The sequence below is a fragment of the Komagataeibacter melaceti genome (genome assembly GCF_003403295.1).
Lineage (GTDB): Bacteria > Pseudomonadota > Alphaproteobacteria > Acetobacterales > Acetobacteraceae > Komagataeibacter > Komagataeibacter melaceti.
In genome coordinates, this window is sequence record NZ_QUWV01000049.1 from 1 (window position 1) to 56,409 (window position 56,409).

Sequence of the window (56,409 nt, forward strand, 5' to 3'; positions counted from 1 at the left end):
CACCTGAACTCCCCCGACCGGCCGGCCTGCGGCCCCACGCCCCACCGCGGAAGGACCATGCGATGACGCTCCCCCCCAATCCCCGCAAGATACCCCGCACCATCACGCAGCTCGGCCGCACGCGGCAGGATGAATATGCGTGGATGAAGGACGACAACTGGCAGAACGTGCTGCGCGACCCGTCCCTGCTCCAGCCGGAAATTGCCGCGCACCTGCGGGCGGAAAACGCCTATACCGCCGCCATCCTGTCCGGCACGGAAGATGTGCAGGCCCGGCTCGTGGCGGAAATGAAGGGCCGGATGCAGCCCGATGAGACCTATCCCCCCGTACCGCATGGCCCCTACATGTACCAGACCGGCTACGCACCGGGCGCGCAGTATCCGGTTTACAGCCGCCATCTAGCTGCCGACCCGCAGGCCGTGCAGGTGCTGCTGGATGTGAACGTGGCGGCACAGGGGCATGATTATTACGCCATCGCCACCGCCAGCCACAGCCCGGACCATACCCTGTTCGCCCATGCCGAGGACACGCAGGGATCAGAAATCTACCGCATCCACATCCGCCGGATCACCGGGGATGCCGCCCCCCTGCCGCCGGTTGAGAACTGTAGCGGGGCCTTCGTCTTCTCACCGGACAGCCAGCACCTGTTCTGGGTCTGGCGCGACGAACATGGCCGCCCTGCCCGCGTCTATCGCCGCCGCATCGGGGAAGATACGGATACGCTGGTCTATGAGGAAGCTGACCCCGGCTTCTTCGTTGGTGTCGAGGCCACGCGCTCGGGGGGCTGGATCATCATTTCCAGCGGCAATCATGATACATCCGAATCCTGGCTGATCCCCGGCCACGACCCGCAGGCACAGCCCGTCTGCGCCGCCGCGCGGCAGACGGGACTCATGTACGGCCTGTACCATCAGGCAGGGCACTTCATCATCCTGACCAATGCCGATGGCGCGCGTGACTTCAAGCTCATGATTACGCCCGACACCGCCCCCGGCCGCGCCAACTGGCGCGATCTCGTGGGCCATGAGCCGGGGCGCTACATTACGGAATGTGTGGTGTGGTCGGGCCATCTGGCATGGCGTGAGCGGCGTAACGCCAATACCCGCATCGTCATCCGTGACCTGCACGGCGCCACCCACGCGCTGGAGCCGGATGAAGCCGCCTATGACCTGACCTTCGCCAGCGGCTACGAATACGATACGACCGAGCTGCGCTACATCTACCAGTCACCCACGACCCCGCGCGAATGGCATGCCCATGACATGGTGAGCCGCGCCGATAGCCTGCTCAAGCGGCAGACCGTGCCATCGGGCCATGACCCGGCGCAGTACCGCTGCTGGCGGCTCATGGCGCAGGCCCCGGATGGGGAACAGGTGCCCGTAACCGTGCTGGGCCGGTGCGATACCCCCATTGATGGCTCCGCCCCGCTGCTGCTGTATGGCTACGGCGCGTATGGCCATGCCATTGACCCGGTCTTCTCCACCCGCGTGCTCAGCCTGGTGGACCGGGGCTGGTTTTACGCCATTGCCCATGTGCGCGGTGGCTCGGAAAAGGGATGGGACTGGTTCCTGGCGGGCCGGGGGCGCAACAAGCCCAATACGTTCAGTGATTTCATCGCCTGCGCCGTGTCCCTGACCGAGGCGGGTTTTGGCGCGGCAGGTCGCATCGTGGCGGATGGCCGCTCCGCCGGTGGCATGGTGATGGGTGCGATCGCGAACATGCGGCCCGACCTGTTTGCCGGTATCGTGGCGGTCGTGCCGTTCGTGGATGAGCTGAACACCATGTCCGATGCCTCCCTGCCGCTGACGCCGCCAGAATGGCCCGAATGGGGCAACCCGCTGGAGGACGAACAGGCCTATGACCTGATTGCCCGCTATGCCGCCTATGAACAGGTGGCCCCGCGCGCCTATCCGGCCATCCTGGCCATGGGCGGCCTGACGGACCCGCGCGTGACCTACTGGGAACCGGCAAAATGGGTGGCGCGCCTGCGTGAGCATACCCTCTCGACACGGCCCGTCATGCTGCGCACGAACATGGAGGCCGGGCACCGGGGGGCGACGGGGCGCTTCGACTCCCTGAAGGAAGCGGCCCTGATTCATGCTTTCGCCCTGTGGGCCATTGAAACCGCGGCCCCAACACGGGATTAATGGCGTTGCAGGCACGTTCCCGTTACCGTCCGCACAGAGTCGAGCCCGTTTCCAGAGGAATGATCATGACGGATCCCCACAACGCGGATCAGGACCGTCCGTATTGCCCCCTGCCGGGGGAACGGACCGATCCTCTATCCACGATGCGCAGTTTCCGTTCATTCCAGGAAACCCGGCGCACCCAGCGCATGGCCCGCGCGGCGCTGGCGCTGTTTTTCGTGCTGCTGGCGCTCTACACGGTCCGGGGCTTCCTGCCATCGCTGATATGGGGCTGCATTTTCGCCATCGCGTCATGGCCGCTCTATGTCCGCGCGCGGCGGCGGTGGCATGCGCGTGCGCACCGGATACTGCTGCCGCTGCTGTTCACGCTGGGCATCGCGCTCATCTTCCTCGGGCCGCTGGCACTGTTCGCCCTTGAGGCCGGGCGGGAGGCCGAAGGGGTGCTCCGGCTGCTCAATGATGCCCGCCATTCCGGCATCCCCCTGCCCCAGTGGACCAGCCGCCTGCCCTATGGCCGCGTGGCGGTGGAGACGTGGTGGAACGAGCACCTCAGGGACCCGGCCGATGTTTCCGCCCTGCTTGGCTCACTGAATATCGGGCGCGGGGTGCAGGTGACGCAGCAGGTGGGCACGCAGGTGCTGCACCGGGTGCTGCTGTTCGCCTTCGCCATCCTGACGGTGTTCTTCCTGCTCAAGGATGGCGATTCCGTCATCCGCCAGTCACTCAACGTCTCACGCCGCGCCTTTGGCAAACGTGGCGAGCGGATCGCGCTCCAGATCATCGCCTCGGTCCACGGCTCGGTATCGGGACTGGTGCTGGTGGGAATCGGTGAAGGGATGCTGATGGGCGTGACCTACCTGCTGGCGGGTGCGCCGCATCCCTTCCTGTTCGGGGTCATAACCGCCGTCGCCGCGATGATCCCGTTCTGCGCCATCATCGCCATCACCGGCGTCGCCCTGCTGGTGCTGTTCAATACCGGTGCGATGCTGACGGCCATCACCATCATCCTGCTGGGCATCGCCGTGATCCTTCTGGCGGACCATCTGGTCAGGCCCGCCGTTATCGGCGGCACGACGCAGCTCCCCTTCCTGTGGGTGCTGACGGGCATTCTGGGCGGGGCTGAAAGCTGGAGCCTGCTGGGCCTGTTCATGGGGCCCGCCATCATGTCGGTGCTGCACATGCTGTGGCTGAACTGGAGCCGGGCGCGCGAATAGCCGCGCGGGCATAAAACAGGCATAAAAAAAAGCATCCCGGTCAGGATGCTTTGTTCAACCCAGATTAAAAAAGGTTTTTATCGCAGACAGGGATATCGGGCAGGCGGGATTCGAACCCACGACCCCCAGTCCCCCAGACTGATGCGCTACCAGGCTGCGCTACTGCCCGCCTGTCTGCGATGCGCAGGGTGTAGCAGGACGATGGGGGGACTGCAAGCCATGTTCTGGGCCAAATCTGAAAAAAAACCGGATAAATCAGACCGGCACCATGGCGCGCAGGGCCTGCAGCTCCACCAGCACGCCGCGCAGGTTGTCCCGCAGCGCCGCGTTTTCCGCCTGAAGGCGCTCCAGCTCGATCATTACCATCTGTTCCAGCGGCTGCTGCGCGGCGTCTTCCCCGGCCTGTTCTTCCGCCGTTTCATCAAGTGCCGCCTGAATGGCGGATGCGGCTGTCGCGGCGAAGGATTCGATCTCGTCTTCCGCCTGCGTGCTGACAACCACCTCTTCCACCACAACGTCGGACACGTCGGCTTCGATCTGTTCGGGCTGCGCGGGTTCTTCCGGCTGTGCCGTGGCGGCTGCGGGCTGTGCGGGCGGCTCCTCGGCCCCGGCGGCAGGCAGGGCATTGTCCATGCCCGCCAGCACTGCCTGCGCTTCCGCTACGGACAGTTTACGGACATAGAGCAGGTCAGCAATCTGGCGCAGCACGGCGACATCATGCGGGCGGTAATAGCGCCGTCCGCCCTGCCCGCGCAGCGGCGCAAGCTGGGGGAATCGGGTCTCCCACATGCGCATGACATGCTGGGCCAGGCCGAGTTCACGCGCGACATCGTAAATGGGCAGGCTGTCCACGCCTGTCATCCCATTGGCCGCGGCTTCGTCATAGGTCTGACCGGATTCCGCCGGATCGTATTGCGCGCTCATTCCCCGTCTCCTTCCGGCTGGTCCATGGTGCCGGACTGCCCGTTCACATGGGCACGGAGCAGTTGGCTGGGCCGGAAAACCAGAACGGAACGTGGCAGTATCGGCACTTCCACGCCGGTTTTCGGGTTACGGCCCGTACGCTGTCCCTTCTGCCGGACGGAGAACGTGCCGAATCCACTGATTTTCAGGGCATCGCCAGCCTCAAGGGTCCGTGCCATCCGCTCAAGGATATCCTCCAGGATATCGGCGGATTCATGGCGGGACAGGCCGACCTGATCATATATCTGTTCTGCCAGAGTGGCGCGCGTCACGGTGCTCATGCGCAAACGTTATGCATGCGCGCTGCCATCGTCAATTGAATGTCGTGAATGAAAGGCCGGTTTTATCGACCATTCATTGCAATGTTGCACCGAAACGACATTAGAGCCGGACCAGCGCGGAACCCCATGTCAGGCCGCCACCCAGCGCCTCCAGCAGCACAAGGTCACCCTTGTGGATGCGTCCGTCACGCACGGCCTCGTTCATGGCCAGCGGGATGGAGGCGGCCGAGGTATTGGCATGACGGTCCACCGTAATCACCACGCGTTCCGGCGGCAGCGCGAGCTTGCGAGCCACGCCATCAATGATCCGCAGGTTGGCCTGGTGCGGCACCAGCCAGTTCACATCGGCATGGCTCAGGTTGTTGGCGGCCAGTGCCTCATCAACCGAGGAGGACAGCTTGCCCACCGCATGGCGGAACACCTCGCGCCCCTGCATGCGCAGGTGGGCGGGCTTGTCATGCTGGCCGGTCGCGCCATCCACATAAAGCAGATCACCATACTGGCCATCGGAATGCAGGTGCGTGGACAGGATGCCCGCACCGTCATCCGCAGGGCCTGCGGCGGTCAGGAAAACCGCGCCCGCACCGTCCCCAAACAGGACGCAGGTGCCACGGTCGGACCAGTCAAGAATGCGTGAATAGACTTCGCTGCCGATCACCAGCGCGGAACGGGCCTGCCCGCAGCGAATCAGCGAATCGGCCATGGACAGGGCATAGATGAACCCCGAACACGCCGCCGCCAGATCGAACCCGAAGCCCGAGGTCATGCCAAGTTCGGCCTGCACCCGTACTGCCGTGGACGGAAAAGCCTGATCCGGCGTGCTGGTGGCGACGATTATGGCATCGACATCATCCGGCGTGGCGCCTGCATAATCCAGCGCCTGCCGCGCCGCCCGCGCCGCCATGGAGACGGCGGTATCGCCTTCCCCCGCTATATGGCGCTGGGCGATTCCGGTGCGGCCACGAATCCATTCATCCGATGTATCGAGCCGCGAGGCGAGTTCATCATTAGTAACGATCCGCTCAGGCAGATAACCGCCGAACCCGGACAGAAGCGAGCGTTTCGCCGTCATGCCTGTTTTTCCACCACTCTCATCTCACATACGCAGGTAGGTGGAGGCATGCACCGCGGCCTGCCCGCCATACCCGGATGTCACAGGGTCAGGATGCAGGAACCGCCTGCGGCTGATCCGGGTTAGCCTTGACCGACGTCAGGCTTTCCATACGGGCCAGACGCTCACGAATTCCATCATTGAAGCGATGCGTGACCATATCCATCGCCACGTCCACCGCGGCGGCGAAGCCTTCCGCGTCGGTGCCGCCATGTGACTTGACCACAACACCGTTCAGACCGACGAACACCGCACCATTGTATCGGCGCGGGTCGAGCCATTCCTTCATGCGCTCCAGACCGGGGCGGACAAGCAGATACCCGATCCGGCCCAGAAGGCTGGAGGTAAAGACCTGCCGCAGGAGGGTGAACGCCATTTTCAGCGCGCCCTCCCCGGTTTTCAGGGCCACATTTCCGGTAAAACCATCCGTCACCACCACATCGGTCGTGCCGGCGGTGATGTCGTGCCCTTCCACAAAACCGTGGAACTGCTTGGCCAGCGAACTGCCCCGCAGCACTTCCGCTGCCTGACGGAGCCGTTCGTCGCCCTTGAGCTCCTCCGACCCGACATTGAGCAGCCCGATGGTGGGCGCAGGCAGACCAAGCACCGCCTTGGCGAAGGCTTCGCCCATTACGGCGAATTCGACAAGGTTGCGCCAGTCACAGGCCATGTTGGCCCCGAGGTCGAGCATGACCACATCACCCCGCGTGGTGGGGCTGAGCGCCGCCATGGCGGGACGGGTGATGCCGGGCAGTGTCTTGACCACGATCTTGGCCAGCGCCAGCATCGCCCCGCTGTTACCGGCGGATACAACGCCCTGCGCCTCGCCCTGGGCTACGGCATCCATGGCCAGCCGCATGGACGAATCGCGCACCCGCAACGCGGCGGTTGGCTTCATGTCCATGGAAATGGCCGAACCGGCCGGACGGATTGTGCAGATGGCGGCCGCGCGTGGATGGCGGCTCAGGAGACCGGACAATTTCGCCTCGTCCCCCACCAGAAGGATTCTGGCCGAAGGATGTCGGTCCGCCGCAATCGCCAGTCCGGCCACCACAACTTCCGAGCCGCCATCTCCCCCCATGCCATCAATGGCAAGGGTGTAAGACCCTGTCTCGGAAAAGGAGGAACCTGTCTCGCTCATGCTCGTCTTGTGCCGGGTAAGAAAGAAACGCGCAAGATCAGGCTATGCGGTTTGCAATGGCCGTGAGCCTGCGCACCCCGGGCGGGACGACCCGTGGGGCGTCCACCGGCGCGCGCCCTGCGGGAGCGCGCCGTTACCGGGTCATGACGCCATAGGCGTGCTGTTATCAGGTGCGGACCGCCGTCTTCAGCGCCTTGCCAGCGGACGCGACTTCACGCCCGTCGTAATGTCCGCAGTGGCTGCAGACGTGATGCGGGCGCTTCAGCTCACCGCAGTTGGAGCATTCCGCATGCGCCTGAACAGGCAGCGCAGCGTGGCTGCGACGCATGCCACGACGGGACGGCGAGGTTTTTCTCTTGGGTACAGCCATGGGCCCGGGCCCCTCCGATCTGGATCACAACCGGCAGGCACACCCTCGTGGCGATACACCGGTCAGTTATCAATAATTGAGGGGGGCGCTCTAGCAGACGATTTACGTTTGCGCAAGGGATGATGCGCATCGGTCTGGCGAGTTTCCCCCTCCTCGGCCCCTTCCTTGCGTCAGTTCTGCTTTTTTTTCAACTCGGCCAGAGCGGAAAAAGGCTGCCTGCGCACGGTTTCCTCGGGGGCACCGTCTTCCGAGGGCACGAATTCCTGCGGAATGGTGCTGCCCGGCTTGTGCGGATACGGGTCAAGGGCGAGGGAAAGTTCTTCCGTCGCCAGTTCGCCCAGATCGATGGTGTCGCGCTCATAGGGCACTTCATCAACGGTGAAGGGGTCGATCTCGTCATCCTCACGGAAGTTCTCGGCGGGGATGCAGCGCACGGTAAACGATTCCGCCAGCACGTCCTCGAACGCTTCAAGGCTTACGACACATTCCTGCGTCACATGCGCGGTCAGCCAGCCTTCGGCCAGCACCTCCCCATCGCGCCCCGGCTTGAGGCGGTAGCGGCAGGACAGGTTGCGCAGCCCCACGATCCCGAGCCGCTTCACCAGCCTGCGACATTCCTCGGCCGAGGCCTCGATCACGGTCTCCATGCCCTTGGCCGGGATGCGCCCCACGGCCAGGGGGCGGGAAAATTCTGCATCCATTGTCATACTCCTGCGCGTATATTCGCGGGCCTTGTCCCTGCCGGGGCCTGATGGCGATATGGCCCCGCCTGCGTGTTTTTCCACCGGCGGGGCGATCTGCGATTGACTTCATTTACCCAATCGGGCACCGGAAAGACGAACCGCATCACGCGCCATGCCCTTATTTCAGGATATTTTCCGGACCATGAGGTCACCCAAGGCCAAGCAGCCCCGCTCCCGTTCATTACGCCTGTTTTCATGCGCTGTCATCGGGGCAGCGGTCGGGCTGTCGGGCTGCTCGCTGTTCAAGCCCTCCGTCCTGCAGCGCGGCTCGCTGGTGGAACCGGATGATTACAAGAAACTCAAGATCGGCGAGACCTCGCGCTCGGACATAATGGACGCGATGGGCTCCCCCACCGCGCACGCCACGTTTGACGACAATACGTGGATCTATGCGTCCATGACGCAGGTGCTCGCCCCCATCAGCTTCCCGCGCATACGCAAGCAGGAAACGGTGGTGCTGACATTCGATCAGGACGGCATCCTGCGCAACATGCGTGTCCTGCACAAGAACGACGCCCGCTACGTCAGCATGGCCCCGGGCGCCACTCCCACGCCGGGCACCAAGATCAACGTGATGCAGCAGATCCTGGGCAATGTCGGCCGCTACAACCCGCTCAGCCAGATGAGCAGCACCTATGGTGGCAGCACCGGCCCCATGAACAGCATGAATGGCGGACCGGGCCATGGGGGTCAGGGCAACTCCCTGCCCTGAGCCACGGCTTTCCTGAGCGCCTATTCCGGCAGGACGATCCTGACCCGCGCGCCCCCCAGCGGCCCCGTCTCGAGCGAGATATGGCCGCCATGGGCATGAATGATGTCACGCGCGATGGCGAGGCCGAGGCCGGTGCCCCCCTCCTTCCCGCTCTCGAACGGGCGGAACACGCTTTCGCGCCGCGATTCTTCCACCCCGCAGCCGTTATCATCAACGTACAGGATCACCTGCCCGCGCGCGCGTTCGGCTGAAAGCTCGATGCGGCTGGCGTGGTTGCGCGCATTTTCCACCACGTTGTTCAGCACGCGGCGCAGGGCGTTGCTGCGGCCGGTAATGGTCAGGTCAGGCGGCATGACCATGCCGATGGTCATGTCCGTGCCCATGCGGCGCTGGGTCGTCCCGATCTCCTCGAACATTTCCTCGACACGGATCACCACAGGCACCTCGGCCCCCTCGCCGCGGGCGAAGGACAGGTAGCCCTCGATCATGCGCTCCATTTCCGCAATATCCCCGATCATGTCGGTAATATCGGGCTGAAGGTCGGCCGCCTGGACCAGTCCCTTACGCGGGAACATGGCCAGCGAGAGGCGCAGGCGGGTCAGCGGGGTGCGCAGATCGTGCGAGACCCCGGCGAGGACCGTGGTGCGCTGCTCCACAAACCGGTTGATCCGGTCACGCATACGGTTGAAGGCGACGGCGGCCTTGCGTATTTCCTGCGCCCCTTCGGGCACGATGGGCACCGTGTCACGCCCGAGGCCGAACAGTTCCGCCGCCCGCGCCAGCCGCCGTATGGCGCGCACCTGATTGCGCATGAACAGCGCCGCGATCAGGAACAGCACCAGCGCGCTGCCCGACGCCCAGGCCACGAACAGCCACACCGGCGCCACGTCCAGCCGCTTGCGCAGGGCCACAACCTGCAGGATGCCACCGGGCACCTGCACCAGAATCACCATGTGCCGGTGGGGGCGCTTCCAGTCCACAAAACTGGGCCAGGGCACGTTATCGCGCAGGTCCCGCACCAGATAATCGTCAATGGGGCCGAGCACGTGGTTCGTGCCGCTCCTCTGCAGGCTGGCGCCTTCATGCCATGTCATGACCATGTCGGCGCGCCTGCCCATGTCATCGAGTATCCACTGCCGGTCCGCAGGTGACGGGTAGCGTTCGAGCATGTCCAGCGTCATGGAAATGGTGGTGACCATATTGCCCGACAGACGGCGGGAGACGATCTGGAGGTAATTGCCGTAAAACAGCTCCAGCGAGATGGCCTGCGTCACCAGCAGGGGGATGAACCCGATCAGCAGCATCCGTCCCAGCAGCGAACGCGGCAGGATGCGCCGGATCAGGCGTTCGCGTGCCCTGCGCCACCCCTGCCGGGCGAGTGGCCTGCTCTCATCACCATGCGCGGAGTCCATGTTTTATCCTTCCGGACGCAAAAAAACCGGCTCCCTTGCAGAAGCCGGTTTTTTCTGGGTCAGACCCGTATTCCGATAACGCGTGGCTTAGAAGCCCTCGCGCTCCAGACGCTTGCGCTCCATCTTGCGGGCGCGGCGTACGGCTTCAGCGGCCTCACGCGCCTTGCGCTCGGACGGCTTTTCGTAATGACGGCGCAGCTTCATTTCGCGGAAGATGCCTTCACGCTGCATTTTTTTCTTGAGGGCCTTGAGGGCCTGATCAACATTGTTGTCACGAACGAGAACCTGCACTGGGTCATCAACTCCTGGTCGGCCATCCGGTATGGGCGGCGCATGAAACTGAAACTTGGGGAACATCCGCCCGAGGCCATTCCCTTCGTGCGATTCCCAAACGGGCCGCAGCTATATCACACCTTTCCCCGGCAACACAAATCATTCCCGCATGCCTGCGCAAACGAATTTCACATGCCCCTGCCCGCCCCCGCGGGTACGGGGGCTACCGCGTAACAGATGGAGGCCATTTCCCGCATGACGCTGCTCAAGATCGCCCGGATGGGCCATCCGGTCCTGCTCCAGCCCGCGCAGGCGGTGCCCGACCCGCTGGCGCCGTCCATCCGCACCCTGGTGGCCGACATGATCGAAACCATGCTGGACGCGGGCGGCGTGGGGCTGGCCGCCCCGCAGGTACACCAGAGCCTGCGGCTGTTCGTGTACCATATCCCCACCAGTCGCAGCAGTGGCCCGAAGTCTCCCCCCTGCCCGCCATCCGTCCTGATCAACCCGAGCCTGGAGCCCGTTGATGACCAGATGGTGGACCGGATGGAGGGCTGCCTGTCCATTCCGGGGCTGCGTGGCTGGGTGCCGCGCTACGAACGCATTGCCTATAGCGGCGTGAATGAACAGGGTGATGAAATCCGTGGCATTGCATCTGGCTTTCTGGCCAATGTATTCCAGCATGAATATGACCACCTGAACGGTATCCTGTACCCCATGCGGATGACGGATCTGGGCCGGATGGGATTTGACACCGAAATGGCGCGTTACGGAGAACCCGCATGAATCTTTCAGTTCTGGTCGCGGCGGCGACGTCCGCGCTCCATCCCCCGGCCCCGGCCCATTCACCGCAACGTGATGCGCTGCTGCGCCGGTTCCTGGCCGACCCGCGCGCAGGCAGCCAGCCATGGACGCCCACCCTGCTGAAACAGTGCGTGAGCGCCGAGGCCGACCTCCTTTTCCCCGATGGCGTGGCGCAGGTGGCGGAAGCCTGCTTCGACCTCATGGACCGTGAGATGCTGGCGGCGACGGACCAGTTCCGCAGCCGCAGGATCAGCCGCCGCGTGCGCGCCGCCATCATGTTCCGGCTGGAGGCCGCCACCCCGCACCGGGCCGCCATCCGGCAGGCGCTTGCAGTGCTGCTGGTGCCCACCCACGCCCGAATCCTTGCCCGCACGCTGGGGCGGAGCGTGAACGCCATATGGGAGGCGGCGGGCGATACCTCCACCGGCTTCACCTTCGTGACCAAGCGCGTCACGCTGGCCGGGGTCTATATCTCCACCCTCCTGTTCTGGCTGACACGCGGCGGCAATCCGGCATCGGTCGAGCAGTTCCTTGACCGCCGCCTGGCCGAAGTCGGGCGCATTACGCGCCTGCGCAACCGCCTGACCGGCCGCATTGCCTGAAAACAGCACGAAGGTGACTGTCCCCGTCCGTCCCTCCCCCACCCGCCACCAGCCCGCAGGGGCCGGGGTGGAACTGCTGTTTCTGCGCGATGAAGACATGCGGCAGGCGCAGGAACTGCTCATGCTGGCCTGCCGGTCCTTCACCGGGATGATTGACGCAGCCCTGCAGGAATACGGGCTGGGGCATGCGCATCACCGCATGATGCAGGTGGTGGCGCTGCAGCCCGGCATCGCCGTGGGTGCGCTGCTCGAGACGCTGGGCATTACCAAGCAGAGCATGAGCCGCGTGCTGGGTGAACTGCAGGCAAAGGACATCATACGGCAGGAAACCGCCCCCGAAGACCGGCGGCGGCGGCGGCTTTACCTGAGCCCGCGCGGGGCGGAGATTGAAAACCGGCTGTTTTCCCTGCAACGTGAGGTCCTGCTCCGGGTGTACCGCAAGGCGGGCGGCAAGGCCGTGGACGGGTTCCGCCGGGTCATGCGGGGCCTGATAGACGAATCGGACGCCACCGGCCTATCCACCGGAGCCCTTCACCCTCCACAGCGGAGTTCGACATGATCCAGACAGCCTGCGAGACATCCCTGCCCCATGACAGCATGATCGTGGACGCCCATGTGGTGGTGGTGGATGACGACCCCAGGCTGCGCCGCCTGCTGCAACGCTACCTGAGCGAACAGGGCTTTCGTGTCAGCGCCGCCTCATCCGCGCAGGAGGCACGGCAGGTGCTGGGCTTCATGCAGCCCGATGCGCTGGTGCTGGACATTACCATGCCGGGGGAAAACGGGCTGGAACTGACACGGGAATTACGGCGCGAAAAGCTGGATTTCCCCATCCTGCTGCTGACCGCGCGGGGCGAGCCGGAAGACCGGATCATCGGGCTGGAAGCCGGGGCGGATGATTATCTGGCCAAGCCGTTCGAGCCGCGTGAACTGCTGCTGCGGCTCAAGGCCCATCTGCGCCACTTCGTGCCGCCCGCGCCCAGCAACAACCTGCGTATCGTGCGGCTGGGGGATCTGGAATTCGACCCGGTGCGGGGGCTGCTGTCCAATGCGGAGGGCGTGGTCCACCTGACGGGTGGCGAATCGGCGCTGCTTTCGGTTCTGGCGCGCCATCCCAACGAGATCCTCTCACGCACCGACATCGCCGCCACGCTGGACATGGAAGAAATCGGGGAACGCGCCGTGGATGTGCAGGTCACCCGCCTGCGCCGCCGGATCGAGCCGGACCCGCGCGAACCGCGTTTCCTGCAGACCGTGCGCGGCAAGGGCTATGTCCTGAAACCCGGCCTGTAAGCGCGCATCAAGGCCCATCCGCTAAACACCGCGCGAATCAACGAAAAGTTTTTGGTGAAGCTTTTTTCAAAAAGCTTGAGATAACGCCTGCCCTTTATCAACAGGTTCGCAGGCCACCACCCGGAATCAGAACGGGCTGACATGGAAACCATGCCAGCCCGTTTTTTCATCAGCTTTATCCGTGCCCGGTTCAGGCAGCGGCGTTCAGCCGCTCAAGCTCGGCCAGCACGGCGCTGCCCATGCCATCGGTGTTCACTTCCGTCCTGCCCGCACTCATGATGTCAGGCGTGCGCAGGCCCTTGTCCAGCACGTTGGAGACAGCGGTCTCGATCAGCGCCGCCTCGTCCTGCATGTCGAAGGAATAACGGAGCAGCATGGCAAAGGAGAGAATCTGCGCCAGCGGATTGGCCTTGCCCTGCCCCGCGATGTCGGGCGCGCTGCCATGGATCGGCTCGTACAGCGCAGGCAGGCGACCGTCCTCGCCCCGTGCGCCCAGCGTGGCGGAGGGCAGCATGCCAAGGCTGCCGGTCAGCATCGACGCCAGATCGGACAGCAGGTCGCCAAACAGGTTGCCCGTCACGATCACATCGAACTGGCGCGGGTTACGCACCATCTGCATCGCGCAGTTGTCAGCCAGCATGTGGGTCAGTTCCACATCCGCGTATTCACGGGCATGGAGGGCGGTCACGACCTCTTTCCACAGCAGGCCGCTTTCCATCACGTTGCATTTTTCAACCGAACACACCCGGTTGTCGCGCTTGCGGGCCAGATCAAAGGCAACACGGGCCACACGCTCGATCTCCGCCGTGGTATAGACCTCGGTATTGATGCCGCGGCGCGAGCCATCAGGCAGGGTCTCGATGCCACGCGGCGTGCCGAAATAGATGCCGCCCACCGTTTCACGCACGATCATGATGTCCAGCCCACGCACCACCTCGGGCTTGAGCGTGCTGGCATCCGCCAGCGAGTCGAACACCTTGGCCGGGCGCAGGTTGGCGAACAGGCCCAGTTCCTGACGCAGCTTGAGAATGGCGATTTCGGGGCGGCGGTCGAACCCGGCAGATGCCCATTTCGGATCACCGACCGAGCCGAACAGCACCGCATCCGCCGCCCGCGCGGCATCAATCACTTCCTGCGTGATGGGCTGGCCATGCACCGCCAGCGATGCGCCCCCCACCAGGTCCTCGCTCACATCAAAGCGGATGCCGCGCGCCTGCGCCATCCAGTCCATGATGCGGCGGACCTCGTGCATGATTTCAGGCCCGATGCCATCACCAGGCAGGACCAGGAGCTTCTTGGGTGCGGACATGACGTTTCCCATCCGGATAATCTGTGTGTTGACTGAAACTGTTCCGTAATGCGGGCGGCACCGGCCGCCCGGTTCCTAATCCAGAACGATACGGGGAATCCACGGCTGCGCCTGCGCGCGTTCCGTCTCAAAGGTCTCGATCGCCTTTTCATGCTGCAGGGTCTGGCCAATGTCATCCAGCCCCTCCAGCAACAGTTTCTTGCGCAGGGGATCGACTTCAAAGGGGACTTCGCTGCCATCGGGGCGGATGACCACCTGCCGGGGCAGGTCGATCGTAAGCCGTGCGTTTCCGCCCATGCGGGCGTCCGCCATCAGCTGTTCGCACACCGGGCGCGGCAGCACGATGGGCAGGATGCCGTTCTTGAAGCAGTTATTATGGAAAATATCGGCAAAGGAAGGCGCGATCACGCAGCGGATGCCAAAATCCAGCAGCGCCCACGGCGCATGCTCGCGCGATGAACCGCAGCCCAGGTTATCGAACGTGATCAGGATCTGCGCCTTGCGATACGGCTCCTGATTCAGCACGAAATCCGGGTTTTCCGAGCCATCGGCACGGTAACGCATGCTGTCAAAGGCGTTGACCCCAAGGCCGGAACGCTTGGTGGTTTTCAGGAACCGCGCCGGAATGATCTTGTCGGTATCTATATTCTCTTCCGGCAGGGCGGCCGCGATGCCGGTAAGAACGGTGAATTTATCCATATCAGATCAGCTCCCGCACGTCGGTCAGGCATCCGGTCACGGCCGCGGCCGCAGCCATGGCGGGGGACAGCAGGTGCGTGCGCCCGCCGGGGCCCTGCCTGCCCTCGAAATTACGATTGGATGTGGAGGCACAGCGCTGCCCCGGTGTCAGGCGGTCGGGGTTCATGCCAAGGCACATGGAACATCCCGCCTCGCGCCATTCAAAACCGGCCTCAAGGAATACCTTGTCCAGCCCTTCCTCTTCCGCCTGCGCCTTCACGATGCCCGATCCGGGCACGATCATCGCGCGCACGCCAGGCGCGACCTTGCGCCCGGCGGCAATGCTGGCGGCGGCGCGCAGGTCCTCGATCCGGCTGTTGGTGCATGAGCCGATGAACACGACATCAACCGGCGTGCCCGCAATCTTCTGTCCCGCTTCCAGTCCCATGTAATCCAGCATGCGCTGCATCTGCTTGCGGCGGGCGGGGTCGGTCTCCTTCGCCGGGTCAGGTACGTTGCCGGTTACGGGAATGACGGTTTCGGGGCTGGTGCCCCATGTCAGGACGGGGGTGATGTCCTCGGCGCGCAGTTCGACCACGCGGTCGTAATGGGCGCCCTCGTCCGAAGCCAGCGTCTTCCAGTAGGCAACGGCTTCATCAAACGCCTCGCCCTTGGGCGCGAAGGGGCGGCCACGCACATATTCGAACGTGGTCTCGTCCGGCGCGACCAGACCGGCGCGTGCCCCGGCCTCGATCGACATGTTGCACAGCGTCATGCGGCCCGCCATGTCGAGGTCACGGATGGCGGAACCTGCGAACTCGATCACATGCCCCGTGCCACCCGCCGTGCCGATATGGCCGATGATGGCCAGCATGATGTCCTTGGCGGTCACGCCGGGGCCAACCTGCCCCTCGACCACCACCTTCATGTTCTTTGCCGGCTTCTGCAGGATGGTCTGGGTCGCCATCACATGCTCGACCTCGGACGTGCCGATGCCGAATGCCAGCGCGCCCATCGCGCCATGGGTGGAGGTATGGCTGTCACCACACACGATGGTCATGCCCGGCAGGGAAATGCCCTGCTCCGGCCCGACCACATGCACGATCCCCTGCCGCGCGGACAACAGCGGGAAATACGGCACGCCGAATTCCTTCACGTTGCGTTCCAGCGTCTCGATCTGGTTGCGGCTTTCGGCCTCCGCAATCGGCTGGGTGCGGTCGGATGTGGGCACGTTGTGGTCCACCACCGCGATTGTCGCATCCGGGTGGCGCAGGCGGCGGCCGCTCAGGCGCAGCCCCTCGAACGCCTGCGGGCTTGTGACCTCATGCACAAGGTGGCGGTCAATATAGAGAATGGCCGTCTTGTCCGGGAGTGTTTCGACCACATGGCTGTCCCATATCTTGTCGAACAATGTACGCGGGGCCATTCTATTTTCCTCTCCCGGACGGAAACAGGCCGCCATCACGCGCGGGACGGGCACGTAACGGGCAGCCAGAAATTCTCAGGTAAAAAGCGGTTCGCCCGTTTCCACCATGACAGTGGGAAACGGGCGAAGGGTCGGCGTATTACTCGGCTGCGGCGGTGGCTGCGGGTGCCGCAACCTCACGCTTGCGCTCGGCGATACGGGCGGACTTGCCGCGACGGCCACGCAGGTAGTACAGCTTCGCGCGACGGACCACACCACGGCGCACGACCTTGATTTCGGCGATGGTGGGGGAATACAGCGGGAACACACGCTCCACGCCTTCACCGTTGGAAATCTTGCGCACGGTGAAGTTGCTGTTCAGGCCCTTGTTGGAGCGGGCAATCACGACGCCTTCGTAGTTCTGCACGCGCTTGCGGGTGCCTTCAACCACCTCGACGCCAACGCGCACGGTGTCGCCCGGCGCGAATTCCGGCACCGCGCGGATGGCTGTCAGGCGGGCAATTTCTTCCGCCTCGTACTTCTGGATGATGTTCATGATCCGGTCCTCGTTCGATAGGATTTCATGTTCAGTTCAGCCGGTCCGCATCGGCACACGGGCCTGCGGTCCGGGGAATGTCTTGACCTGCGCCCGCCCGGTAGGCGGCCCACAGATCCGGCCGACGCGCCTGCGTCACCGTCTCGGATGCCGCGCGTCGCCATTGGGCGATCGCGGCATGATGACCGGACAGCAGGACCTCGGGCACGTCGCGCCCGTCCCATTGTGCCGGCTTGGTATAAAGCGGATATTCAAGCAGACCATCGGCAAAGCTTTCCTCCTCCGCGCTCTCGCCAGACCCCATCACGCCCGGCAGCAGCCGCACGCAGGCATCCAGCAGCACGGTGGCCGCCACTTCCCCACCCGACAGGATGTAATCTCCGATCGAGACCTGTTCGGCACCCGTGGCTTCGAGCACGCGCTCATCCACCCCTTCGTAGCGCCCGCACAGCACCACCACACCGGGACCCGCCGCATACCGGCGCACATCCGCCTGTGTCAGCCGCCGCCCGCGCGGGGTGGGATAAACCAGCGGTCGCCCCGCAAGGTCGGTATCGGCAACCGCCGCGGCCACGACATCAGGGCGCATGACCATGCCGGCCCCGCCGCCAAAGGGGGTGTCATCCACCACCCGGTGCCGCCCCAGCCCGTAGGCGCGCATGTCCCGCGCATCCAGTGACCAGATGCCACGTTCCAGCGCCCGCCCGGCCAGTGACTGCCCCAGCGTGCCGGGGAACATGTCCGGAAACAGCGTAAGCGCCGTCGCCCGCCATGTCATGGCCCGTCTCCCTGCGCAGCAGTGCCGGGAAAGCACTCGACCGGAACCTCGATCTCATCGGGCGGGCAGACGGCAATGTACCCGCCACGCACATCCACCACAGGCACGCAGGCCCGGGTGAACGGCAGCAGGAGATTACCCCCCTCGCCGTCGATTTCGAGGCTGGTGCCCGCGCCATAGTCATGCACGGCGGCCACGCGGCCAATCACCCGCGCCGTCTCATGCGCACGCACATCAAGCCCTACCAGATCGGCGAAGTAGAATTCGTCCTCATCCGGTTCGGGCAGGCTGGCGCGCGGCACGTACAGCTTGCGGTTGACCATCTGCTGCGCGGCTTCGCGGTTATCAATGGCATTGCCCTGCGCATCGCACAGCCGTGCGACGCCATTGCCCTGCCACGACAGCCGCCACGGACGCCCCAGGTCATCGACCAGCCCGGCATAGGTGGCCAGGTCTTCCGCCACGGCGGTATAGCTGTGCACATGCACAAGCCCCCGCACGCCATGCGGACGACCTACCACACCCATAAGGACATGATCGTGATTCATGGAAGGACGGCCCTGCCTTTCTGCCTGTCTATCGCGTTACTTACGCTGCGGCTGCGGCGGCAGCGGCGGCGGCACGTTCCTGCGCACGCTTCTTGGGCGCGGACTTCTTCGGCTGCTCGTTCCAGGTCGGCTTGGGCGCCAGGCCGGCGTTACCCAGGAAGCGGGCCACGCGGTCGGTCGGCTGCGCGCCGTTGGACAGCCAGTGGGTGATGCGCTCGGCAACCAGACGCACGCGGTCGGCATGGTCGGAGGGCAGCATCGGGTTGTAGGAACCAACGCGCTCGATGAAGCGGCCGTCACGCGGGGAGCGGCTGTCCGCCACGACAATGTGGTAGTACGGACGCTTTTTCGCACCGGCGCGGGCGAGACGGATCTTGAGGCTCATTTAGGACTTCTCCAGACAGTAAAAAAGACAAAGGAAAACGGGAACGACGTTCAGGGTCAGCCAAAAGGCGGACGCCCGCCGCCGCCGGGGGGGCGTCCCCCCTTTGGCATGAGTGCGGACAGACCCTGACGCATCAGTCCCTTCACTCCCAACTTGCTGAACCGCTTCATCATGGAGGCCATCGCGTCATACTGCTTGAGCAGACGGTTGATCTCCTGCACGGTCGTACCGGACCCGGCGGCGATGCGCTTCTTGCGCGAGGCCTTGATGATGGAGGGCGTGCGCCGCTCCTTGCGGGTCATGGATGAAATGATGGCCTGATGGCGCTGGAGCACGGAGGTATCGAGTTCCTTGTCCCCCAGTGCCTCCTTGAGCTTGCCCATGCCCGGCAGCATGCCGAGGATGCCGGAAATGGAGCCCATCTTGTTGATCTGGCGGATCTGCGCCGCGTAATCATCAAGATCGAACTTGCCCTGCATCATCTTGAGGGCGAGCTTCTCGCTTTCCTCATGATCCAGGGTGTCGGACGCCTTCTCGACCAGCCCCGCGATGTCACCCAGGCCAAGGATACGGCCCGCGACACGTTCGGGGTGGAATTCCTCCAGCGCGTCCAGCTTCTCGCCCGAGCCGGTCAGCTTGATCGGCGCGCCGGTAATCGCGCGCATGGACAGGGCGGCGCCACCACGGGCGTCACCATCCATACGGGTCATGACAACGCCGGTCACGCCCACGGCCTCGTTGAACGCCTTGGCGGTGTTGACCGCGTCCTGCCCGGTCATGGCATCGACCACCAGCAGCGTTTCCGCCGGGCTGGTCTCGGCACGGATGGCCCGCACCTCGTCCATCAGGGCTTCGTCGATCGACAGGCGGCCCGCGGTATCGAGGATGACGATGTCATACCCCTCGCGCCGCCCCGTCTCCATCGCGCGCTTCGCAATCTCGACCGGGGTCTGCCCCGCGATGATGGGCAGCGAAGCGACACCCGCGCGCTCGGCCAACTGGGCAAGCTGCAACTGGGCGGCAGGACGCTGGGTATCAAGGCTGGCCAGCAGCACCTTCTTGCGCTCACGCAGCGCCAGGCGGCGCGCGATCTTGCCCGATGTGGTGGTCTTGCCCGAACCCTGAAGCCCGACCATCAGGATGGGCACCGGCGGCACGGCGTTCAGGTTGAGCGGTACGGCGCCCGCGCCGCCCAGGGCGTCGATCAGGGCGTCGTTGACGATCTTGGCGACGGCCTGACCGGGAGAGATGCTTTCCAGCACCTCATGCCCGACGGCGCGTTCACGGACCTTGTTGACGAAATCCTTGACGACAGGCAGCGCCACGTCGGCGTCGAGCATAGCCAGACGCACTTCGCGCATGGCTTCCGTGACGTCCGCCTCCGACAGTGCCCCGCGCTTGGCAAGGCCATCGAACACACCGGAAAGTTTGCCTGACAGGGTCTCGAACAACGTATTTCCCCAAAAGAGGACGCGCCACTGCGCGAACCCTCGCGAAGTGACGTGCCTGATTGTCGGGCGGATTTATCCCGCGCACCGCCCGAAGTCAAGCACGGGCTATGTGCGCGACATAAAAAACGGCTGCCCGGCAATGCCGGGCAGCCGCCCCTGAACCTGCACCGCACGTGGCGGTGATGGTGCGATCTTACTTGTGGTCGTCATCCGACGGCGGCGGCGGAGCCGTCAGCGCGCGGAGCTGCTCATGCAGGCTCGCGACCTTGTCCTGCGTCTCACGGATCTGGTTGAGCTGGTCCGCGGTCAGGATGTCATGGATGCGGATGGCCGTCTGCAGGTGTGCGGCCTCATGCTGCTGGTGCAGGGTCTCGATCTGCTGCTGGAGGCTGGTGATGCGGGCTTCATCCACCTTGCCCGGCGTGGCCAGCAGGTCCTGGATCTGCTTGTGAAGCTGGTGCTCCTGCTCCATGTCCGCATGGAAGTCGGGATGGCTGTCCTTCAGGATGGCCTTGAGCTTCTTCTGCTGCGCAGAGGTCAGCTGCACGTTGGAAAGGAACGGCATGCCGCCCATGCCCATGCCACCCGGCCCACCGGGAAAGCAGCCCGGACCCGACTGGGGAGCATGATGCGCGGCAAGAGCCTGCCCGGACAGGCCCGCGATGCCACCGACGAGGGTGGCGGCCAGAATCATTTTCTTCATCATGGGAACCAAGTCTACTCCTGTTATAACTTACTTCATACCCTGCCCGTCCCCGTAAGGTCATGCAAGGCCTGTAAACATAACGCTACAGCAGCCGGTTCGTTCAATGTGGGCAGACTTGCTACAAATTGTAAGGAAGCCCGCCGCCTGTGCCCTCAGCCAAAGCGGCCGGTAATATAATCCTGAGTGCGCTTTTCACGCGGGGCGGTGAACATGCGGTCGGCGCTGTCCACCTCCACCACCTCGCCCATGTAGAAGAAGGCGACCTGATCGGCACAGCGCGCAGCCTGCTGCAGGTTGTGGGTGACGATGGCGATGGTGAAATCGGCCTTCAGTTCATCCAGCAGCTCCTCGATCCGCGCGGTCGAGACGGGATCAAGCGCGCTGGTGGGTTCATCAAGCAGCACCACCTCGGGCCGGGTGGCGATGGTGCGCGCGATGCACAGCCGCTGCTGCTGCCCGCCGGACAGGGCGGCGGCCGAATCGTGCAGCCGGTCGCGCACCTCGGGCCACAGGGCGACACGACGCAGCACGTCTTCCACCCGCGCGTCCATCGCGCTGCGGTCGAGGCGTTCATGCAGCCGCACGCCAAAGGCGATGTTGTCATAGATCGACATGGGGAACGGCGTGGGTTTCTGGAACACCATACCCACGCGTGAGCGCAGAACGTTCAGGTTCACCTTGGGGCCGAGGATGTTGCAGCCGTCAAAGATGACCTCCCCCGTCGCGCGCTGGCCGGGATAGAGGTCGTACATCCGGTTCAGCACACGCAGCAGGGTGGACTTGCCACAGCCGGACGGGCCGATCATGCCCGTGACCTGCCCGTGTGGAAAATCAATGGAGATGTTCTTGAGCGCATGATTCGCGCCGTAATAGAAATCCAGGTTACGCACGGCAATCGCCGCGGGCGCCTGGTTCTTTTCCGAGACTGTCATATTCATTTCCTGTTACGTCCCAGCCCCAGCCGCACGGTTATGTTGATCATGAGGATGCCCGTGGTAATCAGCAGCGCGCCGGTCCAGGCCAGTGCCGTCCAGTCCGCATAGGCAGCACCTGCGTACTGATAGATCGTCACCGGCAGGCTGGCCATGGGGGCCGTGGGCGAGACCGACCAGTTCATGTTCCCAAGCGAGGTGAACAGCAGCGGCGCCGTCTCGCCCGATACGCGGGCCAGCGCCAGCAGGATGCCGGTGGCCACCCCGTCACGCGCCGCGCGCAGGCAGACGGACAGGATCACCCGCCACCGGGGCGCGCCAAGGGCGAACGCGGCCTCACGCATGGAAAGCGGGACAAGGCGCAGCATGTCCTCCGTAGTGCGCACCACGACCGGCACCACAAGGATGGACAGGGCCAGCGCCCCCGCCAGGCCGGAAAAATGCCCCGTCGGCACCACCACGATCATATAGATGAACAGCCCCACCAGAATGGAGGGGGCGGACAGCAGCAGGTCGGACACAAAGCGGACGGCATTGATCAGCCGCCCGTCCGTCGCGGTGAATTCGGCAAGGTAGATGCCGGTCAGCAGCCCCACGGGTGCGCCGATCAGCACGGCCAGCCCGGTCTGGATCAGGCTGCCCACAATGGCGTTGGCAAGCCCGCCATCCTGCCCCGGCGGCAGGGTGACATGCACGAACGTGACCCAGCGCAGCCCGCTGATCCCGTTGCGCACCAGCACGAACAGGATGGAAAACAGCATGAGCAGCACCAGCACGGTCGCCGCCCAGCACAGGCCGGTAGCAACCCGGTCCACCATGCGCCTGCGCATGTCGGACAGGCTGTTGCCCTGCCAGCGCCCCGATGTGCACGGCGTATCCACTGCCGTGGCCGCCTGACTGTCGTGCCCGGCCATCTAGCGGCCCGCCGCCTTGCTGCGCAGCAACAGCCGCGAGCAGACCAGTGTCCCGAGCGAAATGAGCATGAGCAGGAAGCCCACCGCCATCAGGGACGAGAATTTCAGGCTGCCCACCGCGCTTTCGGGAAATTCGAGCGCGATCAGCGAAGCGATCGTGTTGCCCGGTGAAAACAGCGACCAGCCGATATGGTTGGCGTTGCCGATGACAAAGGTAATCGCCATCGTCTCCCCCAGCGCGCGCCCCAGCCCGAGCATGATTCCGCCCACAACGGATGTGCGCGACCATGGCAGGATGATGCGCCGCACGACTTCCCACCGGGTCATGCCAAGGCCGTAGGCACTTTCCTTAAGCACGGCAGGCATGGACAGGAACACATCGCGCATGACGGCGGAGATGAAGGGCGTGATCATGACCGCCAGGATCATGCCCCCGGTCAGGAACCCGGTGCCGTAGGGCGCGCCACGGAACAGCGTGCCAACCACGGGAAGCCGCCCCAGCGTATGGGCCGCCATCGGTTCAACGTAATGCGCCATGAACGGCACCAGCACCGCAAATCCCCACATGCCGAAAATGATGGAAGGCACCGCCGCCAGAAGCTGGATCAGCGTGCCGATCACACCCGCGATGCGCGATGACGCGATTTCGGTCAGCCACACCGCGATGCCGAAGGCCAGCGGCACCGCCATGGCGATGGCCAGCAGCGACGTGACCAGCGTGCCGAACATGGGCGCGGCCGCGCCGAAATGCTGGGTGACGGGGTTCCATGCCTTGTCGAACAGGAAACCGAGGCCAAACCTGCCGAACGCGCCGCGCGCGCCCCACGCCATGACCGCCACCATCCCGCCCAGCCCGAGCAGGATCAGGACCGCGCTGCAACGGACAATGGTGGCAAACACGGCATCACCGTTCCCCCTGACCGCCCCCGTCAGGGCTGAAGGAGATGTTGCAGACCGATCCATACAGAAGACCTCCGTGCCGCCACACGTATCAGAATTGTCAACATTCGCGCCCGCAGGCACACCGGATTGCCGGGACCAATACTGGACGGGAAGCAGGTTCCGCAACCGTCATGAGCGCCGATGGGCAAAGTTTGCACCATATCGTTGTATTTTTACGCGCCCCTCAGGCCTCGGCCCCCTGCCCCGCCAGCAGCAGTTCACGCAGCACGCCGCGCCCTGCCTCGACCGACATGCGCTCCAGAACCAGCGCGTTGGGCTGCACGCCGCCCATGCCGATATGCCGGGCCACCGTCATGCCGCGCGTGAACGTGCCATGACATTCCACATCCACATGCGCCAGATGCCCGCAGAAGATGCCGGGGCTGAGCAACGCCAGCAGCGGGGCCGCCGCGCGCAGCGAAATATCCACCCCGCTGCCCCGCGCGCCGCCGGTGCGGGCGGCCGCCAGCAGGGCATGCACATGCCCCGCGACGGAGGCGGGCATGACCCCCATGGGGGCAAGCCCTTCCATCCACACGGCATCGGCATTCAGGCGGGCGGTGCAGTCAAGCGGGATCAGGGTGACGGGCACGCCCATGGCCAGCACCGTGGCTGCTGCCTCCGGGTCCGCCGCGATGTTGCGCTCCGCCACCGCCGTTGCATCACCGGGGGAGAACAGTGCACCGCCGCTCACGATCACCCCATGCAGGTGCGTGCGCACATCCGGGGCCTGTATCAGCGCCAGCGCCAGCGTGGTGAGCGGGCCGGAGCAGCACAGGGTCACGCTGTCCGGCGGGCAGGCCCGAATCGCTTCCACCAGATATTGCGCGCCCAGACCTTCCGCGCCCTGCGCCACGGGGGCGGGCGCGTGTGTCGCGACCAGCGCGCCGGGACTGCCCGCATGCACTTCCACCCCCGCCACGCCGCACTGGCGCAGCAGGTCGCGCGCCTGCGTGATGGCCGTGGCGACCTGTGCGGCCGCGCCACTGAACAGCACCAGCACCGGACGGACATGATCGGGAGCCTGCACGGCAGCGAACAGGGTCGCCATGCCCTGCGCATCAGGTGTCAGATCAAGAATGATGGGCCGTGTCATGAGCATCCCGTCCTGCATGGTTGCGCGGTTTCATGATGGGTGGTGACCCGTTGTAACAGTTCAGTCAATATCCTCATGCCGGGGCTGCCAGTACAACGCGCGCGCCAGCAACCGGTCCACGCCCCACCACAGCAGCACCGTCATGGCCGCCAGCACAGCCAGCGCCGCGAACATGAGATCCGTCTGGAAACGGGTATTCGCCGTCTGCATGAGGAAGCCCAGCCCCGAGGACGCGCCAACCCACTCCCCCACCACCGCCCCGATGGGCGCGATGGCCGTCGCCATCCGCACGCCCGATGCAAAGGACGGCATGGCGGCAGGCAGGCGCACATGCAGCAGGACCCGCAAGCGGGTCGCCCCCATGGTGCGGGCCAGGTCCATCCACCCCGCCTCGGTCTGGCGCAGGCCGTCGCCCAGCGCGGAAGTGACGGGAAAGAAGATGACCAGCACCGCCATGACCACCTTGGACGCCATGCCGAATCCGAACCACAGCACCAACAGCGGCGCCAGCGCGAAAACCGGCACGGCCTGACTGAACAGCACCATGGGCATGACCCACCGCCGCAGCGGCGCCCATAGCGCCATGGCCACGGCCAGCGCGCTCCCCGCCCCGATCCCCAGTGCGAGGCCAAGCAGCGTTTCCTCGCCCGTGGTCAGTGCGGCAGGCAGCAGTTGCGCGCGCCCCGTCCAGAGCGCGCGCGCCACGGCATCGGGCGGGGGCAGCATGTAAGGCGGGATGCCGCCCCAGCGCCCCAGCCCCCACCACAGGACCACCAGCCCGGCAAGGGTGGCGAGCGGGCGCAGGAACATCCCCGCGCGGGCGGCGGTTACACGGGTCATTGCAGCATCCGCCGCAGCAAAGCGGATTGCGTGGCGAGGACGGAGGGATCATCCACCGCCCGGGGCACCTGTCCGTCGGGCACGGCAATCGCGCTGATCGTGGCCGGGTGGCCCGCCATGAGCAGCATGCTGTCAGCCAGGCGGCAGGCTTCCAGCGGGTCATGTGTGATCAGCACCACGGTGCGCCCGGCCAGCATGCGCCCGGCAAGGTCCTGCATGCGCGCGCGGGTTACGCTATCGAGTGCGGAAAACGGTTCATCCATCAGAATAACCGGACGGTCCTCATACAGCACGCGGGCCAGCGCCGCGCGCTGCCGCATGCCACCGGACAGGGTGGCGGGCAGTGCCGCGGCATGGGCCGCCAGCCCCACGCAGTCCAGCAGGTGGCCCATGCGCGCGCGATCGGGCGACTCACCACGCAGGCGTGCGCCCAGCATGACGTTATCGGCAATGCTGGCCCATGGCAGCAACAGGTCCTGCTGTCCCATCCATGCAATGCGGCCCGCAAGCGGCAGGCCGTCACCCGCGACGATGCACCCCCGGTCGGGCGCGGCCAGCCCCCCCAGCATGCGCAGCAGCGAGGTCTTGCCCACGCCACTCGCCCCCAGCAGGACGGTCATGATCCCGCCGCCGATCTTCAGGTCCAGATCGTGGAACAGGGGGGCGGACCCGAAATCCAGCCCGACGCCTTCAAGATGGAGGGCAGGCGCCGCCTGCATCATTTCCTGCGGGTGGGATAGGGAATACCCAGCGCGTCACGCGCGCTGGTGGCCAGACGGTCCACGCGCTCGTTATTCTCATCGCCGGAATGGCCACGTACCCATTTCCACTCGACGTCGTGCTTCGCACTCACGTCAAGCAGGCGACGCCACAGGTCCATGTTGGCCACCGGGTCGCCCGAGGCATTGCGCCAGTTACGCCGGACCCAGCCCGTGCTCCAGCGCATGATGCCGTTGCGCACATATTCGCTGTCGGTATGCAGCACCACGCGGCACGGGCGCTTGAGGGCTTCCAGCGCCTCGGCCGCGGCGGTAAGTTCCATGCGGTTGTTGGTTGTTTCCGCCTCGCCGCCCGAAAGCTCGCGCTCCTGCCCCCGGCAGCACAGCAGCGCCCCCCAGCCGCCCGGGCCGGGATTGGGCTTGCAGCCGCCATCGGTCCAGATCTCGACCACATCGCTGGCCGTGGGCTGGGTCTCCACCGTGGTCGTGTTCTCGCTCATGGCAGAAACCTCTCGCCCATGCGGGCAGCGCAGAATTCCATCCGCGCCACGTAGTCCAGCGGGTCCTTGCGCGTGACCAGCGCATCGGCCGGGGTGTTGATCCAGTCATACAGCCGCGTCAGCGTAAAGCGCAGGGCCGCACCGGTGGCGAGGGTGGCCAGAGCTGCCTCCTCCGCCAGTTCCAGCGGGCGGACGCCATTATACCCCGCCACCATGGCCTGCGCACGCGCGGGCACGAAACGCCGCGTATCATCAAAGCACCAGGCGTTGATGCCGATGGCCAGGTCATAGGCGTACCAGTCGGTACAGGCGAAATAGAAGTCGATCAGACCCGACAGCCTGCCATCGCGGAAGAAGACGTTATCAGGGAACAGGTCGGCATGGATCTGCCCGCGCGGCAGGGTGGGATTGTTGCCCGTACCCGGCCATGCGGGCAGGACGCGGGCCAGCACATCACCAATCTCGCGCACCAGCCCGGGGCGCACTTCATCGCCCCGCGCACGGCAGGAATCCAGCAGCCCCGCCCATGACTGCGGCCCCATGGAGTTGGGGCGTTCGGCCACGTATCCCTCACCCAGCAGGTGCAGCCGCGCCATGGCGGCCCCCACCTGCGCGCACATGTCCACATCCACCCGCCGCGACCATGCGCCGGGCAGGAAGGTGGTGATGGCGGCGGGCCGGCCCGAAAGCGTGCCCAGCGTGCGCCCCTGCCGGTCAGCCACCGGCAGCGGGCAGGACAGTCCATGCTTGGCCAGATACTGCATGAGCCCGAGGAACCACGGCAGTTCATCGGGGTTCACGCGCCGCTCATACAGCGTCAGGATAAAGGTGGCCCGGGTGGTCTTCAGCAGGAAATTGCTGTTTTCCACCCCTTCCGCAATGCCCTGGCAGGCGACGGGCCTGCCGATGTCATAGCCTTCGAGAAACGCGGCAAGCGCTTCGTCCGGCACTTCGGTATAGACTGCCATGCCCTGATACGGTTCAGCCCAGCGGTGCCGGAAGGCGGAAGGCCACGTTTTCTTCCTTTACGGTGATTTCCTCGATTTCAAGCGTGAAACGCTTGGCAAGGGCGGCCACCATTTCCTGCACCAGCGATTCCGGCGCGGATGCCCCGGCGGTGATGCCCAGCGTGCCCACCCCGTCCAGCGCCGACCAGTCCAGCGCGTTGAGCCGGGGCACCAGCAGCGCACGCGGCGCGCCGCTGCGCTCGGCCACTTCACGCAGGCGCTGGGAGTTGGAGGAGTTGGGGGAGCCGATCACGATAACCAGGTCACAGCCGGGCGCGATCGCCTTGACCGCTTCCTGCCGGTTGGTCGTGGCGTAGCAGATATCCTCCCGCCGGGGCCCCTCGATCAGGGGGAAGCGGTCACGCAGGATGTCAACGATCTCAGCCGTGTCATCGACCGAAAGCGTGGTCTGGGTGATGAAGGCCAGCCGCGTGGGGTCGGCGGGCTGCACGGTGCGGGCTTCCTCCGCATCGTTGATCAGGGTGACGGCGCCGACCGGGAGCTGGCCCATCGTGCCGACCACCTCCGGGTGGCCCGCATGGCCGATCATCAGGATATGGCGGCTTTCCGGCCCGCCATCGGCAAAGTGGCGTTCTGCCTCCCGGTGTACCTTTGACACCAGCGGGCAGGTCGCATCCAGATAGAGCAGGTTGCGGCGCTCGGCCTCGGCCGGGACGGTCTTGGGCACGCCATGGGCGGAAAAGACCACGTGGCCATCGGCCGGCACTTCATCGAGTTCCTCGACAAAGATCGCGCCCTGCGCCTCAAGGGCTTCGACCACGGTGCGGTTATGGACAATCTCGTGGCGCACATAGACGGGCGCGCCATAGCGGCGGATCGCTTCCTCCACCACGCGGATGGCGCGATCGACACCGGCGCAGAACCCGCGCGGGCCTGCGAGCAGTACTTTCAGGACACGGGGCGGTGCCTCGGCGGGGGCAGTGTTATCGGGTGTATGAATCATCTGGTCGGGCATGGTGTTCCCCAAACGTCCGGCGAGCGGTATAGGATACGGACCGCGATCTGCTAGAGTTCCGGCGCCGGTATCCCGTGCGATGGTCCGGCCCTACGCAAACCGTGGCAATGACGCAAGCCATTTTCCCGTTGACCCTAACGTATTCTGCCATGCCTGTCCTCCCCCGTTACCGCGCCACCTGCCCGTCGCCGCCCGCCACATCCGGCCCGGCGGGTTTTCCCCCACCCCAGAACCACCCGGAATAGCTGCATGAGTCCTGCCCGTCCGCTGGCGCGCCTGCGCCGCATGGCCCTGAAATTCTGCATGGTGCCCACACTCGCCGCGGTTGGCGGGTGCTCCGGCGCAAGCGATTCGATTGATTTCGCGCCCGCCTGTCCCGTTGTGGAAATTCCCAGCGAGGCAGCCGATTATTACCAGTATTCCGGCAATGACCACGACATCACCCACCTGATCGCCCGCGCCAGCCTGACGCGCGTGGTCGGCTCGTGCGAGGCCGGGACGCAACGTAATGTGATTACGGGGCTGAAAATCGGCCTGCATGTGGAGCGCGGGCCTGCCTCGCAAGTCAATTTCGTCAACATCCCCTATTTCGTGGCCGTCGTGTTCAACGGGGAGATCAAGAGCAAGAAGGAATTCGTGGCCCACGTCTCCTTCGAGGACGGGCGGATGCAGGACCTGACCCATACCGGCAATATTCCCATCGCCCTTCCCATCTCGCGCCGCGTGCATAGCGACCAGTACCATATCGAGATCGGCTTCCAGCTGACCAAGGCGCAGCTTGACTTCAACCGCGCCCACCTGGTCATGCCCACGTTCCACAAGATGTAGGGCGCAGCCTTTTGGCCCCGCACCTGCCCCCACGGGAACTGACATGGCGCGGCGTGGTGATTGGCGCGCTGATTACGGTCGTCTTCACCGCGTCCAATGTCTATCTCGGCCTGCGGATCGGGCTGACGGTCGCCACATCCATTCCGGCGGCGGTCATTTCCATGGCCGTGCTGCGGCTGCTGGGCGGCGGCACGGTGCTGGAGAACAACCTGGTCCAGACCCAGGCATCGGCGGCGGGTACGCTGGCCTGCGTGTTCGCAAGCCTGCCTGCCCTGATCATGGCCGGAGTCTGGCAGCATTTCCCCTATATCCAGACCGCATTGCTGACCGCGGCGGGCGGCATGACCGGGGTGCTGTTCACCATCCCGCTGCGCCGGGTCATGCTGGATGATCCCGAACTCCCCTTTCCCGAGGGGGTAGCGGCGGCCGAAATCCTGCGTGCGGGGGCTGGCCGGGAAAATCCCGGTGGCATCCGCGCGCTGCTGCAGGGCGGTATCCTCGCGGCACTCCTCACCTTCGCTTCCGCCGGGCTGCGCGTGCTGGGCGATGGCATAAGTGCCACCGCCACGTGGGGGCTGTCGGCCTTCCGCCTGTCGCTGGGGTTTTCGCCCGCCCTGCTGGGGGCGGGGTATCTGGTCGGCCTGCCCGGTGGGATCGCCATGGTCGCGGGCGCGCTGCTGACGTGGGAGGTGGCCATTCCCGTCATGGCGCAGCTCCTGCCGCACCCCACGGGCATGGATGCAGGGGATTTCGCCACCCATATCTGGAAGGACAAGGCCCGTTTCATCGGCGCGGGGCTGATCGGGGTCGCCGCCATCTGGACGGTGCTGCGCATGGGCCGCCCGCTCCTGCACAGCGTGCGTGCGCTGCTGGCGCGCCCCGGCGCGCACGATCATGCCGAACGCACCGAAACCGATCTTTCCCCGCGTGTGATACGCACCATTGCCGCAGGCGTGATGGTCGTGATCGGGGCCATGTTCTACCTGTTCGCAACCGGCAGCGTCACACCCCTGCCTGCACTGGTTGCCGCACTGGCAGGGGTGGCGTGGTGCGCGGGGCTGGGGCTGTTCGTGGCGGCGGCGTGCGGGTACATGGCGGGGCTGGTGGGGTCATCGTCCTCCCCCATTTCAGGGGTGACAATCCTTGCGGCCATCGGGCTGTCATGCCTGTTCGTGCTGATCCGGGCGACGGGACTGTTTGCCGGGGTATCGGGGCAGCATTTCGCCATTGCCTTCTGCCTTTATGCGCTGACGGCAGTTACCGCCTCCGCCGCAATCGCCAATGACAACCTGCAGGACCTCAAGACCGGCAGGCTGGTGGGCGCGACGCCATGGAAGCAGGAAGCCGCCCTGCTGATCGGCTGCGTGAGCGGGGCCATTGTCATCCCGCCGGTGCTGAACGTGCTGTACCAGACCTATGGCTTTGTCGGCGCCATGCCCCGTGCGGGCATGGATGTGACACAGGCGCTGGCCGCACCGCAGCCCGCGCTCATGCTCATGATCACGTCGGGCATTTTCCTCCATCAGCTTGACTGGGGCATGCTCATGCTGGGCGTGGGGGCGGGATGCATGCTGATCGGGCTGGATGCCGCCCTGCGCCGCGCCGGACGGGGCGCGCTGCCGCCACTGGCCGTGGGCATTGGCATCTACCTGCCCATGAGCATTTCCATGACACTGGCCACCGGCGCGATCCTTGGGCACATCGTAAACCGCCTGAGCGGGGGCGCATCGGGGCATCGCGGCACCATGCTCGCCTCCGGTCTGATCGTGGGGGAAAGCCTGACGGGGGTGGCGCTGGCCTGCCTTTCCGCGCTGAGCGGACGCGACGCGCCGCTTGCGCTCCTGCCCGCCAGCATGGGCGCGGTGGCGCAGACTGCCGGGCTTGTCGCCTTTGGCGCGCTGTGCCTCTGGTTCTGTCGCACGCAGTTGAAGTCACGCCCCGTACACAAGCACGGCAGATAAGTCGCGCGGGGCATGGACGCAGGGCGCGCTCCCGTGGCACCCTGCGGGCATGTCCCGCCATTTTGACAGTCTTGTTTTTCCACGCCCCACGCAGGAGTCCCTCGCCCTGCGTTTCGGGCAGGTTTCGACCCTGCTGGACCAGGGCAACGTGCCGGATGCCGCCCGCCTGTTCGATGCGATCCGCCGCGATTATGAAAGCTGGTCCGCGCTGGTCGGCCTGCGCTTCGCACAGGATACCACCAGCCCCGAAGCCCGGGCCGAACGTGATTATGCCGATGCCCTGACCCCGCATGTCACGGCGCATGAAGTGACACTCAAACGCAGGCTGCTGGAATATCCCGACCCGGCGGCGGTGGCGCAGGCCATCACACCGCACACGCTTGAGTTGTGGCGCACCGACATCACCACCTTCGACCCCCGCATTGCGGATGCGCTGGAGGAGGAAGCCCGGCTGAGCGGTACCTACACCGCGCTGCTGGCCAGCGCGCGGCTGGAGATCGGGGGGAAAAGCGTCAACCTGTCCGGCCTCGCCCCCTATGCCGAAAGCACGGACCGCACGGTGCGGCGGGAGGCGGAACGGGTCCGCTGGGCTTTTTTTGAACGTAACGCCACCCAGCTTGATACCCTGTTTGACCAGATGGTCCACCTGCGCCACGGCATGGCGCGGACGCTGGGCTATGAATCCTACATCCCGCTGGCCTATCGCCGCATGCGGCGTTCCGATTACGGCCCGGCCGATGTAGCGCGCTTTCGTGAGGATGTGCTGACCCATGTCGTCCCGCTGGTGCATGACATCCTGCGCCAGCGTTGCGAAACCATGGGGTGGGAAGTCCTGTATTCATGGGATGAACCGCTGATCGACCCCCACGGCAACCCGCGCCCGGCGGGCGGGCACGACCTGCTCATGGCCCGCGCACAGACCATGTTCGACCGCATGGGGGGTGATCTGGGCGCGTTTTTCGGCCTGATGCGTGATGGGGGCTATCTTGACCTGATGAACCGGCCCGACAAGGCGGGGGGCGGGTTCTGCACTTCCTTCCCCACGGTGGGCATGCCGTTCATCTTCGCCAACTTCAACGGCACGCATCATGACGTGAATGTCTTCACCCATGAAATGGGGCATGCCTACCAGAACTGGAAAAGCCGCGACCTGCCCGCCATTGACCTGTTATGGCCGACCATGGACGCGGCCGAGGTCAATTCCATGGCGCTGGAGTTCCTCACATGGCCGCATATCGACCTCATGGTCGAACCCGGCCAGGGGGAACGCTTCCGCCAGATGCACCTGATCTCCTCGCTGTCGTTCCTGCCCTATGGCGTGTGTGTCGATCACTTCCAGCACGAAATCTATGCCCACCCCGACATGACCCCCGCCCAGCGGCATGAAACATGGCGCAGGCTGGAGCGGCGCTACCTGCCATGGCGCGATTATGGCGGCCTGCCGCACCCCACGCAGGGCGGCCGGTGGCAGGCGCAGGGGCATATCTACCGCTCCCCGTTCTACTACATAGATTACGCACTGGCGCTGTGCTGCGCCATGCAGTTCTGGATCCGCAGCCGCAGCGACCCGCAGGGTGCAATGGCGGCCTATGTCGCGCTGTGCGCACAGGGCGGCGCGCAACCTTTTACGCGGCTGGTCCGTTCAGCAGGGCTTGCCTCCCCCTTCCAGCCGGGCGTGCTGGCCGATGTGGTCCGCACCGCGCGTGATATCCTGAACACCTGACGCCACGCGTTTGCCACCCCACCCGCAACCTGCACCCGACACCTTGCACCCATGGGGAAGAACATGACCACACCACCCGACCGGACGCAGTCAGTCGCGCGCACGCTCTACAAGACGCTGGGCGTGGTGGTGCTGACCGCGCTTTTCATGCTCAGCCTGCGGTTCAGCGCCACGGTGGCGGGCCTGGTGGACCGGCTGGCGGGCACCGGCCTGTGGCTGGCGGTCTATCGCCTGGCCGGGGCCAATGACGCCACCGGACAGGAGCGGCTGATCGTGATGGCCGTCGCCCTTGTATGCTGCCTGCTGGCCGTTGCCGTAGTGGAAGGGGTGGACCGGCTGGTCAACCGCCGCAGGACATCCGCATCATGACGGGTCACGCTGCCAGAAGAATGTCAGCTCATGCTTGTTGTGCCACAGGTGCAGCACATGGCCACCGGGAATGGCGGCGAAGGCCTCCGCCGTGTCGTGGTCGGTCTCGCCCTGGAATTTGATGGTCATGACAATGCGCGCCGCCCGCCCCGATGTGATCCAGCGCCGCGCCAGCGCCAGCAGGCGCGCGGGATAGGCGATAATATCGGAAAACAGCCAGTCCACCGGCGCGCAGCTTTCGGGGTCAAGCCCGAAGGCGCTTTCATACCGGCAGGTGACGTTGGGCAGGTCCGCCACATTCTGCGCCAGTGGTGAGCGGTCAATGGCCGTGACATGCGCCCCGCAACTTGCGGCCACCCATGTCCACCCACCGGGACAGGCCCCGAGGTCGAGGCAGGTCTCCCCCGCGACCGGCCACCGGCCAAGGCGCAGCAGAGCTTCCCACAGCTTGAGATAGGCGCGTGAGGGGGGATCGGTGCGGTTTTCGATAAAAGGCACCTCCCCGTTCACAAAAGGCGAGGACTTGGTGCGTGAAAACAGCATCCGGTCCGCCGCCAGCAGGGTCCATGCCCCCAGATGCGCCTCGGGCGCCGTGGCGGGAAAGGTGAAGGGCCGTGGCCGCAGCGGGGGCAGCGCCGCCGTGATCAGGGCGCTGCGCCGGTGCAGCATGGGCACATACCCCGCCCAGTTGCGCTGCACCGCACGCAGGATGCGCGCCGCCCCCTTGATGGACGGGACATCATGCACTTCCGGCTCATCCCACACCTCAAGCGCCCACAGGCAGGGCACCGGCGACATGGCGGACAGGGCCAGGCGGCCATGCCAGCACAGCGCTCCCGCCCCCTTTCGCGCCAGTTCCTGCTCCATGATCTCCTCGAACCCGGGGGGCGCCAGATAGGCCGCGCGCACGGGCCATGGGGGCTGCGTACATTCCACCTGTTGCGTCATGACCGGATCACACCCACCGCCAGCAGCAGCCATGCCAGCATGAGCATGCTGCCCCCGCTGGGCGCGATCGGGCCGGGATGGATGCCCCAGAACGCGGTCAGCCCCACACCCACGCTGAACAGTACGGTCCCCACCGCCATCAGGCACCCGGCAACGGAAATGCAGGCCCGGCACCCCTGCTGGATCATCAGCACCGAAATCCCGATCAGGGCCAGTGCGTGCCACATCTGCATCTGCACGGCCTGTCGCGCCATGTCACGCCCGCCCTCGGCAAAGAACTGGTCGGGCAGATGGGTGGTCAGTGCCCCCCCCATGACGGCGGTCAACGCGGCCAGCGCCGCAAAGAACAGAAGGAACCTGACAACAGTAGGCATTCGGGGTATCCGCAAAACATGATGACAACCCGCGGGGAACGCGGGCGGCCACCCTACCCTCACCACCGGCCCATCGTATAGGCCAGTGGCGCGCAATGCCGCCCTGACCGGAGCTGTCATGCCCGCGTATTAAATCACTGCGCTCGCGGGGCCTGCTGTCGGGTTTCGCGTTATTTCCGTAAATCCTGACGAATTTCGGCGGCTTCATCATCCTGCAGGAAACTTCAGCAATAATGCGGATTATTTACTCACATGCCGGGATCATTGTTAAATATTATACATCAAACGTGATGCATCATTATTCCCAATGTATGTCCGCACACACACTCACGGACTATACGATTGATATTAAATGATTTTTAATTCATTAAAAATGCCTGTCCGGGTGCCTTCCGGCACGGGGATCGCCTTTGTATGGCCGCGCAAAACTGATAAACTGCTTCCGCGATCAGTAAAACAGTCCGATTTTCACCCGTTAGGAAGACGATGACATGAGAAATTGCGCAGCCCTGTTCCTTTTTGCGTCTGTTAGCCTTCTTCCTGTCCTGGGCATGGCCGCCCCCGCGCCCAACACGGCCGAACCCGAACTGCCGCCGCTGACGGATTCCGATTCCACCTTTGCCGGGAATGTCTCGGCGCTGAACAGTTTTGAAATCACCATTTCCAAAATGGCGACAACACACGCCAAACGCCGCAAGGTGCAGGAACTGGCGGAAAAACTGCTGAAAGAACACACCGCCAACCAGAAAACCCTCTCTGCCCTCACCCTCAAACACGGCCTCGCCCTGCATGAGGAAATGAGTTCGGACGAGCAGCAGATCGCAGAGCATCTCGAGACCGAAAACGGTTCAAAATTTGAACGTGACTACCTCGACCTGCAGGCGCAGGCCTCAAGCGATGCGCTGGCCATGTTCCAGAACGAGGCAGAATCCGCCTCCGACCCTGACCTGAAGGCCTATGCCTCCGCCACGGCAGATAACCTGCAGACGCAACTGACCGATACGATGAAGCTTGGCGCGAACAAGCCAAGCCGCTGAAACCGCACGGGAGCCTGCAATGACCATCCGTATCGACCGTATCGTGACCCGTGGCGGGGATACGGGCCAGACATCGCTGGGCAATAGTGACCGCGTGGCCAAGGATTCCACACGGATCGAGGCACTGGGCGCACTGGATGAGGCCAATGCGGTCATCGGCCTGCTGCGCACCACCCTGCCCGTGGGACGCAATGCGACATTCATCGCGTGGGTTCAGGGGCTGTTATTTGATATTGGCGGTGTCATCTGCATGCCCGCCACGCCACCGCCGCCCCTGCCGCATGCGGCCACGGCGCTGGAGGCCATGGAAAACGAGATCGCGCGCCTGCGTGATGGCGTGCCCCCGCTGCGCAGTTTCGTCCTGCCGGGCGGCACGGTGCCGGCGGCCCATGCCCATCTGGCGCGTACGGTAGTGCGCCGGGCCGAACGGCGGCTGACAACGCTGGCGCGGCAGGAGGATATCGGCACCGACATTCCCGCCTGCATGAACCGCCTGTCGGATTACCTGTTCGTGCTGGGCCGTCACCTTAATGATGACGGGGCGAAAGACCTGACATGGCAACCTGCCTCTCCCCCGCCCTGAAGCGGGGGCACGCGGCCCTTAGCCCGGCAGGCGGGACAGGTGATCGCAGGCCAGTTCGGCCAGTTCTTCCTGCGGGGCGGTGACATCGAGTTCCAGCACCACCTCATCCTTCATGTCCGGCTCCTCCAGCGTTGCGAACTGGCTGTCGAGCATGGTGGCGGGCATGAAATGGCCGGTCCGTTCACGCAGGCGCGGTGCAATATCGTCCTTGCTGCCCTTGAGATAGACAAAGCATACATCCGCGCTGCCACCGGCAATACGCTCACGATACTTCCGCTTGAGCGAAGAACAGGTCACGATACCGCACTGCCCCTGTTCACCCCAGGCACGGACCTGCGCGGCGATACGGTCCAGCCATGGCGCACGGTCGGCATCGGTCAGGGGAACGCCCTGGCTCATGCGCGCAATGTTGTTGGCCGGGTGCAGGTCATCGCCTTCGATCAGGGGCCAGCCAAGACGGTCGGCAATAAGCTGGGCCACGGTGCTCTTGCCACAGCCTGAAACGCCCATGACGATCAGGACACAGGGTCTGCCTGCCTTCCTGAGGCGGTGCGAGAGGGAAACCGAAGCCGTATTCTGCTGTGTATCACACATTCCGTATCTGCCGGATAATGTCAGGGAAATCGATATCTCCCCTTATCTGGACCACAGGACGGGATGAATGCAAGTCCATGCCCCGATCAGGGCGGAAAAGGCGGCTGGTGGAAATCAATATATACGGGATGATTAAAAAATATTTTCATCGCGGCCATGAAAGTTCCCCTCCGGCACTTCCGGGGACCATCATGGCCACGCATTTTATTTGAAAAAACATTATGTCACGATAACTGGAGCAGCTATTTACTGACAACCGGCCCCTACCCCTTGCATTACGCAAGGAAAGGGCGTTATATCCCGAATTAATTATCAGAAAACAGCGCCATTAGAATATCGGGCATAGGAATAGATTCCTAAAATACGATTTTAGCCGCATTCCTCATGGCGCATTGAGTTATCGAGAGTTCTGCTGTGTCATCTTATAACGATTTTCTTTCCTTGCCCAAGGAAGAAGACCAGACCTCCCATCGGGATGAAGTAAATGAATCAGCATTCCGCCAGGCCCTTGAGCGGTTAGGCAAGGGGAAGTCCGCGCCCCGCAATGCAGATGGCGCGAAAAATCCCCAGGCCAAGACACGCGCCCCCCGTCAGGCCGACCCCGCGCAGCGCCGCCGAAAATTCGTGCAGGATGGGGATGTGCGGGTCGAACACCACTCCCTCGCCACGGGTCGCGCCACGCCGCGCGTCCTGCATGCCCAGCAGGAAGACCGGAGCGAGACCGAACACCTGCGCCACAAGGTACAGTTCGAACTGAAGCTGCGCGAACAGGCGGAACTTCGCCTATCCGAAGCGCAGAACCAGATCCGGTCGCTGACCACCCGTATCGGCCATGCCGATGTGATCGCGGCCGAGCAGAAGGAAAAGCTGGCCAGTCAGGCAAGCGAAATGCTGGCCCTGCGCGCAGAACTGTTCAACGCGCGGGAAGAAAACAACCAGCTGCGTGATGAACTGAACCGCCAGAAGACGAAGCTGCGTACAACCGAAACCCGCACGCGGCCCGCAGAAGACAAAACGGCGGACACCACGGATGCTGCACAGGACGAGCCGGAGCCCGTCAAGTGGTGGCTGCGCTGATATCCGTAACACCACCCTGCCGCCACGGCCGCCGGTAATACGCCCCCATGGATTCCAGTGATTCCCGGCCCAACCCTGCCGCGCGCCAGCGCCAGATCGGCCTTGTCATTGTCGCGACCTCCACCAGCGCCAGCCTGGCGCTGCTGGTGCTGCTGCCGCTGGCAAGCGGGCTGATCAACCTGCTGCGCGATATACTGGGGGTTCTGATCCTGCCCTTTTCCTTCATGTTCGGGCTGGGCGGCCAGATGGGGCAATCGCCCGCGCTGCTGCGCCTCCTGTCCGACATGGGCATGCAGACACAGATGCACCCGTGGCGGCTGGGCATTGCCGCCGTGCTGGAACTGCTGGCGGTTTTCCTGTTTGTCATTGCCGAGCGGCTGGGCGGCCGTATCGGCTATACGGGCGCGTGCCTGACAACCGCCGGGGCCATTGGCCTGTCCGGCCTGCCGCTGGGCATGATGCTGATCCCCGCCATCGTGACGGAGGGGGTTTTCCTGCTCTGCCCCCCCACGCCCGAGCCGGACTGACCGGCCCTCAGTTCAACCCTTCAACAAACCGTGCGATACGCGCGCAGGCTTCCTTCAGGATTTCATCGCTTGTGGCATAGGACAGACGCAGATACGGCCCCTGCCCGAATGCACTGCCATGCACCACGGCCACATGCTGTTCCGCCAGCAGGGCAATGGCGAAATCCTCGTCCGTTTCCAGCAACTGCCCCCCGGCGGTCGTGCGCCCCATGCACCCGGCCACGCCGGGATAGGCATAGAACGCCCCATGCGGCATGGCACAGGTCAGCCCCGGTATGCACCGCAGGGTCGAGACCACCAGTTCGCGCCGCCGGGCATAGACCGCGCGCATCTGCGCGATGATATCCGCAGGCCCGTCCAGCGCCGCCGCAGCCGCCGCCTGGCTTATGGAGCAGATGCCCGACGTGGCGCTGCCCTGAATGGCGGTCATGGCGCGGATAAGGGGCTGTGGGCCGCCCACATACCCCACGCGCCATCCGGTCATGGCATAGGCTTTCGACACGCCGTTCAATGTCAGGATGCGATCCTTCAGGTCGGGCGCGACCGCCGCGAGCGAGACATGCTGCGCCCCGCCGTAGATCAGGTGCTCATATATCTCGTCCGACAGGACATGCACCTGCGGGTGGCGGCGCAGCACCTCGGCCACCTCCTCAAGATCCTTCCGCCCCATGGTGCCGCCGGTCGGATTGTTGGGGAAATTGAGCACGAGCCATTTGGTGCGGGGCGTGATGGCTGCTTCCAGCGCGGCGGGGGTCAGGCGGAAGTCATCAGCCTCCAGACAGTCGGCATAAACCGGCGTGCCGCCAAATATACGCACGATCAGCGGGTAGCTGACCCAGTACGGCCGGGGGATGACAACCTCGTCCCCCTGCTGGACGGTGGCCATGAACGCATTGAAAATGACCTGCTTGCCGCCATTGGACACCATGATTTCGGCTGGCGTGTAGTCCAGCGCGTTCTCACGGGCGAATTTGCGGATGATGGCGGCCTTGAGCGCGGGCGTGCCATCAACGGGCGGATATTTTGTCTGCCCGTCCAGCGCGGCCCGGTGGGCGGCCTCGATCACGGCGGCAGGAGTCGCGAAATCAGGCTCGCCCAACGCAAGCGAGAGCACCTTTTCCCCCTGCGCGCGCAGGTTGCGCGCGCGCTGGGCCATGGCGATGGTGGCGGGAACGCCCAGCCGCCCCATCCGCCGCGCGAACAGCGGGTGGGCGCCGTCCCCTTCTTTTGGCATATCCCTGCCCCCTTAACGCAGGGCCGCGCAGAAACGCTGGATGCGCCGGCAGGCTTCCTTCAGGCTTTCGGTATCGGTGGCATAGGAAATACGGAAATGCCCGGCGAACATGAAGGCGCTGCCATGCACGGCGGCCACACCTTCCTCATCCAGCAGGGCGGTCACGAAGGCCTCGTCCGTATCGATCAGCGTGCCCCCCGCGCTGGTCTTGCCCAGGCAGCCGACCAGTGAGGGGAAGACGTAGAACGCCCCTTCCGGCACGGGGCAGTGCAGGCCCTCAGCCTCGTTGAGCATGGCCACCACAAGGTCACGCCGCGCCTGATAGGTACTGACCATGGTGCCGATGAAGTCCTGCGGGCCTGTCAGCGCCTCGACGGCGGCGGCCTGGCTGATCGAGCACGGGCCGGAGGTGGACTGGCTCTGCAACTTGTTCATCGCCCGCGTAAGCTGCACGGGGGCTGCCGAATACCCGATGCGCCAGCCGGTCATGGCATAGGCCTTCGACACGCCGTTCATCGTGACCGTGCGGGCACGCAGGCGCGGCTCGACCTCGACCACCGTGGGGGCGTGGAAACCGTCATAGACCAGCTTGTTGTAGATATCGTCCGTCAGGATCCACACATCGGGGTGACGGAGCAGCACGTCGCACAGCGCCCGCATTTCCGCGGCGGAATAGGCCGCCCCCGTGGGGTTGTTGGGAGAGTTGAGCAGGAGCCACTTGGTGCGCGGGGTGATCGCGGCCTCAAGGGCTTCGGGCTGGAGCTTGAAGCCATGTTCCGCGCCGCAGGGCACGATAACCGGCGTGCCCTCGGCCAGTGACACGATATCGGGATAGGACACCCAGCACGGGGCGGGAATGATCGCCTCATCGCCGGGGTTTATGGTCGCGACCATGGCGTTGTAGATGATCTGCTTGCCGCCGTTGGAGACGATCACCTCATCCCACGTGTAATCCAGCCCGCTATCGGCGTTGAAGCGTTCGGCAACCGCCCGGCGCAGCGCGGGCGTGCCCGCAACATCGGTATATTTGGTCTCACCCGCGGCAATGGCGCGCATGGCCGCCTGCTTGATCGTGTCCGGTGTGTCAAAATCCGGCTCACCGGCGGAAAGGCTGATAATGTCCTTTCCCGCCGCCTTGAGCGCACGCGCCTTGGTTGAGATGGCGATCGTCTGGCTGGGGCTGATCCGGTCCAGCCGGGCGGCGGTGAGATCCATGGCATCAAGATCCATAACAGTGAAAAACATCCGGCACGCTGCCGGGCGACGGGGGTGTAGCCTAGTGCGAACCCACAGCGGAGGAAACAGCGGATATGTGATCGGGCGCACCGGCCGCATTACATACCTGTTGCGGCGTCATGCCTGCCATCCGCATGGCACGCACGCTGAGTGCGCCATCACGCTTGGCCAGCCGCCGCCCCGTGGCGTCGCATAGCAGCGGATGGTGGCGGTAACGCGGCGCGGGCCAATCCATGATGTGCTGTAACAGCCGATGCAGCGCCGTGGCCGCCCTGAGATCCTGCCCACGCGTGACAAGGCTCACGCCCTGCAGCGCGTCATCATGCGTGACGCACAGGTGGTAGGAGGCAGGCACGTCCTTACGCGCCAGCACTACATCGCCGAACAGTTCGGGCTGGCATGGCTGTGCGCCCTCCCCCACTTCATGCCATGTCAGGCTCCGCGCGCCGGGCAAACCCAGGGCGCGCGCCATGTCCAGCCGCAATGCGTAGGGCGCACCCGCCGCCAGCAGTGCTGCGCGGCGGCCCGCATCCATGTTACGGCAGGTGCCGGGATAGACCATGGCCCCATCGGGCGCATGGTGCGGCGCGCCCGCGGCCTCCATGATGTCGCGCCGGGTGCAGAAACATGGATAGAGCAGCCCGCGCCCCGCCAGCGTATCCAGCACGCGGCGATAGTCATCCATATGCGCGGACTGGCGGCGCACGGGGCGTGGCCATGACAGGCCGAGCCATTCCAGATCCGTGTAAAGGTCGGCAATGAATTCGGGCCTGCAGCGCGTGGTGTCGATATCTTCCACCCGCAGCAGGAACGTTCCACCCGACTCCATGGCCGCGCGCCACCCCGCCAGCGCCGAAGCGACATGGCCAAGGTGCAGGTGCCCCGTCGGACTGGGGGCAAAACGGGTAATTTCTGTCATTCCCATGCCAAAACAGGTATATAGCAGAAAAACACCCGTATTTCCTCTTTTCATAGGGGCGCAGGCAGGCGCCCATGGCCCGGCTGGCATGGGTTGCCACGTCAGGCGGGGTCTGCAATTAATCTGGAAGTTACCTGACGACGACGCACTTCTACAGGCGTTCGCTTCGGAACAGAGTATGCCTGAGAACCGTGCGTCGGCATTCGGAAAGGAATGCGTCGTGCCCTGTGACAGTCAATACCTGCCCGCCCTGGTCCTGAACGCTGATTTCAGGCCGCTTTCCTATTATCCACTTTCCCTATGGTCATGGCAGGATACGATCCGCGCCGTATGGCTCGACCGCGTATCGGTGCTGAGCGAATATGACACGGTTGTCCGCTCCCCCACCCAGAGCCTGCGCCTGCCCAGCGTGATCGCGCTGAAGGACTATATCCCCACCGCCCGCAAACCCGCCTTCACGCGCTTCAACGTCTTCCTGCGCGACAATTTTTCGTGCCAGTACTGCAACACCCGCTTCCCCACGCAGGAACTCACGTTCGACCACGTCATTCCCCGCAGCAAGGGCGGGCGCACCAGTTGGGAAAATGTCGTGACCGCATGCAGCCCGTGCAACCTGATAAAGGGGTCGTACATGCCGCACCAGATCCGCATGTACCCCAGCCGCACGCCTGCCCGCCCCTCCAGCCGCAGGTTGCAGGAAAACGGCCGCGCCTTCCCCCCCAACTACCTGCATGAAAGCTGGCGCGACTATCTGTACTGGGATACCGAGCTGGAAAACTAGGCGGCAGCCTATCTGGTGTAGCTGTAGTTGTACTGGTCCGCCAGCTTCTGCAGGTCCGGCGCGCCACGCAGGTTGAGCGGCAGCGGATGCGTGTTCTTGTTCGTGGCGAAGATGACGTTGTGGTCGCTCATGCGCTGGCAGGTATTGGCGGCGATGGGAAAGCTGAGCTGCATGGCCGTGCCCATCTGCTCACGCAGGCATTTTACGTCGCTCTGGAACGGTTTACGCCCGATTTCCGGTGTGCATGCGCCCAGCACAACCAGGCCGCATGCCAGCAGCCCGAGCCGGACGGGCAGTTTTTCCACAAGTTTCAGCTTCATCTCGACCCCGTCGCTTAAGCGGCCACGACACTGCCACGAAAGTGCCCGCCGCGATAGGGGACATGACCACGGTGTCCGCGCCGCCGTGCCTGTAATGCATGGGTGCCTTACGTGAAATGCCGGTTACGGAAATCGGTCCAGACCGAAAGGAAATACAACAATCCGTGCATAGGTATTATCTGACTGCATAGGTGATATTACCGTGAGCCGGATGACAGATGGCGGTTATATTGCCACCCTCACTCGTTATTCTGATTTTTTTTAAATCATGCGTGATATATAAGAATTACAAATACAGGACCACCTGACTGTAAATTTGCTTCAGGATTGCGTATGCCTGTCGCGCATTGTCACCGTCCCCCATCGATGCCTGAGGTAGAAGAATGAGATTACTGGCCGTCCATCCAAGCTCACTCATGTACACAAAGGTCTTCCTGCGTCTTGAACCGCTGGGGCTTGAACTGGTTGCCGGTGCCGCGCGCAACAAGGGACATGAGGTGGACATCATCGACCTGCAGGTCGAAAACCACGCGGATTACTGGGAGCGCATCGAGAAGTTCCGGCCGCACGCGGTCTGCTTCTCGGGCAACTACCTTGCCAACGTCCCCGAAATCATTGACCTGTGCAAGGAAACCCGCCGCCGCCTGCCCAATGTGTTCCTGTTCATGGGCGGACATTCCATCTCGTTCATCGCGCGCGATGTGCTCTCCCTGTCCGACGGGGCGGTCAACTGCGTCCTGAAGGGTGAAGGCGACGCCACGGTCGGCCTGCTGCTTGAGGCATGGGAACAGGGCCGCGACCTGACCACCGTGCCCGGCGTGGTGACCATGGATGGCGAAGGCCCGCCGCCGATCTTTGTTGAGACGCTGGATGAAGTCCGCCCCGCGCGTGACCTGCTGCGCCACCGCCGCAAATACTTCATCGGCACGCTGGACCCGGCGGCCTCCATCGAGTTCGCCCGTGGCTGCCCGTGGGACTGCACGTTCTGTAGCGCATGGACGTTCTATGGCCGCTCCTACCGCACCGCCAGCGCCGAGGTGATTGGCGAGGAACTGCAGGAAATCAAGGAACCCGGCATCTTCATCGTGGATGACGTGGCCTTCGTTCATGCCGAACACGGGCTGGCCATCGCCAACGAGATCAAGCGCCGCAACATCCAGAAGGAATATTACCTTGAAACCCGCGCGGACGTTCTGCTGCGCAACAAGGAAGTCTTCCGCGTCTGGAAGGAAATCGGGCTTAGCTACATCTTCATCGGGCTGGAAGCGGTGGATGCCGAGGGGCTGAAGCGGTTCCGCAAGCGTGTCTCGATGGATCGCAACTTCGAGGCGCTGGATTACGCCCGCTCGCTGGACCTGATCGTGGCGATCAACCTGATTGCCGACCCGTCATGGGACCGCGAACGCTTTGAGGTGATCCGCCAGTGGTGCCTCGAGATTCCGGACATCGTGAACATCTCCGTCACCACCCCCTATCCCGGCACCGAGATCTGGGAGAGCGAGTCCCGCAAGCTCACCACGCGTGACTACCGCCTGTTTGACATCCAGCATGCCGTGATGCCGACCACCCTGCCGCTGCAGGAGTTCTATGAGGAACTGGTCAAGACCCAGCAGATCCTGAACAACAAGCATCTGGGCTGGAGCGCGATCAAGGACACGCTTGGCATTGCACTGCGCCTGGCGCTGCGCGGGCAGACCAACTTCCTGACCATGATCTGGAAGTTCAATTCGGTCTTCAACCCGAAGCTGCAGATGGCCGACCACGCGCAGAAGCCGAAATATGAAATGCCGCTGAAGCCGGAAGGCACCGACCAGAAGGTCGATCGCAAGACGCTGTATGTGCATGGCCCGGCTGGCCGCAAGTCGCGCAAGCTGGATGATGATACCGAAAAGTTCGTGGATGAAACCCGCATGAGCACGGTTGACTGACCGCGCGGACCACACTGAATAGAAAAAGGCCGGTTGCCCATGCACCGGCCTTTTTTCTTGTCTGGCATCCGGGTGGAGTCCTGAAGGGGGAGGCCACTGGCCTTTCCCCGATACCGGTGGAAGGAACTGGCTCCCTTCCCCCGGTTATGGCCTGCGGATAAAATCCGATGGCGGTTCAATCCGTTCATCTATGCTCCCGGCACGGGTCGCCTCGCCCCGTAGTTACAGAAACATCACGTTGTTTTTGTATAAGGGGCGATAATATAAATGAACGGGATACGGTTCAGGTGGCAGGCTGTCTGGAAAACCTGCACGTGGGAACTTTTTCAGGAACGCACCGGGTAACGCCGCCTTTTTGAAAAAGGCGGCACCCAAAAACTTCTATTTTTTATCAGCGAGTTGTTTCTGCGTGTCTTATGAGACCGGCAACGCCGCCGCGGCCTTGCGGATGGCCTGCGCCATGGCTTCCACCCCGTTGCCGCGGTTGGTGGACAGCGCCTGCACCAGCCCCAGATCCCGCAGGAAATTCGGGTCGGTAGCCAGTATTTCCTCACGGCTGCGACCGGAATAGACCCGCAGCAACAACGCCACCAGCCCGGACACGATGGCCGCATCCGACGCCCCGGCCAGGTACAAAAGACCATCCCTGGGCTGCACTTCCATCCACACCTGACTCTGGCAGCCCGGCACGCGATGGGCGTCGTCCTGCCACTGTGGCGGGAAAGGCGGCAGCTTGCGGCCCAGTTCTATGATGTACTGGTAGCGCTGCATCCAGTCATCAAACAGGGCCAGTTCATCACCAATCTCGGCAATGGCATCAGCGGCGGTATCATCCTCGGGCTTTACGAAGGGATCGGTCATCATCTTTCCTGTTACGCATGAGATCGGTCCGGGCAGGGAATACGCCCCGCCCGGCCATGGCCCAGCCTGCCGCCTTACAGGATAAAGCGGCTCAGATCACCCTTGCTGGCCAGTGGGGCGACCTTCTCGCGCACATCGGCCACATCAATGACCACGGCCTGCCCCGCACGGTCGGCGGCGGTGAAGGAGACCTCTTCCAGCAGGCGCTCCAGCACCGTGGCAAGACGCCGCGCACCGATATTCTCGACACGCTCATTGATGTCCGCCGCCAGTTCCGCCAGCGCGTCAATCGCATCATCGCTGAAGGACAGCGTGACCTTTTCCGTGCCCAGCAGTGCCACGTACTGCTGCAGCAGCGAATGTTCCGGCTCGGTCAGGATGCGGCGCAGGTCTTCCCGCGTCAGCGATGCCAGTTCCACACGGATCGGCAGGCGGCCCTGCAGTTCGGGCAGCAGGTCGGACGGCTTGGCGATATGGAACGCGCCGGATGCGATGAACAGGATATGGTCCGTGCGCACGGGGCCGTATTTGGTGGAAACGGTCGTCCCCTCGATCAGCGGCAGCAGGTCGCGCTGCACCCCTTCACGCGATACATCCCCACCCCGCGTGCCCCCTTCGGACGCGCGGGCGCAGACCTTGTCGATCTCATCAAGGAAGACAATGCCATGGTCCTGCGCATGGATGACGGCCTCGCGCGTCAGCGCATCGGTATCGAGCATCTTGTCCGCTTCCTGCCGGATCAGGGCGGCGCGGGCGGCGGCGACCGTCATGCGGCGCTGCTGCGGCATGCGGTTCATGAAGCCCTTCATCATGTCGGAAAAATTGATGACGGTACCCGGCGTCATGTTCGGCATGTCGGAAGGTGACGGGCCACCGGCCTCGGCAATCGAGATCTCGACTTCCTTGTTCTCAAGCTCGCCCGCGCGGAGCATGCGCCGGAACTTGTTCTTCGTCTCGGCGGAAGCCCCCTCGCCCACCAGCGCGTCCAGCAGCAGGTTTTCGGCAGCCAGTTCGGCCTTGGCCTCCACATCCTTGCGGCGCAGGTCGCGCAGCATGTTGATCGAGACTTCCACCAGGTCGCGCACGATGCTTTCCACATCGCGGCCCACATATCCCACTTCGGTAAACTTGGTGGCCTCGACCTTCAGGAACGGGGCCTGCGCCAGCTTGGCCAGGCGGCGCGCAATCTCGGTCTTGCCGCAGCCGGTCGGCCCGATCATCAGGATGTTCTTGGGCACGACTTCTTCACGCATCGCATCGGGCAGTTGCGCGCGCCGCCAGCGGTTGCGCAGCGCGATGGCGACGGCACGCTTGGCGTCCGTCTGGCCGATGATGTAGCGGTCGAGTTCGGATACGATCTCACGCGGGGAATGATTGGGAATTTCCATTACGCCGCTCCCTCCTGCGTGTCCGTGCCCAGTGTCTCCACAATGACGGAATGGTTGGTATAGACACAGATATCACCGGCGATTTTCATGGACCGGCGTGCGATATCCACCGCCCCGAGTCCCTCGATCCCCAGCAGCGCGCGCGCGGCGGACAGCGCGTAATTGCCGCCCGAGCCTATGGCGATGATGCCATCCTCCGGCTCCAGCACGTCACCATTGCCGGTCAGCGTAAAGGAACGCTCGGCATCCGCCACGGCCATCATGGCTTCCAGCCGCCGCAGATAGCGGTCGGTGCGCCAGTCCTTGGCCAGTTCGACACAGGCGCGTTCAAGCTGGTTGGGATAGCGTTCAAGCTTGTTTTCAAGCCGTTCCAGCAGGGTAAAGGCATCTGCCGTGGCCCCCGCGAAACCCGCCAGTATCTGCCCCGTGGGGCCGATCCGGCGCACCTTGCGCGCATTGCCCTTGATAACGGTGGCGCCCAGCGTCACCTGTCCATCGCCAGCCATGGCCACCTGGCCTGCGCGCCGGACACACAGAATGGTCGTACCATGCCACCCGATCGGGTCATGGGAGGATGAATGATGATCTTGCATGGTGATAGAGATAAAACCTTCTCCTGACAGCGCAAGGGGCATCCGCCCCATGCAGGCATGTCCTCATGCCTCCTGCGCGGTACGGTTCATGATCCGGTCGATATGGGTGGCAAGGTCGGCGCGGGTGAAGGGTTTGTGCATGACATCGGCGCTGCCCGCGGGCAATGCGCCCGCATTGGCGTAGCCGGTCAGGTACAGCACGCGCAGGCCGGGGCGCAGGGCCTGCAGGCGATGCGCCGTCTCGAGTCCGCCCATGCCCGGCATCATGACATCCATGATCACGAGGTCGATCGGCCCCACGCCCTCCTCCATGGCGCGCACGGCCTCGGCGCCGCTGGCATATTCACGCACGTCATGCCCGCGCGCACGCAGGAACCCTGCCGTTACCGCCCGCACCCCCGGTTCGTCATCCACCACCATCACGTGCAATACCCGGTCCGTCTCCCCCTCGCCCGCGACGGCAGGGCTGGTGGCAGCCGAAGTGTCATTTTCCACCGCACCGGCCTGCACGGGCAGGCACAGGTCAACCCGCGTACCCTCTCCCGGCTGGCTGCGCACCTGTACCTCGCCACCCACATGGCGGATGAAGCCATAGATCATGGACAGCCCCAGCCCCGTGCCACGGCCCACATCCTTAGTGGTGAAGAACGGCTCGAACACCCGCGCCAGCGTCTCGGGCGACATGCCAACGCCCTGATCTGTCACGGAAACCATGACATACCTGCCGGGCACAAGGTTGGTGCCCGCCACGATTTCCTTCACCCGTTTCAGCCCGGTGGAAACCCGGATCACGCCGCCACCGGGCATGGCGTCCACCGCGTTGATGCACAGGTTGAGCACCGCCAGTTCAAGCTGGCCCGCATCCGTATTGACCGGCGGCAACATCCCGTCCGATGCGGCGGTATCCACCACGATGGTACATGGCGCGCCACCATCCTTGCCCTGCCGGGACACAACCGTCTGGGCCAGCAGGTCCTTCATGCCGTGCAGCAGGGCATTCACATCCACCGGCTCAAGGCTCAGGTCACGCGGACGGCTGAAATTGAGCAGCCGCCGTGTCAATGACGCCCCGCGCTGGGCGGCGGCGGCGGCATTGTCCAGAAGCCGCGCCATCGGTCCGTCTTCCGGTCCCATGTCGCGCACCAGTTCGAGCGACCCCAGCACGGCGGTCAGCAGGTTGTTGAAATCATGCGCGATCCCGCCCGCCAGCGTGCCCAGCGCCTGCATTTTCTCCGCCTGGCGCAGCCGGGCCGCCATTTCCTGCTGGCGCGTGACGTCGCGGTTGATCACGACGGAGCATGCCGTGCCATCCCCCAGCGCGCCCAGCACCACGCGCGTAATCTCACGCCACCGCCCCTGCGCGCCACCGCGTATGTGGGCGGGCAGTTCAAAAGTCTCCTCGTCCCGTCCCTCGGCCAGCAGGCGTTCCTGTGCTGCGCGGATGATGGGCAGGAGTTCGGCGTCGCACAGTTCCTCCTCCGTGCGGCCCAGACAGGCGGCGATGTCGCGGCCATAGAAATCGGCCGCCTGCTGGTTGATGCGGATGAACCGGCCCTGCGCGTCCTTGAACCCCAGCCCCGAGCGCAGGTTGTCCAGCAGCCCGTGCAGCAGCATGCGCTCGGTGCGCAGTTCACGTTCCAGCCGGTGGTAATCCGCCGCCTGCACGATCATGGCGCGCAGGGCGTCGGGGTCCCATGGCTTGTGGGAATAGAATGAAATCCGCCCCTGGTTCAGCGCCGCCGCCACCGCGCCGATATCGGCATAGCCCGTGAGCAGGATCGCCTGCGCGTCACAGGTCTCCCGCGCGCGCGCCAGCATGACATCTCCCCCCATCTCGGGCATGCGCTGGTCGGATACGATCACGTCCACATCATTGCGGGTGGACAGGATTTCCAGCGCCGCGATGGGCGATGTGGTGGACAGGACGGTAAACGTATCTTCAAGCAGGTCCGTCAGAGCGACAAGGATTTCCGCCTCGTCATCCACCAGCAGCACAACGGGGCGCGGCTGTACCGCAGGTTCGGTATTCATTGGTCTGTAACTCCCTGCCCCTGCGCGGGACGCGGTGGTTCATGCGGTGCCCGGCCGGCCGGGTCGGACGGTGGCGGCCCCGGCGGCAGGCTCTCACCGCTCGGGCCGGGGTTCCACGGTACGGAAATGGTGAAGCGCGCGCCACCCTGCGGCGCCCGCCCTACCGAAAGGCTGCCATGATGCGCCTGCACCACACTGTAGGCGATGGCCAGCCCCAGCCCGGTTCCCGCACCCACCGGCTTGGTTGTAAAGAACGGCTCGAAAATACGTTCCTGCACATCGGGCGCGATGCCGGGGCCGCTGTCGGTAATGACGAAGACATAACTGTCCTGCCCGCCTTCTTTGTGCGCAAGGAAGGTATGGATCTCGATTTCCCCCTCCGCGATGCCGCTGCGGGCGGACATGTCCTCGGGCTGGGCGGCCAGGATGGCATCGGCGGCGTTGCTGATGATGTTCATGATGACCTGATTGAGCAGCGCCGCCTGACAGTACAGCCGCTCCGGCGCTTCATAACGCCGCCGGACCACGATGCCGCTGCCCAGCTTCTGGGTCAGGAGCGCCATGACCGTTTCCAGCGCTTCGGGCACGTCGATCAGCTGGAACAGCCCTTCATCCAGCCGGGAGAATTTGCGCAGGTTCAGCACAAGGTTCTGGATGCGCCGCAGCCCCATGTTCATGGAACCCACGCGGTCACGGCACTTGTTCAGTATGGCCTCGCGCTCCGGCTGGCCCGCATCGGTGCAGGTGGCCTCCATGTCCTTCAGCCGTTCCAGCCCGCGCGCCACCGTATCCTTGTGCGCAAGGATGAAGGCGAGCGGGTTGTTGATCTCATGCGCGATCCCGGCCACCAGTTCACCCAAGGACGCCATCTTGGCGGTCTGCACCAGCTTGCCCTGTGTCTCGATCAGTTTGCGGTTGGCGTCGGCCAGTTCGCGGTTGGCCTGTTCCAGCGCCTCCGCCAGCGATGCCTTGGAGGCAATGGCTGCCGCCTGCGCGCGTGCGCTCCGGACCGCGACCTCACGCGCCTGGCGCTCCATCTCGATCCGGCGCACGTCATCCTGCAGCAGCTTGCGCCGCACCAGCACGCGGATGCGCAGCGCAAGCGCCGCAGGCCCCACATCGCGTGAGACGAGATCATCTATCCCCGCCTCGAACACGCGGGCCGAAAACGCGCGCGCATCCGGCCGGGGGCCGCCATCCACCCCGAGTATGCGCGGCGGCACGTTGCCCGAGAGCAGGTCTTCCTGCCGCCATCCATCCAGCCTGCGGCAGACTTCCAGCCCGTCGAATTCATGGCATGCCAGATCAATCACCACGCAGTCGGGCATGTGGTCGGGGTCATGCAGCAGGGAGGGCTCCAGCCGCTCGGGGTCATGGCAGAGCGTGACGATATGCCCGTCACGCCGCAACTGCCCGATCAGTTCCGGCACCGCCTGCTGCTGTGCGGGTTCGGGGGCGATGACCATGATGCGTGCGCGGCGGAAGACACGTTCGGGCCGCAGGCTGGGCGCATGGGCCGCGTGCTCGCGCAAAAGCGCGCGGATGCGGAAGACGATCAGTGCGGGGTCCGAGGATTTGGGGATGTAGGCATCCGCCCCGCTCTCCAGCCCTTCACGCTCCAGACCCGGCTCGATCCCCTCCGTCAGGATCAGGACGGGGATGGTGCGCGTCACCGCGTTCATGCGCAACTGGCGGGCAAGCTGGCCGCCATTCATGCCCGGCAGGTGATAGTCCGCGATCACCAGCCCCGGCAGGCGCTCATCCAGCGTATCAAGCGCTTCCTCGCCACTGGCCACGCGATGGACGTGAAAGCCGTGCCCTTCCAGCATGCGGCGGATGCGCAGCGCCTGCGTGTCCGAATCCTCGACCAGCAGCAGCGTGTCCGGGTCATCCTTTCCATTGGTCAGGGACATGGGGAGGTCATCATCCTTCCTGAAGTCTGTCGGCCGGTGTCTGGCCGCCTGCCAGAAGCCGGAGGATATGCGGGCCGATTTCATGCACCGGCAGGCTTATGCACGCGGCCCCTGCCTGCTCGGCGGCGCCGGGCATGCCGTGGATGACCGAGGTACTGCGGTCTTCCGCAATCGTGTAGCCACCGCGTGCGCGGATGCGGCCCAGCCCCTCCACGCCGTCTTCCCCCATGCCGGTCAGCAGCACGCCGAGGCCATCGGCCCCGAATACGCGGGCAACGGAGGAAAACAGCACATCGGCCGAAGGGCGCTGCCCCTGCACCTGCGCTTCATCATGCAGCACGACCTCGCCGCGCGTGCCCACCGTCATGTGCCGGTTGCCCGGGGCCACCAGCACCCGCCCGCGCGCCAGCGGCGTTCCGTGCCGCGCCAGCATGACCGGCATGGGCACCTGCTGGTCCAGCCACTGGGCGAAACCTTCCATGAAAGGTTCGCCCATATGCTGCACCAGCACCACCGGCAGCGCGAAATCGGCCGGCAGGTCACCCAGCACGCGCGCAAAGGCGGTCGGCCCGCCGGTGGAGGCGGCAAGGGCAAGGATACGGGGGTGGATATCAAGCGGGCGGGTCCAGACATCTGGCCGGGGCGATGGTTCGGCCTGCACCATGCGGCGGCGGATGACCGGCACCTGGCTCATGATATAGAGCTGCGTCGCAATGCCCTGCGCCGTGGCCCCCGTGCCCCCGCTTGAGAGGCCCTGCGGCTTCTCGACAACCGCCAGCGCGCCCGAGCGCAGCGCGTTCATGGAAACCTTGGTGGCCTCATTCCCCACCGTATCGCTGACAATCACGATGGGCGTGGGAAAATGCGCCATGATCTGCCGCGTGGCTTCCAGCCCGTCCATGCCGGGCAGGCAGATATCCATGGAGATCACATCGGGGCGCAGGTGCGGGACAAGGCGCAGGGCTTCTTCCGCCGTTTCCACGGCCTGAAGCAGTTCAAGGCGCGGGTCGCTGGCCACCACGCGCATGAGCAGGTGGCGCAGCACCGCCGAATCTTCCACGATCAGCACGCGGCGCGGGGGCTGGGGCGTGAGCGTGCTCACAAAAGTCCCCTTATGGTGTCGATCAGTTCGCCCTGATCAAATTTCTGCTTGGTCAGGTAGGCACGCGCGCCCCCTTCCATGCCCCGGCGCACGTCCTCGCCCTCGTCACGCGATGTCATGAGCACCACCGGAATATCCGCCAGATGCGGATCGGCCCGCATGGCCGCCAGCAGGGCGAAGCCATCCATGCGCGGCATTTCCACATCCGTCACCACCACATCGACATGCCGCGTGGACTGCTGGAGCTGCGCCAGCGCCTCCTCCCCATCCACCGCAAGGCAGACATCATAACCATGGGACTGGAGGATCGTTTTCTGCAATGTCCGGGTCGTGATCGAGTCATCCACCACCATGACCAGCGGCGCATGGCGCACCGGGGTCACGCGGGCGGCCTCGTCCACATCGCTGAAGCGCACCGTCCCGCCATTGCCGCGCAGCCGCCAGCGCGCGAACAGCCGGTCGGGGCTGAGGACAAAGACCGGCTGGTCCTCCCGCGGCCACGCGATGCCGGGGACCAGTTCACTATCAAGCCCCACCGCCGTGGCATCCGACACCAGCAGGGTGCGCACGTCCACCATGCGCTCGACCGCAAAGCCGCAGCGCACGCCATCAACCTCCATCACCGCGACGCTGACCGCACCGTCGCGCACCGGCAGGGGCGCGTCCTCATCACCCACAAAGGCCATGAGCGGGACCAGCGGCACCAGTTCTTCCGCCTGCTGCGTGGCCTCGGGCGCAGGCCGGACCCCATCGGGCGGGTGCGGCACCACGCCAAAGGGCAGGCCATTGAGCATGCGGATGTCCTCGCGCCGGATGCGCAGCAGGTGGCGGATGACCCGCCCCGGCAGGCCCAGCGTCTGGCCCGCGTTTTCCACCAGCAGCACCGTGCGCTGCCGCTGCGAGACCGGCACGGTCAGCGTGACCGTGGTGCCGGCGGGCTGGCGCTGTTCCATGCGCACGGTGCCGTGCAGCGCGCGCGCCGCCTCGGCCACGACCGACAGGCCCACCCCGCGCCCGGCCAGGCTGTCGGCCTGCCCGCGGGTGGAAAACCCCGGTTCGAACACACGCGCCAGCAACTGCCGCGCATCTAGCGGCGCATCGGCATGGACCAGCCCCTGCCCCGCCGCGCGCGCGGCAATGGCGCGCAGGTCCGGCCCGCGCCCGTCATCACTGACCGCGACCTGAAGCCGCACCCCGGTCAGGGTGACGGAAATGGTGATGTTGAGGCGTTCCGACTTGCCCGCCTTCAGCCGCTGGGCGCGTGTCTCGTACCCATGGACGATGGCATTACGCACAAGGTGGATGACCGGGTCGCGCAGCGCCTGCATCACGCGCCGTTCGGTCTGCACGCCCATGCCGTGCATATGCACGTCCACCCCGGCTTCCGGCCCGCCATGCTCACGCGCGATGCGCCGCGCCATGGGGGCAAGCGAGCCGAACACGCTTTCCGCCGGGACAAGGGTGACGGCATGCACTTCCTCCCCCAGCCGCAGGAGCGCGCGGTCGATCTGGCCCGCCATGAGTTCACGCTCACGCCCCACCGCCATGAGCCTGCGTGTCATCCTGCCGAATTCGGCCACCGGGTCGGCGCGCATGCGTTCGGGCGCGTGCATGACGGCGCGTGAATCCGCCAGCAGGTCCATCACCCGCGCCCACAGCCGCTCGTGCCGGTCCGCCACCGACATGAGGTCATGCACGGCCGAGGCCAGCGCATCGAGCCGTGCGACAGGCACCTGCACATAGGCCGCGTTATCGGCCGGTGCGGGCGCTTCGGGGCGTGTGTCCTCCTCCGGCGGCGCCGATGTCATGATCAGGTCGATCTCATCAAGCGTGTCGGTAATGGCCCTGAGGTCATCCGCATCCGGCAGGGCGCTGGCGGCCAGCAGGGCGGACAGGCGGTTTTCCAGCGTGTGCGCCACGGTTTCGACTGCGGGCAGTTCCACCGCGCGGGCCGCGCCCTTGAGCGAATGGACACGGCGGAATATTTCCGCCACGTCGCGCCGGTCCGCGCAGCCGGACGCCACCACGGCCCTGATGGCGCGCAGGTGGTCGCGATATTCCGCGTCAAATACCGCCAGCAGTTCGTCCCGAAGGCTTTCCACGGCCTTGCCGTCAGGTCCGGTAACGTGCGGAGATGGTCAGCAACTGCTTGGACAGCTTGCCAAGGTTGCTGGCCGAGACCTCCAGGTTACGGGTGCCGGCCGATGTCTGCTGGCTGGCCTGGCGGATGCTCTGCAGCGCCGTCATAACCTGTTCGATCCCGATCTGCTGCTGGTTGGTCGAAGCCACGATCTGCTGGAAGGCATGCACCCCTTCCTCGATGCCGCCGGTCATGCGCTCGATGGTGCGGTAGGCGATGTCGGTCCGTTCCCGACCGGCGGAAACGCGCTTGACCGCCTCCTCCGTCAGCATGACGGAGGTGTTGATGCCGCGCTGGATGTCACCCAGTATGGCGCGGACATTCTGCGTCGCGTCACGCGACTGGTCGGCCAGGATCTTCATCTCGGCCGCCACCACGGCAAAGGAGCGGCCATGCTCGCCCGCCGCAGCCGCCTCGATCGCGGCGTTGAGCGCGAGCAGGTGCGAACGCTCCGACAGGTCATTGACAGTGGCGATGATCTCGCTGATCGCCTCGGTCCGTTCGGACAGCGCCACGATGTTCGAGGCCACGGCCTCGGCCCCGTCATGGGTATGGGCCATGGCGCGCGCGGTTTCCTCCACCGCCTCAAGCCCGCTGGCGGAGCTGTGGACGATCACCTCCGCCGAGGAAATCACCTCCCGCGCGCGCTTGCTGATCTGCGCGCCCGAATGGGTGATCTCGTCCACCGTGGCCGCCGTTTCCTGCACGGCGGCGAACTGTTCTTCCACGCTTGCGGCCTGCTGCTGCGTGGAGGCGCGGATCTCGGCCACCGCCGTATCAAGGTTCTGCGTCACCTCGCCACTCTGCCGCGCGATTTCACGCAGGCCGTCGATCATGCGGTTCAGGCCCGCGGCAAGACGGGCGACCTCGTCACGTTCCTCGCCCATGCCGCCCACCTTGGCGCGCGTGGCCAGGTCACCCTGCCCCACGCGCTCCATCACGTGCATGATGGAGGAAATCGGCTCCATAATGGAGCGCCGTGTCCAGAACGTGACGATCAGCGCCACGACAACCGCCAGCCCCATGCCGATGGCAAGCGAGCGGCGGCTGTAGTCATAGGATGCGGCCCCCTGCGTTTCCGCCACCTGCACGCCGTGGTCCAGCAGGGAGGCCGCCCGGCTGACCAGCAGGTCG

Annotated in this window: 58 protein-coding genes and 1 tRNA gene (1 of these 59 only partly in view); 17 read left to right on the forward strand and 42 right to left on the reverse strand. The window is 64.8% G+C overall.

What is annotated here, in order from left to right; all coding sequences use genetic code 11:
* The first annotated feature begins 62 nt into the window (after positions 1-62).
* Both DY926_RS06515 and DY926_RS06520 read left to right on the forward strand, forming a co-directional pair.
* Positions 63-2,147: a S9 family peptidase gene (locus DY926_RS06515; protein WP_116702644.1), complete on the forward strand. Its 2,085-nt coding sequence runs from the start codon at positions 63-65 to the stop codon at positions 2,145-2,147.
* 59 nt (positions 2,148-2,206) lie between these two features.
* Positions 2,207-3,361 carry an AI-2E family transporter gene (locus DY926_RS06520; protein ID WP_116702645.1) on the forward strand — a complete coding sequence of 385 codons (1,155 nt, stop codon included), beginning with the start codon at positions 2,207-2,209 and terminating at the stop codon, positions 3,359-3,361.
* Positions 3,362-3,456: 95 nt separating this feature from the next.
* On the opposite strand, the gene DY926_RS06525 is transcribed toward DY926_RS06520, so the two are convergent.
* The 7 genes from DY926_RS06525 to DY926_RS06555 form a co-directional block, all read right to left on the reverse strand.
* A tRNA-Pro gene (locus DY926_RS06525) sits at positions 3,457-3,530 on the reverse strand.
* Positions 3,531-3,616: 86 nt separating this feature from the next.
* Positions 3,617-4,285 (reverse strand): MerR family transcriptional regulator, encoded by a 669-nt coding sequence (locus tag DY926_RS06530; RefSeq protein WP_116702646.1) that lies wholly within the window; start codon positions 4,283-4,285, stop codon positions 3,617-3,619.
* On the reverse strand, positions 4,282-4,605 hold the full coding sequence (locus tag DY926_RS06535; RefSeq protein ID WP_116702647.1) for an integration host factor subunit alpha: 324 nt from the start codon (positions 4,603-4,605) through the stop codon (positions 4,282-4,284). The genes DY926_RS06530 and DY926_RS06535 overlap by 4 nt, the downstream gene beginning before the upstream one ends.
* 100 nt (positions 4,606-4,705) lie before the next feature.
* The gene (locus DY926_RS06540; protein ID WP_116702648.1) at positions 4,706-5,677 is read right to left on the reverse strand and encodes a beta-ketoacyl-ACP synthase III; all 972 of its coding nucleotides are present in this window, start codon (positions 5,675-5,677) and stop codon (positions 4,706-4,708) included.
* Between the two features lie 88 nt (positions 5,678-5,765).
* The gene (plsX, locus tag DY926_RS06545; RefSeq protein WP_116702649.1) at positions 5,766-6,857 is read right to left on the reverse strand and encodes a phosphate acyltransferase PlsX; all 1,092 of its coding nucleotides are present in this window, start codon (positions 6,855-6,857) and stop codon (positions 5,766-5,768) included.
* A gap of 166 nt (positions 6,858-7,023) precedes the next feature.
* Positions 7,024-7,227: a 50S ribosomal protein L32 gene (gene rpmF, locus DY926_RS06550; RefSeq protein ID WP_116702650.1), complete on the reverse strand. Its 204-nt coding sequence runs from the start codon at positions 7,225-7,227 to the stop codon at positions 7,024-7,026.
* Positions 7,228-7,397: 170 nt separating this feature from the next.
* Positions 7,398-7,928: a YceD family protein gene (locus DY926_RS06555; protein ID WP_116702651.1), complete on the reverse strand. Its 531-nt coding sequence runs from the start codon at positions 7,926-7,928 to the stop codon at positions 7,398-7,400.
* A gap of 184 nt (positions 7,929-8,112) precedes the next feature.
* On the opposite strand from DY926_RS06555, the gene DY926_RS06560 reads away from it, so the two are divergent.
* On the forward strand, positions 8,113-8,682 hold the full coding sequence (locus DY926_RS06560) for an outer membrane protein assembly factor BamE (protein ID WP_116702652.1): 570 nt from the start codon (positions 8,113-8,115) through the stop codon (positions 8,680-8,682).
* A 20-nt stretch (positions 8,683-8,702) separates the two neighbouring features.
* Here DY926_RS06560 and DY926_RS06565 read toward each other — a convergent pair whose 3' ends face one another.
* Complete coding sequence (locus DY926_RS06565; protein WP_116702653.1) at positions 8,703-10,094, reverse strand: sensor histidine kinase; 1,392 nt, start codon at positions 10,092-10,094, stop codon at positions 8,703-8,705.
* An 87-nt stretch (positions 10,095-10,181) separates the two neighbouring features.
* Complete coding sequence (rpsU, locus tag DY926_RS06570; protein ID WP_010506446.1) at positions 10,182-10,385, reverse strand: 30S ribosomal protein S21; 204 nt, start codon at positions 10,383-10,385, stop codon at positions 10,182-10,184.
* A 237-nt stretch (positions 10,386-10,622) separates the two neighbouring features.
* On the opposite strand from rpsU, the gene def reads away from it, so the two are divergent.
* From def to DY926_RS06590, 4 genes are read left to right on the forward strand one after another with little or no spacing between them, the layout of a single operon-like run.
* Entirely contained in the window at positions 10,623-11,153 is a 531-nt protein-coding gene (gene def, locus DY926_RS06575) for a peptide deformylase (RefSeq protein ID WP_116702698.1), read from the forward strand.
* On the forward strand, positions 11,150-11,773 hold the full coding sequence (locus DY926_RS06580; protein ID WP_116702654.1) for a COQ9 family protein: 624 nt from the start codon (positions 11,150-11,152) through the stop codon (positions 11,771-11,773). Before def ends, DY926_RS06580 begins: the two co-directional genes overlap by 4 nt.
* Positions 11,774-11,786: 13 nt before the next feature.
* The gene (locus DY926_RS06585; protein WP_241503091.1) at positions 11,787-12,332 is read left to right on the forward strand and encodes a MarR family winged helix-turn-helix transcriptional regulator; all 546 of its coding nucleotides are present in this window, start codon (positions 11,787-11,789) and stop codon (positions 12,330-12,332) included.
* Positions 12,329-13,066: a response regulator gene (locus DY926_RS06590; RefSeq protein WP_116702655.1), complete on the forward strand. Its 738-nt coding sequence runs from the start codon at positions 12,329-12,331 to the stop codon at positions 13,064-13,066. The genes DY926_RS06585 and DY926_RS06590 overlap by 4 nt, the downstream gene beginning before the upstream one ends.
* 190 nt (positions 13,067-13,256) lie before the next feature.
* On the opposite strand, the gene leuB is transcribed toward DY926_RS06590, so the two are convergent.
* The 18 genes from leuB to ispH form a co-directional block, all read right to left on the reverse strand.
* Positions 13,257-14,375 carry a 3-isopropylmalate dehydrogenase gene (gene leuB / locus DY926_RS06595; protein ID WP_116702656.1) on the reverse strand — a complete coding sequence of 373 codons (1,119 nt, stop codon included), beginning with the start codon at positions 14,373-14,375 and terminating at the stop codon, positions 13,257-13,259.
* Positions 14,376-14,450: 75 nt separating this feature from the next.
* Complete coding sequence (gene leuD, locus DY926_RS06600; protein ID WP_116702657.1) at positions 14,451-15,074, reverse strand: 3-isopropylmalate dehydratase small subunit; 624 nt, start codon at positions 15,072-15,074, stop codon at positions 14,451-14,453.
* A 1-nt stretch (position 15,075) separates the two neighbouring features.
* Positions 15,076-16,479, reverse strand: a complete 1,404-nt coding sequence (leuC, locus tag DY926_RS06605; protein ID WP_116702658.1) for a 3-isopropylmalate dehydratase large subunit — start codon at positions 16,477-16,479, stop codon at positions 15,076-15,078.
* A 139-nt stretch (positions 16,480-16,618) separates the two neighbouring features.
* Entirely contained in the window at positions 16,619-17,014 is a 396-nt protein-coding gene (rplS, locus tag DY926_RS06610; protein WP_116702659.1) for a 50S ribosomal protein L19, read from the reverse strand.
* Between the two features lie 31 nt (positions 17,015-17,045).
* The gene (trmD, locus tag DY926_RS06615; protein WP_116702660.1) at positions 17,046-17,792 is read right to left on the reverse strand and encodes a tRNA (guanosine(37)-N1)-methyltransferase TrmD; all 747 of its coding nucleotides are present in this window, start codon (positions 17,790-17,792) and stop codon (positions 17,046-17,048) included.
* Positions 17,789-18,340 carry a ribosome maturation factor RimM gene (gene rimM, locus DY926_RS06620; RefSeq protein WP_116702661.1) on the reverse strand — a complete coding sequence of 184 codons (552 nt, stop codon included), beginning with the start codon at positions 18,338-18,340 and terminating at the stop codon, positions 17,789-17,791. Before rimM ends, trmD begins: the two co-directional genes overlap by 4 nt.
* 40 nt (positions 18,341-18,380) lie before the next feature.
* Entirely contained in the window at positions 18,381-18,725 is a 345-nt protein-coding gene (rpsP, locus tag DY926_RS06625; protein WP_116702662.1) for a 30S ribosomal protein S16, read from the reverse strand.
* A 56-nt stretch (positions 18,726-18,781) separates the two neighbouring features.
* Positions 18,782-20,176, reverse strand: a complete 1,395-nt coding sequence (ffh, locus tag DY926_RS06630; protein ID WP_116702663.1) for a signal recognition particle protein — start codon at positions 20,174-20,176, stop codon at positions 18,782-18,784.
* Positions 20,177-20,369: 193 nt separating this feature from the next.
* Positions 20,370-20,882, reverse strand: coding sequence for a Spy/CpxP family protein refolding chaperone (locus DY926_RS06635; RefSeq protein ID WP_116702664.1), 513 nt, complete (start codon positions 20,880-20,882; stop codon positions 20,370-20,372).
* Between the two features lie 152 nt (positions 20,883-21,034).
* A complete protein-coding gene (gene pstB, locus DY926_RS06640; RefSeq protein ID WP_116702665.1) occupies positions 21,035-21,820 on the reverse strand; it encodes a phosphate ABC transporter ATP-binding protein PstB in 786 nt (261 codons plus the stop codon).
* On the reverse strand, positions 21,817-22,728 hold the full coding sequence (pstA, locus tag DY926_RS06645; RefSeq protein ID WP_116702666.1) for a phosphate ABC transporter permease PstA: 912 nt from the start codon (positions 22,726-22,728) through the stop codon (positions 21,817-21,819). Before pstA ends, pstB begins: the two co-directional genes overlap by 4 nt.
* Positions 22,729-23,691 carry a phosphate ABC transporter permease subunit PstC gene (gene pstC, locus DY926_RS06650; RefSeq protein WP_116702667.1) on the reverse strand — a complete coding sequence of 321 codons (963 nt, stop codon included), beginning with the start codon at positions 23,689-23,691 and terminating at the stop codon, positions 22,729-22,731.
* Between the two features lie 163 nt (positions 23,692-23,854).
* A complete protein-coding gene (locus DY926_RS06655) occupies positions 23,855-24,766 on the reverse strand; it encodes a nucleoside hydrolase (protein WP_116702700.1) in 912 nt (303 codons plus the stop codon).
* Between the two features lie 60 nt (positions 24,767-24,826).
* Complete coding sequence (locus DY926_RS06660) at positions 24,827-25,606, reverse strand: ABC transporter permease (protein WP_116702668.1); 780 nt, start codon at positions 25,604-25,606, stop codon at positions 24,827-24,829.
* On the reverse strand, positions 25,603-26,328 hold the full coding sequence (locus DY926_RS06665; protein WP_116702669.1) for an ABC transporter ATP-binding protein: 726 nt from the start codon (positions 26,326-26,328) through the stop codon (positions 25,603-25,605). The genes DY926_RS06660 and DY926_RS06665 overlap by 4 nt, the downstream gene beginning before the upstream one ends.
* On the reverse strand, positions 26,325-26,825 hold the full coding sequence (rnhA, locus tag DY926_RS06670; RefSeq protein ID WP_116702670.1) for a ribonuclease HI: 501 nt from the start codon (positions 26,823-26,825) through the stop codon (positions 26,325-26,327). Before rnhA ends, DY926_RS06665 begins: the two co-directional genes overlap by 4 nt.
* Positions 26,822-27,793, reverse strand: a complete 972-nt coding sequence (locus tag DY926_RS06675) for a homoserine kinase (protein ID WP_116702671.1) — start codon at positions 27,791-27,793, stop codon at positions 26,822-26,824. Before DY926_RS06675 ends, rnhA begins: the two co-directional genes overlap by 4 nt.
* A 13-nt stretch (positions 27,794-27,806) precedes the next feature.
* Positions 27,807-28,796 (reverse strand): 4-hydroxy-3-methylbut-2-enyl diphosphate reductase, encoded by a 990-nt coding sequence (gene ispH / locus DY926_RS06680; RefSeq protein WP_241503095.1) that lies wholly within the window; start codon positions 28,794-28,796, stop codon positions 27,807-27,809.
* A 261-nt stretch (positions 28,797-29,057) separates the two neighbouring features.
* On the opposite strand from ispH, the gene DY926_RS06685 reads away from it, so the two are divergent.
* From DY926_RS06685 to DY926_RS06700, 4 genes are all read left to right on the forward strand, one after another.
* Positions 29,058-29,636: a hypothetical protein gene (locus DY926_RS06685; protein ID WP_116702673.1), complete on the forward strand. Its 579-nt coding sequence runs from the start codon at positions 29,058-29,060 to the stop codon at positions 29,634-29,636.
* Between the two features lie 11 nt (positions 29,637-29,647).
* Positions 29,648-31,597 (forward strand): OPT family oligopeptide transporter, encoded by a 1,950-nt coding sequence (locus DY926_RS06690; RefSeq protein ID WP_116702674.1) that lies wholly within the window; start codon positions 29,648-29,650, stop codon positions 31,595-31,597.
* 49 nt (positions 31,598-31,646) lie between these two features.
* A complete protein-coding gene (locus tag DY926_RS06695) occupies positions 31,647-33,320 on the forward strand; it encodes a M3 family oligoendopeptidase (protein ID WP_116702675.1) in 1,674 nt (557 codons plus the stop codon).
* A 63-nt stretch (positions 33,321-33,383) separates the two neighbouring features.
* Complete coding sequence (locus tag DY926_RS06700; RefSeq protein ID WP_116702701.1) at positions 33,384-33,689, forward strand: hypothetical protein; 306 nt, start codon at positions 33,384-33,386, stop codon at positions 33,687-33,689.
* Here DY926_RS06700 and DY926_RS06705 read toward each other — a convergent pair.
* Together DY926_RS06705 and DY926_RS06710 are read right to left on the reverse strand one after the other, a co-directional pair.
* Complete coding sequence (locus tag DY926_RS06705) at positions 33,684-34,637, reverse strand: SAM-dependent methyltransferase (protein ID WP_116702676.1); 954 nt, start codon at positions 34,635-34,637, stop codon at positions 33,684-33,686. The two genes, DY926_RS06700 and DY926_RS06705, sit on opposite strands and share 6 nt — an antisense overlap.
* Complete coding sequence (locus DY926_RS06710; RefSeq protein ID WP_116702677.1) at positions 34,634-35,011, reverse strand: DUF423 domain-containing protein; 378 nt, start codon at positions 35,009-35,011, stop codon at positions 34,634-34,636. The genes DY926_RS06705 and DY926_RS06710 overlap by 4 nt, the downstream gene beginning before the upstream one ends.
* A 491-nt stretch (positions 35,012-35,502) precedes the next feature.
* On the opposite strand from DY926_RS06710, the gene DY926_RS06715 reads away from it, so the two are divergent.
* Entirely contained in the window at positions 35,503-36,048 is a 546-nt protein-coding gene (locus DY926_RS06715; RefSeq protein ID WP_116702678.1) for a DUF4142 domain-containing protein, read from the forward strand.
* Between the two features lie 19 nt (positions 36,049-36,067).
* Positions 36,068-36,631, forward strand: coding sequence for a cob(I)yrinic acid a,c-diamide adenosyltransferase (locus DY926_RS06720; RefSeq protein WP_116702679.1), 564 nt, complete (start codon positions 36,068-36,070; stop codon positions 36,629-36,631).
* 18 nt (positions 36,632-36,649) lie between these two features.
* On the opposite strand, the gene DY926_RS06725 is transcribed toward DY926_RS06720, so the two are convergent.
* Complete coding sequence (locus DY926_RS06725) at positions 36,650-37,225, reverse strand: gluconokinase (protein WP_116702680.1); 576 nt, start codon at positions 37,223-37,225, stop codon at positions 36,650-36,652.
* A gap of 441 nt (positions 37,226-37,666) precedes the next feature.
* Here DY926_RS06725 and DY926_RS06730 point away from each other — a divergent pair, with 441 nt between their 5' ends.
* Together DY926_RS06730 and DY926_RS06735 are read left to right on the forward strand one after the other, a co-directional pair.
* Entirely contained in the window at positions 37,667-38,302 is a 636-nt protein-coding gene (locus DY926_RS06730; protein ID WP_241503092.1) for a hypothetical protein, read from the forward strand.
* Between the two features lie 47 nt (positions 38,303-38,349).
* Positions 38,350-38,829, forward strand: coding sequence for a hypothetical protein (locus tag DY926_RS06735; RefSeq protein WP_241503093.1), 480 nt, complete (start codon positions 38,350-38,352; stop codon positions 38,827-38,829).
* A gap of 7 nt (positions 38,830-38,836) precedes the next feature.
* On the opposite strand, the gene DY926_RS06740 is transcribed toward DY926_RS06735, so the two are convergent.
* The 3 genes from DY926_RS06740 to gluQRS form a co-directional block, all read right to left on the reverse strand.
* Positions 38,837-40,063, reverse strand: coding sequence for a pyridoxal phosphate-dependent aminotransferase (locus tag DY926_RS06740; RefSeq protein ID WP_116702682.1), 1,227 nt, complete (start codon positions 40,061-40,063; stop codon positions 38,837-38,839).
* Between the two features lie 12 nt (positions 40,064-40,075).
* Positions 40,076-41,278: a pyridoxal phosphate-dependent aminotransferase gene (locus DY926_RS06745; RefSeq protein ID WP_186336100.1), complete on the reverse strand. Its 1,203-nt coding sequence runs from the start codon at positions 41,276-41,278 to the stop codon at positions 40,076-40,078.
* Between the two features lie 61 nt (positions 41,279-41,339).
* Positions 41,340-42,218 (reverse strand): tRNA glutamyl-Q(34) synthetase GluQRS, encoded by an 879-nt coding sequence (gene gluQRS / locus DY926_RS06750; RefSeq protein ID WP_116702684.1) that lies wholly within the window; start codon positions 42,216-42,218, stop codon positions 41,340-41,342.
* A gap of 220 nt (positions 42,219-42,438) precedes the next feature.
* Between gluQRS and DY926_RS06755 the strand changes: the two genes are divergently transcribed.
* Positions 42,439-42,999 carry an HNH endonuclease gene (locus DY926_RS06755; protein WP_116702703.1) on the forward strand — a complete coding sequence of 187 codons (561 nt, stop codon included), beginning with the start codon at positions 42,439-42,441 and terminating at the stop codon, positions 42,997-42,999.
* An 8-nt stretch (positions 43,000-43,007) separates the two neighbouring features.
* On the opposite strand, the gene DY926_RS06760 is transcribed toward DY926_RS06755, so the two are convergent.
* Complete coding sequence (locus DY926_RS06760) at positions 43,008-43,319, reverse strand: hypothetical protein (protein ID WP_116702685.1); 312 nt, start codon at positions 43,317-43,319, stop codon at positions 43,008-43,010.
* A 383-nt stretch (positions 43,320-43,702) separates the two neighbouring features.
* On the opposite strand from DY926_RS06760, the gene hpnR reads away from it, so the two are divergent.
* A complete protein-coding gene (gene hpnR / locus DY926_RS06765; RefSeq protein WP_116702686.1) occupies positions 43,703-45,247 on the forward strand; it encodes a hopanoid C-3 methylase HpnR in 1,545 nt (514 codons plus the stop codon).
* Positions 45,248-45,661: 414 nt separating this feature from the next.
* Here the strand turns inward: hpnR and DY926_RS06770 are convergent, their stop codons facing one another.
* The 8 genes from DY926_RS06770 to DY926_RS06805 form a co-directional block, all read right to left on the reverse strand.
* Positions 45,662-46,108 carry a SufE family protein gene (locus tag DY926_RS06770; protein ID WP_186336102.1) on the reverse strand — a complete coding sequence of 149 codons (447 nt, stop codon included), beginning with the start codon at positions 46,106-46,108 and terminating at the stop codon, positions 45,662-45,664.
* 74 nt (positions 46,109-46,182) lie between these two features.
* Positions 46,183-47,496 (reverse strand): ATP-dependent protease ATPase subunit HslU, encoded by a 1,314-nt coding sequence (hslU, locus tag DY926_RS06775; RefSeq protein ID WP_116702688.1) that lies wholly within the window; start codon positions 47,494-47,496, stop codon positions 46,183-46,185.
* On the reverse strand, positions 47,496-48,089 hold the full coding sequence (gene hslV / locus DY926_RS06780; protein ID WP_116702704.1) for an ATP-dependent protease subunit HslV: 594 nt from the start codon (positions 48,087-48,089) through the stop codon (positions 47,496-47,498). The genes hslU and hslV overlap by 1 nt, the downstream gene beginning before the upstream one ends.
* A 63-nt stretch (positions 48,090-48,152) precedes the next feature.
* Positions 48,153-50,120 (reverse strand): response regulator, encoded by a 1,968-nt coding sequence (locus tag DY926_RS06785; protein ID WP_116702689.1) that lies wholly within the window; start codon positions 50,118-50,120, stop codon positions 48,153-48,155.
* A complete protein-coding gene (locus tag DY926_RS06790) occupies positions 50,117-52,033 on the reverse strand; it encodes a response regulator (RefSeq protein ID WP_241503094.1) in 1,917 nt (638 codons plus the stop codon). The genes DY926_RS06785 and DY926_RS06790 overlap by 4 nt, the downstream gene beginning before the upstream one ends.
* 10 nt (positions 52,034-52,043) lie before the next feature.
* A complete protein-coding gene (gene cheB / locus DY926_RS06795; protein WP_116702690.1) occupies positions 52,044-53,135 on the reverse strand; it encodes a chemotaxis-specific protein-glutamate methyltransferase CheB in 1,092 nt (363 codons plus the stop codon).
* Complete coding sequence (locus DY926_RS06800) at positions 53,132-55,237, reverse strand: ATP-binding response regulator (RefSeq protein ID WP_116702691.1); 2,106 nt, start codon at positions 55,235-55,237, stop codon at positions 53,132-53,134. Before DY926_RS06800 ends, cheB begins: the two co-directional genes overlap by 4 nt.
* Positions 55,238-55,247: 10 nt before the next feature.
* Positions 55,248-56,409, reverse strand: the 3' portion of a protein-coding gene (locus DY926_RS06805) for a methyl-accepting chemotaxis protein (protein ID WP_116702692.1). 521 nt of this gene lie beyond the right edge of the window; the window shows 1,162 of its 1,683 coding nt (coding positions 522-1,683); its start codon lies off the right edge, out of view; the stop codon is at positions 55,248-55,250.

Coding starts and splice junctions, on each gene's coding strand:
- DY926_RS06560 (WP_116702652.1), top strand. CDS start 8,113: ATGAGGTCACCCAAGGCCAAGCAGCCCCGCTCCCGTTCATTACGCCTG.
- DY926_RS06760 (WP_116702685.1), bottom strand. CDS start 43,319: ATGAAGCTGAAACTTGTGGAAAAACTGCCCGTCCGGCTCGGGCTGCTG.
- DY926_RS06665 (WP_116702669.1), bottom strand. CDS start 26,328: ATGATGCAGGCGGCGCCTGCCCTCCATCTTGAAGGCGTCGGGCTGGAT.
- DY926_RS06635 (WP_116702664.1), bottom strand. CDS start 20,882: ATGATGAAGAAAATGATTCTGGCCGCCACCCTCGTCGGTGGCATCGCG.
- leuB (WP_116702656.1), bottom strand. CDS start 14,375: ATGTCCGCACCCAAGAAGCTCCTGGTCCTGCCTGGTGATGGCATCGGG.
- DY926_RS06565 (WP_116702653.1), bottom strand. CDS start 10,094: ATGGACTCCGCGCATGGTGATGAGAGCAGGCCACTCGCCCGGCAGGGG.
- DY926_RS06685 (WP_116702673.1), top strand. CDS start 29,058: ATGAGTCCTGCCCGTCCGCTGGCGCGCCTGCGCCGCATGGCCCTGAAA.
- DY926_RS06535 (WP_116702647.1), bottom strand. CDS start 4,605: ATGAGCACCGTGACGCGCGCCACTCTGGCAGAACAGATATATGATCAG.
- DY926_RS06735 (WP_241503093.1), top strand. CDS start 38,350: ATGGATTCCAGTGATTCCCGGCCCAACCCTGCCGCGCGCCAGCGCCAG.
- trmD (WP_116702660.1), bottom strand. CDS start 17,792: ATGACATGGCGGGCGACGGCGCTTACGCTGTTTCCGGACATGTTCCCC.
- hpnR (WP_116702686.1), top strand. CDS start 43,703: ATGAGATTACTGGCCGTCCATCCAAGCTCACTCATGTACACAAAGGTC.
- plsX (WP_116702649.1), bottom strand. CDS start 6,857: ATGAGCGAGACAGGTTCCTCCTTTTCCGAGACAGGGTCTTACACCCTT.
- DY926_RS06520 (WP_116702645.1), top strand. CDS start 2,207: ATGATCATGACGGATCCCCACAACGCGGATCAGGACCGTCCGTATTGC.
- rplS (WP_116702659.1), bottom strand. CDS start 17,014: ATGAACATCATCCAGAAGTACGAGGCGGAAGAAATTGCCCGCCTGACA.
- DY926_RS06785 (WP_116702689.1), bottom strand. CDS start 50,120: ATGAATACCGAACCTGCGGTACAGCCGCGCCCCGTTGTGCTGCTGGTG.
- hslV (WP_116702704.1), bottom strand. CDS start 48,089: ATGCAAGATCATCATTCATCCTCCCATGACCCGATCGGGTGGCATGGT.
- DY926_RS06790 (WP_241503094.1), bottom strand. CDS start 52,033: ATGTCCCTGACCAATGGAAAGGATGACCCGGACACGCTGCTGCTGGTC.
- rimM (WP_116702661.1), bottom strand. CDS start 18,340: ATGAATCACGATCATGTCCTTATGGGTGTGGTAGGTCGTCCGCATGGC.
- DY926_RS06590 (WP_116702655.1), top strand. CDS start 12,329: ATGATCCAGACAGCCTGCGAGACATCCCTGCCCCATGACAGCATGATC.
- DY926_RS06725 (WP_116702680.1), bottom strand. CDS start 37,225: ATGTGTGATACACAGCAGAATACGGCTTCGGTTTCCCTCTCGCACCGC.
- pstA (WP_116702666.1), bottom strand. CDS start 22,728: ATGGCCGGGCACGACAGTCAGGCGGCCACGGCAGTGGATACGCCGTGC.
- pstB (WP_116702665.1), bottom strand. CDS start 21,820: ATGAATATGACAGTCTCGGAAAAGAACCAGGCGCCCGCGGCGATTGCC.
- DY926_RS06770 (WP_186336102.1), bottom strand. CDS start 46,108: ATGACCGATCCCTTCGTAAAGCCCGAGGATGATACCGCCGCTGATGCC.
- ispH (WP_241503095.1), bottom strand. CDS start 28,796: ATGATTCATACACCCGATAACACTGCCCCCGCCGAGGCACCGCCCCGT.
- DY926_RS06655 (WP_116702700.1), bottom strand. CDS start 24,766: ATGACACGGCCCATCATTCTTGATCTGACACCTGATGCGCAGGGCATG.
- DY926_RS06700 (WP_116702701.1), top strand. CDS start 33,384: ATGACCACACCACCCGACCGGACGCAGTCAGTCGCGCGCACGCTCTAC.
- leuD (WP_116702657.1), bottom strand. CDS start 15,074: ATGGATAAATTCACCGTTCTTACCGGCATCGCGGCCGCCCTGCCGGAA.
- gluQRS (WP_116702684.1), bottom strand. CDS start 42,218: ATGACAGAAATTACCCGTTTTGCCCCCAGTCCGACGGGGCACCTGCAC.
- hslU (WP_116702688.1), bottom strand. CDS start 47,496: ATGGAAATTCCCAATCATTCCCCGCGTGAGATCGTATCCGAACTCGAC.
- DY926_RS06740 (WP_116702682.1), bottom strand. CDS start 40,063: ATGCCAAAAGAAGGGGACGGCGCCCACCCGCTGTTCGCGCGGCGGATG.
- rnhA (WP_116702670.1), bottom strand. CDS start 26,825: ATGAGCGAGAACACGACCACGGTGGAGACCCAGCCCACGGCCAGCGAT.
- DY926_RS06540 (WP_116702648.1), bottom strand. CDS start 5,677: ATGACGGCGAAACGCTCGCTTCTGTCCGGGTTCGGCGGTTATCTGCCT.
- DY926_RS06660 (WP_116702668.1), bottom strand. CDS start 25,606: ATGACCCGTGTAACCGCCGCCCGCGCGGGGATGTTCCTGCGCCCGCTC.
- DY926_RS06720 (WP_116702679.1), top strand. CDS start 36,068: ATGACCATCCGTATCGACCGTATCGTGACCCGTGGCGGGGATACGGGC.
- DY926_RS06695 (WP_116702675.1), top strand. CDS start 31,647: ATGTCCCGCCATTTTGACAGTCTTGTTTTTCCACGCCCCACGCAGGAG.
- rpmF (WP_116702650.1), bottom strand. CDS start 7,227: ATGGCTGTACCCAAGAGAAAAACCTCGCCGTCCCGTCGTGGCATGCGT.
- DY926_RS06710 (WP_116702677.1), bottom strand. CDS start 35,011: ATGCCTACTGTTGTCAGGTTCCTTCTGTTCTTTGCGGCGCTGGCCGCG.
- DY926_RS06745 (WP_186336100.1), bottom strand. CDS start 41,278: ATGGATCTCACCGCCGCCCGGCTGGACCGGATCAGCCCCAGCCAGACG.
- def (WP_116702698.1), top strand. CDS start 10,623: ATGACGCTGCTCAAGATCGCCCGGATGGGCCATCCGGTCCTGCTCCAG.
- DY926_RS06705 (WP_116702676.1), bottom strand. CDS start 34,637: ATGACGCAACAGGTGGAATGTACGCAGCCCCCATGGCCCGTGCGCGCG.
- DY926_RS06530 (WP_116702646.1), bottom strand. CDS start 4,285: ATGAGCGCGCAATACGATCCGGCGGAATCCGGTCAGACCTATGACGAA.
- rpsP (WP_116702662.1), bottom strand. CDS start 18,725: ATGAGCCTCAAGATCCGTCTCGCCCGCGCCGGTGCGAAAAAGCGTCCG.
- pstC (WP_116702667.1), bottom strand. CDS start 23,691: ATGGATCGGTCTGCAACATCTCCTTCAGCCCTGACGGGGGCGGTCAGG.
- DY926_RS06515 (WP_116702644.1), top strand. CDS start 63: ATGACGCTCCCCCCCAATCCCCGCAAGATACCCCGCACCATCACGCAG.
- DY926_RS06580 (WP_116702654.1), top strand. CDS start 11,150: ATGAATCTTTCAGTTCTGGTCGCGGCGGCGACGTCCGCGCTCCATCCC.
- DY926_RS06715 (WP_116702678.1), top strand. CDS start 35,503: ATGAGAAATTGCGCAGCCCTGTTCCTTTTTGCGTCTGTTAGCCTTCTT.
- leuC (WP_116702658.1), bottom strand. CDS start 16,479: ATGGCCCCGCGTACATTGTTCGACAAGATATGGGACAGCCATGTGGTC.
- DY926_RS06675 (WP_116702671.1), bottom strand. CDS start 27,793: ATGGCAGTCTATACCGAAGTGCCGGACGAAGCGCTTGCCGCGTTTCTC.
- DY926_RS06555 (WP_116702651.1), bottom strand. CDS start 7,928: ATGGATGCAGAATTTTCCCGCCCCCTGGCCGTGGGGCGCATCCCGGCC.